Below are 45,333 nucleotides of genomic sequence, written 5' to 3'. Positions count from 1 at the left end.
GCGTAGGGGCGAGGGGGCGGGATATGCTAGGCTTCGGCGCCGATCATCGAGCGAGGAAACCACGCATGAGAGTCGTGCACGTGAAAGAGTCGCAGCCCCGCGAGGCCTGTCTGGCGCGGCTGTGCGCCGAGGTCTATGGTCACCAGGCGGGTCTCGCCCCGCTGGCGACCTTCGCCGGGACGCTGGGCGTGCTGTTCCGTCAGGAGGCGGCGCGGGTGGTGGCACTGGTCGACGATGCCGCGCGGCCCGTGGCGCTGGCGCTGCTGGTCTTCGACCGCGAGGGGCGCAGCGTGGAGCTGGCGCTGATGACCGGTCTCGAGGAGGCCGACGTCGACGCCCCCGCCGAGCGCCTGGTCGCGGCGCTGGCCGAACGCATGCCGCTGCGCGTCAATGCCACCGACGCGACCCAGCAGGCGATGTTCGAGCGTTGTGGCATCGCACGCTGGCTGGACGCGCCGGGCGACCTGCGCATCGGCCTGGCCCCCGGGCATCCGCCGACCGACCTGGCCGATCTGCCGACCAGCCTGAATTTCGACGGCAACGCGGTGATGCAGTCGTTCAAGCAGGACCGCGCGTTGTTCGACGGCTACAAGACGCGTTTCGTGCGCGGGCTCGAGGCGTTCCCGGCGACATTGTGACGGCCTCCAGGCCGGTGATGCCTGGCTGGCGTCCGGCCCGGGGCGGTTGTAGGGTGAAGCGGTTTCGTTCGCTGAATAAGGAAAGTCGGCCATGGCCAAGTCTATCCAGTTTTCCCGTACCGGCGGCCCCGAGGTACTCGAGGTCGTCGACGCGGCCCCCGCCGAGCCCGGCCCGGGCGAGGTGCGCATCGCCAACCGGGCGGTGGGGCTCAACTTCATCGATATCTATTTTCGTACCGGGTTGTATCCGGCGCCGAGCCTGCCCTCCGGGCTGGGTACCGAGGGCGCCGGGGTAGTGGATGCCGTCGGCGAGGGCGTGTACCACCTCGCGGTCGGCGATCGCGTCGCCTACGCCCAGGGTCCGCTGGGCGCCTATGCCGAGCTGCACGTGCTGCCCGCCGAGAAGGTCGTGGTCTTGCCCGACGGCATCGACTTCGAGACCGCCGCGGCCTCGATGCTCAAGGGCCTGACGGTGCAGTACCTGCTGCGCCAGACCCATCGCGTCGAATCCGGCGAGACGATTCTCTTTCACGCCGCGGCCGGCGGGGTCGGCTCGATCGCCTGTCAGTGGGCGAAGGCGCTGGGCGTCAAGCTGATCGGCACCGTCAGTTCTCCCGAGAAGGCCGAACTGGCGAAGGCCAACGGCGCCTGGGCGACCATCGACTACACCCGCGAGAACGTGGTCGAGCGGGTCCGCGAGCTGACCGGCGGCGAGATGGTGCCGGTGGTCTACGACTCGGTGGGCAAGGACACCTGGGAGACCTCCCTGGACTGCCTGCAGAAGCGCGGCCTGATGGTCAGCTTCGGCAACGCCTCGGGGCCGGTCGAGAACGTCAATATCGGCATCCTCAACCAGAAGGGCGCGCTCTACGTCACGCGACCGAGCCTCAACGGCTACGCCGATACCCGCGAGCGTTTCGAGTCGATGTGCCGCGACCTGTTCGAGAGGCTCGAGAGCGGCCAGGTCGAGGTCGCCATCGGCCAGCGCTACCCGCTCGACAGGGCCGGCGAGGCGCAGCAGGCACTGGCCTCGCGCCGGACCACCGGCTCGACGATTCTGCTGCCCTGATGCCGGGACCAAGAACCTGCCGGGCGGGGCTTGCCGTGGTGGCCCTGACGCTGCTCGCCGGCTGTGCCGGGGTTGACTCCCGCAGCGGGGAAGGCACGCCCCTGCAGAGCGGCCGGGCCGCCTATTACAGCGATGCCTATCAGGGCTCACGGACCGCCAGCGGCGAACGCTACGACCGCGCGTCGCTGACCGCGGCCCACCGGCGCCTGGCGTTCGGCACCCGGGTACGGGTCACCAACCTCGACAATGGCCGTGAGGTGGTGGTGCGCATCAACGACCGCGGGCCGTTCACGCCGGGGCGGGTCATCGATCTGTCCTACCGGGCGGCGCAACGCCTGGACATGGTCGCCAGCGGCATCGCCCCGGTGCGCCTCGAGGTCGTCGAACGGCCCCGCTGACCCCTCCGGCGATGTGAAAGAGTCCCCCGCGAAACGACAGCGCCCCGGCCGATCAGGCCGGGGCGCTGCACTTGCGACAGTGGCAAGGGATCAGGCGGCGTCGTGCCAGACCACCTTGTCCTTCTCGGTCGCGAAGGCGTCGAAGGGGAACGAATCGACGGTGAGCATCTCGAGGACTTCCGCTTCATAGGCGCGCATGAAGGCGGCGTCCTCCTCGCCGATCAGCCCCGCCTCGAGGGCGGCATCCAGACGTTGTTCGGGATGCAGGGCCTCGGCGGGCAGCTCGCCCTTGGCATAGGCCTTGTTGATCGTCCGATAGAGCGGCTCGGCACGCGGGTAGTCGGCGAGCAGCGCGTTGTAGCGGGCCAGCGGGTTGTCCTGCTCGCCTTCCTGCTGGGTATCCCAGGTGTCGAGCAGCATCTTGCCGCGCAGCGCCGTGGCGTTGGAAATCGCCTGGGCGATTTCGCGGGTCAGGGCATCGTCGGGTTTCTTCCAGCGCCGCCCCAGCGGCATGACGATCGCCGCCAGGCCCGTCGCCAGGCCGCGATTCGGCAGATTGTCGAACAGTTCGATGAAGGCCTGTTCGGCACGGTAGAGCAGGGTCCGGCAGCTGTAATGGAACAGCGCCGCCTCGTGCTCGACGGTGTCGGTCTCGTGCCAGTGCTTGATCACCATCGAGATCAGATAGAGGTTCGACAGCACGTCGCCGAGTCGCGCCGAGAGCATCTCGCGTTTCTTGAGACTCGAGCCCAGGCTGGCCATGGCGGCGTCGGCGCACAGGCTGAAGCCGGCCGACAGACGGGCGACGTCCCGGGCGTAGGGCGCGGCGACCTCGTCGAAGGGCACGCCGGGGCGACCCAGGCCGAACGCCTGGGTGAAGGCGCGGGCGGCGTTGCCGAAGATCAGCCCGACATGGCCGAAGAACGCCTTGTCGAAGGCCACGGCATCGTCGGCGTCCTTGGCGGCGAGTTCCTCGAGCACGTAAGGATGGCAGCGGATCGCCCCCTGGCCGAAGATCATCAGGTTGCGGGTCATGATGTTGGCACCCTCGACGGTGATCGACACCGGCACGGCGCTCCAGCCCAGCCCCAGGTAGTTGCGCGGCCCCAGGGTCACCGCCTTGCCGCCGTGAACGTCCATGGCGTCGGCGAGGATCTGGCGCTGGAATTCGGTCAACTGGCTCTTGAGGATCGCTGAGGGCACCGCCGGCTTGACGCCGTGGTCGATCATGTTGGCAGTCTGCATCACCGCCGCCTGGGCGATGTAGGCATGGGCGGTCATGCGGGCCAGCGGCTCCTGGACGCCCTCCATCTCGGCCACCGGCACGTTGAACTGACGGCGCACGCGGGTGAAACCGCCCGACCAGCCGCTGGCGTAGCGGCCCACCCCGGCGGCGCCGGAGGGCAGGGTGATGCAGCGGCCCACCGACAGGCATTCGACCAGCATGCGCCAGCCGTGGCCGGCCATCTCGGGGCCGCCGATGATGAAGTCGAGCGGAATGAAGACGTCCCGGCCGACGATCGGGCCGTTCATGAAGGGGCTGCCGATGGGGTGGTGGCGGCGGCCGATCTCCATTCCCGGGGTGTCCCGGGGGATCAGCGCGCAGGTGATGCCCAGGTCGCTGTCGTCGCCGAGCAGCTTGTCGGGGTCGAACATGCGAAACGCCAGGCCCACCACGGTGGCGATCGGCGCCAGGGTGATCCAGCGCTTCTCGAAGGTCAGCTTCAGGCCCAGGACTTCCTCGCCCTGGTACTCGCCACGGCAGACGACGCCCACGTCGGGCAGCGACGTGGCGTCCGAGCCGGCACGCGGGCCGGTGAGGCCGAAGCAGGGGATCTCGCGGCCGTCGGCGAGCCGCGGCAGGTAATGGTTCTTCTGGGCCTCGGTGCCGTACTTGAGCAACAGTTCGCCGGGGCCGAGCGAGTTGGGCACGCCCACCGAGATCATCAGCGTCTCGTTGACCACCAGCTTCTGCAGCACCGCCGACTGCGCCTTGGCCGAGAAGCCCAGTCCACCGTACTCCTTGGGGATGATCATGCCGAAGAAGCGTTCCTTCTTGAGGTACTCCCACAATGCTTCGGGCAGGTCGGCGCGCTCGCGGGCGGTCTCCCAGCTGTTGCACATGCCGGCGGCCACCGAGCACTGGTGATCGATGAAGGCGCGTTCCTCGTCGCTGAGGCCGTCGTCCCGATAGCTCAGCAGGCTCTGCCAGTCGGGACGCCCGGAGAACAGTTCGCCGTCCCAGGCGACGCTGCCGGCCTCGAGAGCCGAGCGCTCGGTGTCCGAGACCTTGGGGGCGACCTTGCGAAACAACGCGAAGGCACGCGGCGACAGCCATTGCCGGCGCAGCACGGGCAGTCCGCAGGCGGCGATGGCGGCGGCGATCACCAGCAGTACCACGCCGGTGACCGGTGCCCCCGCGACGAGGCCGACCAGGCCCAGAAGGCCGGGCACGGCAAGCGCCGCGACGGCGCCGGCTTCACGGCGCATGACGACGATCAGACCGATGACGGTCAGGATGACGAGTAACAGGGCAGTCATGGGCATCTCCGAGGATGGCGGCAGACGGATTCGAACGTGCGTTTGAATACGCTTCAGCCTAGTGCATTTATCCCCGTCTGACCAGCCCCGGGCGTATCGCTCCCCCACAAAAAAGCCCCGCATGGGCGGGGCAGGCAAGAGAACCCTGGGCTGTCAGGCCGGGCGCCGGGGTGCCTGGCGGGCCGGGGCGTCGCCGGCGACGTAGTAGGGCACCTCGGCCCTGGGCAGCGGCTCGCGGCCGCGCACCTTGTCGGCCATCTTCTCGGCGATCATGATCGTCGGCGCGTTGAGATTGCCGGTGGCGATGACCGGCATGATCGAGGCGTCGATCACCCGCAGGCCCTCGAGGCCGTGAACGCGGCCGGCGCCGTCGACCACCGCCATCTCGTCATGGCCCATCTTGCAAGAACCGGCCGGGTGATAGGCGGTCTCGGCATGCTGGCGGACGAAGGCGTCGAGCTCGGCGTCACTCTGCACGTCGGGACCGGGGGATATCTCGCGGCCGCGATACTCGTCCATCGCCGGCTGAGCGATGATCTCGCGGGTGAGGCGAATGGCGTCGCGGAACTCCTGCCAGTCCTTGTCCCTGGACATGTAGTTGAACAGGATGCTGGGCGCCGCCTTGGGGTCGCGGGACGTCAGGCGGATACGCCCGCGGCTCATCGAGCGCATCGAACCGACGTGGGCCTGGAAGCCGTGCGCCTGCACCGCGCTCTTGCCGTTGTAGCTGATGGCGATCGGCAGGAAGTGGTACTGCAGGTTGGGCCACGCCTCGGCATCGTGGGTACGGATGAAGCCCGCCGCCTCGAACTGGTTGCTGGCGCCGATCCCCCTGCCCAGGAACAGCCATTCGGCGCCGATCTTCGGCTGGTTGTACCACTTGAGCGCCGGATACAGCGAGATCGGCTTCTTGCATTCGTACTGGATGTACATCTCCAGGTGGTCCTGGAGGTTCTCGCCGACGCCGGGCAGGTCGTGGACCACGGGAATGTCGAATGCCGCGAGGTGCTCGGGGTTGCCGACGCCGGAACGCAGCAGGATCTGCGGCGAGGCGATGGCACCGCCGCACAGCAGCACCTCGCGGCGCGCCCGCACTTCCTGCGCCTGTCCCTTGCGGGCGTAGCTCACGCCCACCGCGCGCTTGCCCGTGAAGAGGATGCGGTCGGTCAGGGCGTGGGTCTCGATGGTCAGGTTGGGACGCTGCCTGGCGATGTCCAGATAGCCGCGCGCCGTGGATGCCCGCCGCCCGTTCGGCGTGGTGGTGCGGTCCATGGGGCCGAAGCCTTCCTGCTGGTAACCGTTGACGTCCTCGGTGGCCGGGTAGCCGGCCTCGATGCCGGCCTGGATGAAGGCGCCGTAGAGCTCGTTGTTGCCTGGCTTGGGCGTGGCGACCGAGACCGGCCCGTCGCCGCCGTGATAGTCGTTGGGACCGATGTCGCGCGTCTCGGCACGCTTGAAGTAGGGCAGGCACGCGAGATAGTTCCAGTCCTCGAGGCCCGGTGTCCTGGCCCAGTTGTCGTAGTCGAGCGCATTGCCGCGCAGGTAGCACATGCCGTTGATCAGCGACGATCCGCCCAGCCCCTTGCCGCGTCCGCATTCCATGCGGCGGTTGTCCATGTGGGGCTCCGGGTCGGTCTCGAAGGCCCAGTTGTAGCGCTTGCCCTGCAGCGGGTAGGCGAGCGCCGCCGGCATCTGGGTGCGGAAGTCGAAACGGTAGTCGGGGCCGCCGGCCTCGAGCAGCAGGACCTGCACGTCGGGGTCCTCGGTGAGACGGGTGGCGAGCACGTTGCCGGCGGAACCGGCGCCGATGATGATGTAGTCGTATTCACGAGCCTGCGTCATGGGTGGCCCTCCTGCGAATGGTCGAACGGATCAAGGCGAGAGCGGGCGCAGGGGCCGGCCATGACGGCCGGCCCGGGCCGGATCAGAACACGGCCGGGAAGGGGCCCATCTCGATCTGCACGGACTTGATCTGGGTGTACTGATCGAGCGACGACAGGCCGTTCTCGCGCCCGATGCCCGATTCCTTGTAGCCGCCGACCGGCATTTCGGCGGGCGAGTCGCCCCAGGTGTTGATCCAGCAGATCCCCGCCTGCAGCCGGTGAATGACCCGATGGGCGCGGTTGAGCCCCTCGCTGAACAGCCCGGCGGCGAGACCGTAGGGGGTGGCGTTGGCGCGCCGGATGACCTCTTCCTCGTCGTCGAAGACCAGGATCGACATCACCGGGCCGAAGATCTCCTCGCGGACGATGCGCATGTCGTCGCGGCAGTCGGTGAAGACCGTGGGGGCCGCCCAGGCGCCCTTGGCGAAGTCGCCGTGGTTCCAGCGCTCGCCGCCGACCAGCACGCGGGCGCCTTCCTGCTTGCCGAGGTCGATATAGCCCTGGACCTTTTCGAGATGCTCGAAGCTGACCAGCGGGCCGAAGTTGACCCCCTCGTCGAGCGGATCGCCGGCCTTGATGCGCTCGACGCGCTCCTTGACCTTGGCCTCGAAGGCGCTCTTGATCGAACGGTGCACGAACACGCGCGTGCCGTTGGTACAGACCTGACCGCTGGAGTAGAAGTTGGCCATCATCGCCGCGTCGGCGGCACGATTCAGATCGGCGTCGTCGAAGACGATCAGCGGCGACTTGCCGCCCAGTTCCATGGTCACTTCCTTGAGGGTCGAGCCGGCCGCCGCGGACATCACCTTCTTGCCGGTCCCGGCTTCGCCGGTGAAGGTGATCTTGTCGATGTCGGCGTGCTGGGTCAGCAGCTCGCCGACCCGGCCGTCGCCGTGAACGATGTTGAACACACCGTCGGGCAGGCCCGCCTCGGTGAGGATCTCGGCCAGCAGCATGGTCGTCAGCGGGGTGACCTCGCTGGGCTTGAAGACCACGGCGTTGCCCGCCGCCAGTGCCGGGGCGCTCTTCCAGCAGGCGATCTGGATCGGGTAGTTCCAGGCGCCGATCGCGCCGATCACGCCCAGCGGCTCGCGGCGGGTGTAGACGAAGGAATCCTCGCGCAGCGGTATCTGCGTGCCCTCGATGGCCGGCGCCAGGCCGGCGTAGTACTCCAGTGAATCGGCGCCGGTGACGATGTCCACCGCCCGGGTCTCGCTGATCGGCTTGCCGGTGTCCAGGGTCTCGAGGTGCGCGATCTCGTCGTTGCGCTCGCGCAGCAGGGCGACGGCACGATGCAGGATGCGGCTGCGCTCCAGGCCGGTCATCGCCGCCCAGGTCCGCTGGCCTTCCCGGGCCGAGGCGACGGCGCGGTCGACGTCGTCGGCCGATGCCTGCTGGACGTCGGCCAGGACCTCGCCGTTGGCCGGGTTGACGGTCTCGAAGGTCTCACCGGAGGTGGCGTCCACCCGGCGTCCGCCGATATAGAGTTGCTGGGTTTCGAGTGTGGCCATGACAGCCTCCGTGATCGTTGGATGAAGGTCGCACCGCTCAGGCGTAGCAGTCGGCGCGGGCCAGTCGTTCGTCAAGATAGTTGTAAGCCAGATGCCGGGCGCGCTCGATGTCGAGCCCTTCCGGGGCCAGGGCCCCGCGCAGCCACAGGCCGTCGATCATCGCCGCCAGCCCGCGGGCCGCCCGACGGGCCTCGGCATGCGTCAGACAGCGCCGGAACTGGCAGCAGAGGTTGGAATACAGCCGCCGGTCGTTGACGCGCTGCAGACGCTGCAGATCGTGGCGGTGCATGCTCGAGGCCCAGAAGGCGAGCCAGGTCTTCATCACCGACTGGCTGGTCTGGCTGCGATCGAAGTTGCCGTCGATGATGGCTCGGATATGCGCTTCCGGGCTGTCGTCCAGCGACCGCCTGCGGCGTGTCGCCACCGCTTCGCCCAGGTCCTGGAGGATCTGGCGCATGGTGGCTTCGAGCAGACCGTCCTTGCCGCCGAAATAATGACTGATGATCCCCGCCGACACGCCGGCGCGCCTGGCGATCCGCGCCACGGTGGCATCCGCCAGACCGACCTCGTCGATCGCTTCCATGGTGGCCTTGATCAGTTGCCGCCGCCGTATGGGTTCCATTCCGACCTTGGGCACGGGCTTCTCCTCTGCTGTCTTGCCGAGGCGGGCGTCGCTGGCGTTGAAAGCCGACGCCGAGCGTTCACGCCTCGTTGGGCTATAGTGTGCAATGCTTTTATTGAACGTTCAATCAATAAAAAGTTATTGTATAGTGGAATGTGAAAGCGAGTATCGCATAATTTGATGTTATCGAAGTGCTCGATTCGAGCATCTGGACGCCAACCCGCAGGAGAAAGCATCCATGAGCAACAAGACGTCTCTCACCCTGATCGCCGGCGGTCTGCTGGTGTCGATGTCCCCGCTGGCCATGGCCGACGTGCCGCAGAGTTGCCAGACCGTGCGCTTTGCCGAGGTCGGCTGGACGGACATCACCGCGACCACCGCGCTGACGACGCAGGTTCTCGAAGGGCTCGGCTATGACGTGACCAGCGACACGGTCTCCGTGCCGATCGCCTACGCCGGCATGAAGAATGGCGATTTCGATGTCTTCCTGGGCAACTGGATGCCGTCGATGGCGTCGATCAGTGACCCCTACGTCGACAAGGGGCAGGTCGACCGGGTCGGTGCCAACCTGGAAGGGGCGAAGTACACCCTGGCGGTGCCGCAATACGTCTACGACGCCGGTGTCACCTCGGTCGCCGATCTCGACAAGCACGCCGACAAGTTCGGGCATCACCTGTATGGCATCGAGGCCGGCAACGACGGCAACATGCTGATCCAGGACATGATCGACGACGACGCCTTCGGGCTCGGCGACTGGCAGCTGATCGATTCCTCCGAGGCGGGCATGCTGGCGGAACTCAAGTCCAAGGTGAAAAATCAGGGGTGGATGGTGTTCCTGGGCTGGGAGCCGCATCCGATGAACACCAACTTCGACATGGCTTACCTCGAGGGCGCCGACGACTACTTCGGGCCCGATTACGGCGGCGCCACCGTCTACACCAACACGCGTGCCGGTTATGTCGACGAGTGCGCCAATGTCGGCCAGCTGCTCGAGAACCTGACGTTCACCCTCGACATGGAGAACCAGGTGATGGGCGCGATCATGGACGATGGCGACAAGCCCGCGGCGGCGGCACGCAGCTGGCTCAAGGCGCATCCCGGCGTGCTCGACGGCTGGCTCGAGGGCGTCACCACGGTCGACGGCGGTCAGGGCCTGCCGGCGGTCAAGCAGTCGCTGGACATTGCCCAGTAGGGCCCGGACTTGCCAGCCGTACGTTCGGCAGGCATAATTCGCCCCCGTTCGGCCTGCTGGCCGGGCGGCTAGTGGCTACGTAGCTCAGCTGGTTAGAGCACATCACTCATAATGATGGGGTCCCCTGTTCGAATCAGGGCGTAGCCACCAGGATTTCTCGAGACGCCCATCGGCCCTGGTCGATGGGCGTCTTGCGTCGCAGGCCCTGCCGCGGCACTCGGACGTCGGACGTAAGTCTTGACGAATGAAAAGGAATCCGTATACTACGCCGCGTGCTCAGGCGTTGTTCCCCGATAGCTCAGTTGGTAGAGCAAATGACTGTTAATCATTGGGTCGCAGGTTCGAGTCCTGCTCGGGGAGCCAACCAACGCCACGCGCTCGACGGAGTTCGCTCCGTGGTGCGACGACACATGTTTCGATGTTCCCCGATAGCTCAGTTGGTAGAGCAAATGACTGTTAATCATTGGGTCGCAGGTTCGAGTCCTGCTCGGGGAGCCAACATCGACATCTCACATTGCCGCGTCATTCCCCGATAGCTCAGTTGGTAGAGCAAATGACTGTTAATCATTGGGTCGCAGGTTCGAGTCCTGCTCGGGGAGCCAGCCCGGCGGCGATGGTCTAGCGTTACCTTCCTGTTTTCTTTCCCGGTCCGGCATTCGTCGGAATCGTCGTGCGTGTCTTCGCCCAGTGAGCGACGCAGGCAGAGTGCTGCTTCGGCCCGAGAGTTCAGGCCGTGAAGGGCGCGAGCACGATACCCGATTTCTCCAGAACTTCCCGAACGGGGACCATGACGTAGTCCTGCTGCAGGGCGTCGGTGTCCACGACCCGGCGGTCCCAGAGCACGATATCCAGATCGAGGGTGCGGGGCCCCGACTTGATCGGGCCGCGGCGGCGTCCCAGGCGATCCTCGACACGCTTGAGGTACTGACGGAAGTCGGCGTAATCGAGCGCAGTGGTGACCAGATAGGCGCCGTTGAAAAAGTTGGGTTGTGCCTGATAACCGACCGGGGCGGTCTCGATGATGGTGGAGGCGGCGAGGAGTCGGCATTCGGCCTCGAGAATCGCCGTGGCCATGGCGATGTGGCGGTGTGGGTCGATGTTGGAACCCACCGAGATCAGGCATTCATGCTCGACGTCAGACATTGCAATCCATGGGTGATCGGCGCGTGTGATGTCTATAACATGCCGCTTCGACGCCTTTCAACAGAGCGCGTCCGGCGGCGACCGGTCCGGGGGACCCGTCCATGAGGTTCGTGATATCCTCTCGTCAGGCTTATTGCAGCCCATCCACTGGTTTCAGCCCGCCGGCCAGGCCTGGCGCGGGTGTGACCCGAACGTGCCTGATTTCATGAGGGTTAGCATGGCATCGACACCTCCGAGCCGTGAAGAGGCGGAAAACGCCGTAAGGACATTGATTCGCTGGGCGGGCGACGATCCCGAGCGCGAGGGGCTGATCGACACGCCCGCCCGGGTTGCGCGTGCCTACGAGGAATTCTTTGCCGGCTACACGTCCGACCCGGTGAGTATCCTCGAGCGCACCTTCTCGGAAGTCGAGGGCTATGACGAGATGATCGTCATGAACGACATCCGTTTCGAGAGCCATTGCGAGCATCACATGGCCCCGATCATCGGCAAGGCCCACATCGGCTACATTCCCGACCGGCGCGTCGTGGGCATTTCCAAGCTGGCGCGCCTGGTCGAAGTCTATGCCAAGCGCCTGCAGATCCAGGAAAAGATGACCGTGCAGATCGCCGATACGCTGCACGAGGTGTTGCAGCCGCAGGGCGTCGCGGTGGTCATCGAGGCCTCGCATCAGTGCATGACCACGCGCGGTGTCCACAAGCCCGGCGCCAGCCTGGTGACCAGCCGCATGCTGGGCACCTTCCGCGAGGATCCGGCGACGCGGCGTGAATTCCTGAGGATGTTGAGTTTGTCGGGCGTCGACTCGATGTCCAACAACTGATCACCCCGAGTCGTGCCGACGACGCCACGCCAACCGGCGTGGCGTCGTCGTTTGCGGGCGCTTTCAGCGAGCCAGGATGCCCCGTTCGGCCAGTTCGTCCAGCAGCTCCCGGGTGCCAGGCTCATGGAAGAAGCGCCAGAGCGCGTCGGCACCGACCTCGCCGATACCCTCGATGCGCCGCCAGTCAGCCCGCTTTCGTGCGGCAAGCGCCTCGATGCCGGCGAAATGGCCATCCTGTTCCAGGGCGCTCGGAGCGACACTGGGCAGCCCCAGGGCGCTCAGCCAGGCGCTGTCGGGCGCCCCGCGTGCCGCGTCGAAAGCGGCCGTCCAGTTGCCGGCCCTGACCGGCCCCACGCCATCGAGCGCCTCGAGCTGGGCGCTTTGCAGGTCCAGCCAGTCCAGCAGTGACGTGACCAGCCCCGCGTCCACCAATTGTTGCCAGCGGCTTTCGCCGAGCCCGTCGATGTCGAGCCCCTGGTCGCCGGAAAGCCACACCAGGCGCGCCAGAAACTGCTGGCGACAACCGGGCGAAGGGGTCAGGCAGCTGAAGGCGTGGTAATCGCCGGGCTCGGGAGCCTCGACCGGTGGTCTGGGCTCGACACGCAGCTCCACCGAGTCGAGGTGCGGAATGGTCAGCCCGGCCAGGGAAACCCGCACCTGGTCGCCGGGACGCACGTCCAGCGCTCGCCAGTGGTCTAGCGAGCCGAGGCTGACCCGGGTGACGGTACGGTCGTCGAGCGTGACCGGGTCGAGTCGGGCGATGGGCGTGATGCGCCCGGTGCGGCCGATCGAGAAGTCGATGCGCTCGACAGAGGCCAGTGTACGTTGCGCTGGATATTTCCAGGCGATCGCCCAGTCGGGCGGTTCGGGGCGCCAGGTCGATGCCGCCGGGCGCCGGCTCTGGCGCAGCACGATGCCATCGCTGGCGAAGGGCAGGGCGTGGCGATACCACTGCTGGCGCTGACTCACCACGTCGTGCAGATCGTCGACGCGGCGCGTGTTGCGCCGGGTCCGGGTAAAGCCCCAGGCAGCCAGCCGGTCGAGTCGCGAGGCCATGGTGCCAGGGCCGTCCGGCCAGTCCCAGACGAACAGGCCGATGCGCGCGGCGGCCTCGGCATCCAGGGTGTCGCGGGCCATCAGGCCGCTGATCGCGGCGCGGGCACCGTCGGTGCCGTCGCGCGCCTGCACGTGTCCGGGTCGCTTCGCGTAGAGTTCGCCCTGCAGCACGACCCGCGGCGGGGCGTCGGGCAGTCTCTCGGGGATGGCCGCGATCCGGTGCGCCTGGGGAAGCCAGTTCTGGCCGCGTCGTCCGTCGCCGCGGCTGATGGCTTCGCTGAGGCGGCCGTGTTCGTAGAGCAGGGTGATGGCGACGCCGTCGACCTTGGGCTGGATCCACAGTGTCCGGTGTCGGCGGGCGCGCAGCCAGTCGGCGATCGCCTGGCGGGAGGGAGCCTTGTCCAGCCCGGTCTGGACCACGGGATGGCGTACGCGGCCATCGGTGGGGGCATGGGCCTGAGAAGCGGGTTCGGTCAGACCCAGGCAGTGTCGCCAGTGCGCCTGGCGCCGCTTGGCGGCATCGTAGACCCCGTCCTCGACCAGGCGGGTGCCGTGCTGGTAGTAGGCCTCGGCCCAATGCTGAATCCGCTCCGAGAGTTGCGTCAGGTCGTGACGCAATTGTTCGGGGGGCCGGTCGGGGCAGGGCCGGGGCGCGGCCCGGACGGCCGGCAAGGCGAACGCCAGCGCGAGTGTCAGGGTGGCGGTCGACAGGCAGCGATGGGCGAGGCTGGGCATGGTCGGTCTCCCGGGCTCGATACGAGACGCCGCCGCCCCGTAAGGGCGGCGGCACGCTGTACCGCGAGCCGGCAGACCCGCCGATAAGGTTCAGCGGGACCGGGTGAGTCCGGCGTAATCGAGCACGATCTCGGAGCCTTCGATCACCTGGGCGCGGTCGACCGGCTGCACGTCGTCTTCCTGCTCATCGTCGTCGGCATTGCGGGCGTCGACCCAGTTGTCGAGAGGCGTCATGCCGAGTGCCTGACGGCGACGATTCTCGAGGGCCAGCTGTTCCTTCTCCTGGGCGTCCATCTCTTTCTGGCGCTGTTCCCGGTTGAGACTGATGGTGGTCTGCTGCTCGCGGAGCTTCTTGACCAGGCTGGCCTGCTGCTCGAGATAGGTGAAGTTGGGGTCCGACGCGGTGCGCGCCTCGTGGCGGGCCTCGAGGGTATCGAGATAGCGCGCCGGATACCCGTACTGGCGATACTGGACGGCACGCACCGTATCCCACGGCAGAGCATTGTCGAGGCTGCTTTCGCCGATGGTGTCGGGGTCGATCAGGCTGGGGAACTGGATGTCCGGGGTCACGCCGCGCAGTTGCGTGCTCTCGCCGGAGACGCGGTAGAACTTGGCGCGGGTCAGCTTGATCTGGCCGTGGCTCAGGTCGTTGAGCGTCTGGACCGTGCCCTTGCCGAAGGTGCCGCTGCCGATGATCAGCGCGCGGCCGTAATCCTGGAGCGCGCCGGCGAGGATCTCGGAGGCGGAGGCGGACAGCCGGTTGACCAGCACGCCGAGCGGCCCGTCGTAGGAGACGCCGCTGTCGGTGTCGCCATACAGGCTGATGCGACCGCGGGCGTCGCGGACCTGGACGGTGGGGCCGCGATCGATGAACAGGCCGACCAGCGAATTGGCTTCCTGCAGGGCGCCGCCGCCGTTGTTGCGCAGGTCGAGAAGAATCCCCTCGACGTTCTGCGCCTTGAGCTTGTCGATCTCCTTGGCGACGTCGCGGGTCGAACTGCGGTAGTCCGCCTCGCCGGCCTGCCAGGCATCGAAGTCGACGTAGAAGGTGGGGATCTTGATCACCCCGATGCGATGGTCGCCGTCGTCGCGGTGCAGGGTCACCACTTCGCTGCTGGCGGCCTGGTCCTCGAGTTCCACGGTGTCGCGGACGATCTTGACCACGTGGGAGCGCGTGACGTCCACGGCCTTGGCGGGAACGATGTCGAGTCGCACCGTGGACCCCTTGGGCCCGCGGATCAGGTCGACCACGTCGTCCAGGCGCATGCCCACGACGTTGACCATCTCGCCGCTGTCGCCCTGGCCGACGGCGACGATGCGGTCGGCCGGCTGGAGCACGCCACTCTTGTCGGCGGGACCGCCGGGCACCAGGCTGGCCACCTTGACGTACTCGCCCTCGGTCTGGAGCAGGGCGCCGATGCCTTCCAGGGACAGGCGCATCTGAATGTCGAACGACTCGCTCTGGCGCGGCGAAAAGTATTCGGTGTGCGGGTCGACGGTGCCGGTGACGGCGGACATGAACAGTTCCAGCACGTCTTCGGGGTTGGTCTGACGGACCCGCGAGAGCTGGCCTTCATAGCGATCGTGCAGGGTCTTGTGAATCTCCTCGGGTGACTGATCGCTGAGTGACAGTGTCAGCGCGGCATTCTTCAGACGCTTCTGCCACAGCGTATCGAGGGCGGACTCGCCGCTGGCCCAGGGTTCGCCTTCGCGGTCCAGGGCGAGACGCTCGCTGGTGGTGTAATCGAAGTCGAGACCGTCGTCGACGCGCGCCAGCAGCCATTCGAGACGCGCCTCGAGGCGTTGCTGGTAGCGGTCGTAGAGGGCGTAGACCCGATCCAGCTGGCCCTGGGTCACCGCCTCGTCGAGCGAGTCGCGCAGGTCGTCGAAGGCATCGACATCGCGCTGGAGAAGGTAGGCCCGCTGCGAGTCGAGGACGTCGAGGAAGCGGTCGAAGGCGCGCTGCGACCAGGCGTCGTCGAGTTTGACGTCGGCGTAATGGCCGTACTGCAATGACTCCGCGACTTCGATTGAGGCCTGTCGCTGGGCATCCGTGGGGGTAATGTCGGCGAATGCCGGTACACCCAACGCGATCAGCAGGACGAGGACCAGTACGCGCTGGGTGGCTGCAATCAGGCTCATCAATGAAGCACTCCCGGTTTCATGTACACTTCGTTCCTTGGGCCCGGTGGGCCCCAAGTGACCGGCACGAGCGACAGGCTGGCACGAACCGGTTTCGCATTGTAGCAGCCTGTGTCGCCAGACACAGACCTTGACGAGGATGAGCATGCCCCAAGACCCGACCCTAGAGCGACTGCTCACGTTTCTTAAGCGCTCCCCGACGCCCTGGCACGCCACGGCGAACATGGTCGAGCGCCTGGAGAAGGCCGGTTTCCGGCGTCTCGACGAGACCCAGGCCTGGACCCTGACCCCCGGAGAGCGTGTCTACGTCACGCGTAACGCGTCGTCGTTGATCGCCCTGCAGCTGCCCGAGGGGCCGCTCGAATCGCTGCGCATGATCGGCGCCCATACCGATAGCCCGGGGCTGCGCTTGAAGCCCAATGCGGCGCTTCGCAACCACGACTGGCTGCAGCTCGGCGTCGAGGTCTATGGCGGTGCGCTGCTCGCGCCCTGGTTCGACCGTGACCTGGGGCTCGCCGGGCGCGTCCACGTGCGGCGCGACGACGGGCGTACCCAGGGCGTTCTGATCAACATCGACCGGCCCATCGCGACGATCCCCAGCCTGGCGATCCATCTCGACCGGGAAGCCAACAACGGCCGCGCGCTCAATGCCCAGACCCAGATGGCGCCTGTCCTGCTGCAGGGCGGTGGGCAGCAGGATCTCGAGGCGTTGATCAAGCGCTGGCTCTACGAACAGCACAACCTCGAGAACGTCGAGCCGCTGGCCTTCGAGCTCTGCCTGTACGATGTCCAGCCGCCGAGCCGGGTCGGCATCGAGGAAGAGCTCGTCGCCGGGGCGCGCCTCGACAATCTGCTGTCCTGCTTCTGCGGTCTCGAGGCGCTGCTCGATTCCCGGGGGCGTCAGGGCGCGCTGCTGGTGGCCAACGATCACGAGGAGGTCGGCAGTGCCAGCGCCTGTGGCGCCCAGGGCCCGTTCCTCGGCGACGTGGTGCGGCGTGTCAATGCCCAGTGCGGCGTTGCCGGCGAGGAGGGGCTGGTGCGGTTGATCCAGGCCTCGCGGCTGATCTCCTGCGACAATGCCCACGCGCTGCACCCCAACTTTCCCGACAAGCACGATGCCGCCCACGGGCCAGCGATCAACGGCGGACCGGTGATCAAGGTCAACGCCAGCCAGCGCTACGCCACGACCAGCGAGACGGCCGCGCTGTTCCGCGACATCTGTCGCGAGGCCGGGGTGCCGGTGCAGAGCTTCGTGACCCGGGCCGACATGGCCTGCGGCAGCACCATCGGCCCCATCACCGCCACCGAGCTCGGCGTGCCGACCCTCGACGTGGGCGTTCCGCAATGGGCGATGCATTCGATCCGCGAGACCGCCGGCAGTCACGACATCCGCTATCTGATCCGCGCCCTGACCGCCTTCGTCGATCGCCCCCAACTGGCGTGATCGTGCTACCCACACGATAACGCCCGCCATCGGGGATGGCGGGCGTGAAGGGAGGCATCGGGCGCCGTGGCGGCGCCCGTGGTCCTTGTGACCGTCGTTCAGCGGCCCTCTTCGGTCTGGCTTTGTTGACGACGCTGTTCGCGGGGGTCGTTATGGGCCCGGCGACGCCGACGGCGGCTGCCTTTTTCGCTGGCCTCGGGGGTTTCCTCGCCAGTCGTCTCTTCGGCAGCCGTCTCCTTGGCAGGCGATGCAGCAGTCGTCTCTTCGCTCACCGATGCTGCGGCAGCCGATGCTGCGGCAGGCTGCGCTGTATCGGACGGGCTTGCGGCAGTCGTCTCGGCGGGTTCTTCGCCCTGGCCGTCGGTCGTCGGCGTACTCGGTTCGGTGACCGCGTCGTTTACCGGGGCCGTGTCGCTGGCCGCGGGCGCTGACTGGCGGTCTTTCGAGCGAGTGTCGACCGAGCCGGTTTCGTCGCCCTGTGTGGCGGTCTGGTCGGCATCGCCAGTGGCTGCGACGGTTTCGTCGCCGGGCGTCGATATGGCCTCGTCGGCGGCCGGCGCGGTGCTTGCGGCGTCATCCGAACCGGCTGACCGGGCACGGGCGTCGGTATCTTCCGTCTGCGCCGCAGGGGCATCGCGTTGCGGCGTGGTGTCGGACGTCGCGGCTTCCGTGTCGCCAGCGCTCTGCGGGTGACTCGCTGACGATTCGCTCGATGCCGGCGTGGGCGTCGCCTGGTTCGCTTCGCGGGGAGCCGTATCGTTCTCGGCAGGAGCCGACTCGGTCCTGCCGGTCGCCGTCGCGTCGTCCTCCGGGGCCTGTGCCGCGGCCGGCTCGCTGGCGGTCTCGGCCGCCGGGCGCCGCGGACGCGCGCTCTTCTTCGCGCGTGGCTTGTCGCCGGACGTTGCCGGCCCCTGCGCCTTGGCAGTCGGTTCGCCGGCGGCCGGTGTCTCGGTCGCCGCCGTCGCGGCCTCGTCCTTGGCGCTCTCGTCGGCCGACGCGGGCTCGGCGGCGTCCGTATCGGGCGCTTGGGCGGCCTTGGCCGGCGTCGCGTCGCGGGTCGTCTCGGTCGGGCGTGATGCGTCGGTCGCCGGGGTTGCGCTGGCTTCGGCACTCGACGCCGCCGGGCTTGCCGGCTCGGCAGCGGCCTCGGCCTGCAGGCGCTCCTGCTCGGTGACGGCTTTCGGGTTCAGGGCGTGCTTGCGCGAACGCTGACGCGGGTTGTTGCGCGTGCGCTTGGGCTTGCCGTCCGCCGCGGTGGTCTGCTCCGCGGATTCCGCAGGCTTTTGCTCTTTCTGCTCCTTTTTCTCGGGCTTGCCGGCGTCACGGCGCGAGCGGGACTCCGGCTTGTCGCCCTTATCGCCTTTGTCGCCCTTGGTGGCCGGCTTGTCGGTCTTTTCTGTATCCGCGGACTTCTGGCGGCCGGGCTTGCGCTCGTCACCGCCGTTCTCCTGGCGCGGGGACTTGCCGTTGCGCTTGTCGTCACGCGACTTGTCGCGTTGGGCGTTGTCGTCACGGCGGTTATCGTTGCGGCGAGCACCGTCACGCCGGGCGTCGTCACGCCGGGCGTCGTCGCGCTTGGTGTCGTCACGCCGGGCGTCGTCACGCTGATTGTCGTCGCGCCGGGCGTCGTCGCGCCGGGCGTCGTCACGCCGTTTATCGCCCTGTTGGCTGTCGCGGGAGTCGCGACGGCGATTGCGGTTGCCGCCGTTGTTGCGACTCTCGGTATCGGCCGCCGGCTTGTCGCTCGCCGGCGTGCGGCTCGGCGAGTCCTGGTGGGCGCTCGAGGAGGGTGCCTCGTCGGCGGGGCCGATCAGCTTGCCCAGGCCCTTGAAGAAGCGCGAGAGCAGGCCGTTGGGCGCCACGACGGGAGTCTCGTCGGCGGGCTGGGCGTCGTCGGCGCCCTGCTGCAGGGACGCGGGTGCCGGTGCGGTGTGGACCACGCTCTTGACGGCCGCTTCGCTGCGCTGGATCGGCTTGGCCAGGGTGAGATCGGGCTCCTTGCCGACCTCGGTATCGGTGGACAGTTCGAAGCTCGACTTGTCCTCGCCTTCGTCGCTGACGTGATCGTCGCGCAGGCGCTGGACGTCGTAGTGGGGGGTGTCCATCTCGGCGCTGGGCAGCAGGATCACCTTGACGCCCTGCCGGGCTTCGATGTCGGCGATGGTGGCGCGCTTCTCGTTGAGCAGGTAGGTCGCCACGGGGATCGGCAGGATGGCGCGGATCTGGGCGCTGCGCTCCTTCATCGCCTCTTCCTCGATGAGGCGCATGATCGACAGCGACATCGAGCGCACGTCGCGGATGGTGCCCTGGCCGTCGCAGCGCGGGCAGACCACGCCGCTGGTCTCGCCCAGCGAGGGACGCAGGCGCTGGCGTGACATCTCCATCAGGCCGAAGCGCGAGATACGCCCGATCTGCACGCGGGCGCGGTCGAGCTTGAGCGCATCGCGGACGCGATTCTCGACCTCGCGCTGGTTGCGCGCCGGCGACATGTCGATGAAGTCGATGACCACCAGGCCGCCGATGTCACGCAGGCGCAACTGGCGGGCGATCTCGTCGGCCGCCTCCACGTTGGTCTGCAGGGCGGTTTCCTCGATGTCGCTGCCACGGGTGGCGCGTGCCGAGTTGATGTCGATGGAGACCAGTGCCTCGGTATGATCGATCACCACCGAACCGCCGGAGGGCAGCTTGACCTCGCGCTGGTAGGCGGTCTCGATCTGCGATTCGATCTGGAAGCGCGAGAACAGCGGCACGTCGTCGGCGTAGAGCTTGATCTTCTGCTGGTAGGAGGGCATCACCTGACGAATGAAGCCGAGCGCTTCCTGGTGTACCTCGGGGCTGTCGATCAGCACCTCGCCGATGTCCTGGCGCAGGTAGTCGCGCATGGCGCGGATGATGACGTTGGATTCGCGGTAGATCAGGAAGGGGGCGGAGCGCTTGCCGGCTTCCTCGGTGATCGCCTCCCAGACCTGGGCGAGGTAGTCGAGGTCCCACTGCAGCTCCTCGGTGCTGCGGCCGATCCCGGCGGTACGCACGATCACGCCCATCTTGTCGGGCAGGGTCAGGGCGCCCATGGCGTCCTTGAGCTGGGCCCGCTCGTCGCCCTCGATGCGCCGCGAGATGCCGCCGGCGCGCGGGTTGTTGGGCATCAGGACCAGGAAACGGCCCGCCAGGCTGATGAAGGTGGTCAGCGCCGCGCCCTTGTTGCCGCGTTCTTCCTTGTCGACCTGGACGATGACTTCCTGGCCTTCCTTGATCACTTCCTTGATGTTGGGGCGACCGGAAGGGTCCTTGACGAAGTATTCGCGGGAAATTTCCTTGAGCGGCAAGAAGCCGTGACGTTCGGCGCCGAAGTCGACGAAGGCGGCTTCCAGGGAGGGTTCGACGCGGGTGATCTTGCCGCGGTAGATGTTGGCTTTCTTTTGCTCTCGGGCGCCGGACTCGATGTCCAGATCGTAGAGGCGCTGTCCATCGACCAGAGCGACGCGCAGCTCTTCGGGCTGGGTCGCGTTGATGAGCATCCGTTTCATGTTGTCTCGCTAGTTGGCTCGCGCCGGTAGGCGGGCCTGGGGACAACGCTGCTGAAATGTCGGCGCGGGCGGTTCACGATGCGCGCGGGCGAAGCGGCAGGGGCCGACTCGAGTCAGGCCTGCCCCGGTACGCCAAGCGCGTGGTGCTTGTTTCCGCACGTCTATCTGACCAGCGATTCCTTTTGCGTCGGCGACGGCGAACCGCTTCTTGCTTCGTGCTGTGCTCAGCGCATGTCGTGTGTGTGTCATCAGCGACCGGTAGTTGACCGGGCGCCGCAAGAGCATGTTGAGTACGCGGCGGCGGCAGGACGTGTCCCGGCGGGCGAGTGCCCGTCCGGTCCTGCGGACGACCGCCAGACACCTGGCATTGTTCGATTCGCCGACGCCGGCCTCCGGCACGGTGTTGATAATCCCCGTGGTCGTGACCGCCGATGATGGTGGGCGGCCCGGCTCGGGCGTGGCGTCGTCGTTGCTTCACTGCGAAGGCGGCGGGGCGAACCCCGTCGCCGGATTCTTGGCTCTGGCCTGCGTGCTGGTCGTGCAGGCGCCTGAGACGGGCACTGGGACCCCTCCGAGCGAGTTCGGAATATACCAGTAAAGCGACACAGCGGCAATTGACCGTCACCGGGGCGCACTGGGTTAGAATGGCCACTTTCCGGCCACCTTGGCCGGCGGGTCAGAGGGAGGCTGAATGGCCGAAGGGCGTGATATCCAATGGGTCGAGATCGGCGAGGCGCATGCCGGTCAACGGATCGACAATTTTCTGCACACGCGGCTCAAGGGGGCGCCGCGGGCGCTCATCTATCGCATCGTTCGCAAGGGCGAGGTGCGCGTCAACAAGAAGCGCATCAAGGCCGACTATCGCCTGGTGCCGGGCGATGTGGTGCGCATTCCCCCCTTGCGCCTGGCGCCGGCCGAAGCGGTGCGCGAGGTCAGCGACAATCTGCGCAACCTGCTCGCCGGCAACGTGTTGATCGAAGGCCCGGACTGGCTGGTGATCAACAAGCCGTCGGGGTTGCCGGTGCACGGGGGAAGCGGTGTGAAGATCGGCCTGATCGAGGCGCTGCGCCAGGTGCGCGAGGACCTCGACTTTCTGGAGCTGGTGCATCGTCTCGACCGCGATACCTCGGGCTGTCTGCTGCTGGCCAAGACGCGACCGGCGCTGCTGACCCTGAACGCCGCGCTCAAGCAGCACAAGATGGAAAAGCGTTATCTGGCGCTGGTGGCCGGGCGCTGGCCGGCCCGTCGCGACTTCGTCAGCGCGCGGCTGGACCGCTACGATGCCGGCAACGGCGAGCGCCGCGTGCGTGTCGACCCTGCCGGCAAGGTGGCGCGCACGCGCTTCGCCGTCCGCGAGACGTTGCCCGGCGCGACCCTGGTCGAGGCGCAGCCGGTCACCGGCCGCACGCACCAGATTCGCGTGCATGCGGCGCATGCCGGCCACGCACTGCTGGGCGACGACAAGTACGCCACCCGCGAGTCGCGACATCTGTCGGCGCAGCTGAACCTCTCGCGATTGTTCCTGCACGCGGCTTCGCTGACCTTCCCCGAGCCCAGCAGTGGCCGTCCGGTGCAGGTCAGGGCGCCGCTGGGCGAGGAGCTGGAAGCGGTCCTGGATCGTGCCCGCGAGCGGGGAGGCGAATGATGACGAGTCGGCGTTATCGCCTGGTGATCTTCGACTGGGACGGCACCCTGGTGGACTCCGAGGCGCGGATCGTCGCGTGCATGCAGGGGGCCGCCCTCGACGTCGGCTGGTCGGCCCTGGCACCGGAGGCGGTCCGCGATATCATCGGTCTGGGGCTGCCCGAGGCGATCGACCGCTTGTGTCCGGGCATCGATGAGGCCCTCGCCGAACGGCTGCGGCAGGCCTACTCGGCGCGTTTCGTGGCGGCCGACCGCACCCCCACGCCGTTCTTCCCCGGGGTGGAGGCGGGGATCGCCGGGTTGCGCGACGAGGCCGGCCTGCAACTGGCCGTCGCCACCGGCAAGAGCCGTCGCGGTCTCGATCGCGCCTTTGCCGCCACCGGCAGCGGTGCCTGGTTTCACGCCAGTCGCACCGCCGACGAGACGCGCTCCAAGCCCGACCCGCGGATGCTCGAGGAACTGCTCGGAGAACTCGGCGTCGCGGCCGGCGAGGCGCTGATGATCGGCGACACGGAATACGACATGCAGATGGCCCGGGCGCTGGGCATGGACCGGTTGGCGGTGGCCTACGGCGTGCATTCGCGCGAACGGCTGGCGGCCTGCGCCCCGGTGTTCCATGCCGAGAGCTTCGCCGAGGTGATCGACTGGCTCTGGCGTTGAGCGTCGATAGCGGGATTCGAATCCTCTTTCCATCCCCCAGGGAGGTGCGGTGATGAGCGACGAGCGTGACCATGATCGATGGACGCAAGGAGAGGAGGTGCCGCCGGGCGGGGAGCATCGCGCCGCGTCGGCCCCCGAGGCGGCGGATGCCGAGACCCTGCGCGAGCGTCAGCGATTGCAGCAGCTCGAGATGATGGATCGCTGGATGCAGGGCGTGTTGACGGAACAGCGCCGCTCGCGGCGCTGGAAGCTGTTCTTCCGCCTGCTGTTCGCGAGCCTGTTGCTGGCGGCCATCGGCGTGGCCTTCTATGGCGTGCGTACCGCGGGGACGCCGGCGCCCGGTGGCCCGCATCTGGGCGTGGTGCGCGTGGAGGGGGTGATCGACGCCCAGCGTCAGGCGAGTGCCGAGCGGGTCATCGAGGGCGTGAGGCAGGCCTGGAAGGATCCGCAGGTGCGGGCGGTGGTGCTCGACATCAACAGCCCCGGTGGCAGCCCGGTCCAGTCGCAGCGCATCTATGCCGAACTCCGGCGGCTTTCCGGCCAGGGTGACAAGCCGATCATCGCGGTGATCGAGGACATCGGCGCGAGCGGCGCCTATTACATCGCCTCGGGCGCCGACGAGATCCATGCGGCGCCGGCCAGTCTGGTGGGGTCGATCGGGGTGATCTACTCGGGCTTCGGTCTCCAGGACGCCATCGGCCGGCTGGGCATCGAACGGCGCGTCTTCACGTCGGGCGAGAACAAGGACCTGCTGGACCCCTTCAGCGATATCGCGCCCGAGCAGCGGCGTTTCTGGCAGCAGATTCTGGATACCACCCATCGTCAGTTCATCGAGGACGTCAAGGCTGGTCGCGGCGATCGGCTCGGCGACGACCCGCGACTGTTCTCGGGGCTGGTGTGGACCGGCGAGCAGGCCGTGGGGCTGGGGCTGGTGGATGGCCTCGAGAGCGTCGATCAGCTCGCCCGGGAGCGTTTCGGTGGCGTGCGTGTCGAGGACTACACGCCGGAGGTCGATCCGTTCGAGCGGCTGTCGCGCCGTTTCGGCCGGGTCGCCGCCGAGTGGCTGGGGCTGTCGAGTCAGGCTTCGCCGACACCGGTGCGCTATCAGCTCGGCGGCTAAGAGGGCGTTAACGAAATGTCTGCGCTCGACGACGTTGTCAGCGCCCCTAAGATAAGGCCCGGCGCCGTTCGGTCGCGGCGTCGGGAGCGGCGGGGCAGGGCCAGCCTCAAGCGAGCGGATCCAGGCCGGCCTCGCGCAGCAGCGCGCACAGGCGAATCAGCGGCAGGCCGATCAGGGTGTTGGGGTCGTCGCCTTCCAGGCGCTCGAAGAGGGTGACGCCCAGCCCCTCCATGCGGAAGCTGCCGGCACTGTCCAGCGGTTGTTCGCGATCGACGTAGTGCGCGATCTCGCGTTCGCTGAGCGTGCGGAAGACGACGTCGTAGCGTTCATGGCAGACCCAGTGGCGGCTGGCGCGGGTGTCGATCAGCGCCAGGCCGGTCAAGAAGCGCACCCGATTGCCGGAAAAGCGCGCCAGGTTGGCCCGGGCGGTGGCGTCGTCGCCGGGCTTGCCGAGGATGTCGCCCTCGAACAGGGCGATCTGGTCGCTGCCGACGATCAGGTGGTCGGGATGGTCGCGGACGACGCGTTCCGCCTTGCCCAGGGCCAGGCGGTGGACGAGGGCCTCCGGCGACTCCTCGGGTCGCGGCGTCTCGTCGATGTCGGGGCTGGACCAGGTGAAGGGAATATCCAGGCGCTCGAGCAACTGGCGACGCCAGCGCGAACCGGAAGCGAGGACCAGGCGGCTCATGGCAACTCCTTTGGGGCGAGGTGACCTCAGTCTGCCGGGCCCCCGTCATGGTGTACAGCATGACGCAACGCGCTTTGACAGGCTTCGGGGGAATCCCTATTATTGCGCGCCTATGATGACCACTAGACTTCCCACGCAGGTCGAGCCGTATCGGCTGGCGGCCAACGAGCAGGTCCTCGAAGGGTGCGTCGATCTCGCGGGGATGAAACGCCTCGCCGAAGAGGCCGGTGCCCAGCAGGGCGACTGCGAGGTACGCCTGGCCTTCGGCATCGACGCTCAGGGGCGGCGCTATATAGAAGGCCGCCTGCAGGCCGAGGTCAGCCTTGCCTGTCGCCGTTGTCTCGAGCCGATGCCGGTCTCGCTGGAGAGCCACTGGTGGCTGGGCATGGTGAGCAGCGATGCCCTGGCCGCCGAGTTGCCCGGCGACTACGAACCGGTCCTGGTGGAAAACGAACAGCTCAACCTGCTGCCGGTCGTCGAGGACGAACTGATCCTCAGCCTGCCGCAGGTGGTCTATCACGACGAGGCGGAATGTGCCGTCTCGCGCGACCAGCTGGCCAGCGGAGCCGATGCCGAGGTATCGGAAGAGCCCGCTGCAAGCCCCTTCGACGTGCTGCGCACGCTGAAGGACAAACACTGAATCACGATACGCTCTGGAGTTCTACCCATGGCAGTTCAACAAAACCGCAAGTCCCGTTCCAAGCGCGGCATGCGCCGCAGCCACGATGCGCTGAGCGGCCCGACCCTGTCTCAGGACAAGGAAACCGGCACCACGCATCGTCGCCACCACGTGGCCCCGGACGGTTTCTACCGCGGCCGCAAGGTCGTCGACATCTAACAGGGTCGTTGGCGCGGACGACTCCGGCGACTGGCCGTGCGCATCGCCATCGACGCCATGGGCGGGGATCTCGGTCCCCGCGCTGTCGTATGGGGGGCTGCCGAAGCGCTGCGCCTGCATCCGCAGCTCGATGTCACCCTGTTTGGCCCGCGTGAGCGGCTGGAAGCCGAGGTGTCGCGCCTGCCCCGTCGTTGGCGGGGGATGACGACGCGTCTCGCGCTGAGTCACGCGGAAACGACGATTTCCCAGGCGACGCGGGTTTCGCAGGCGCTGCGCGCCGGGCGGGGCTCGAGTCTGGCGCTGATGCTCGATGCGCTGGCGGCCGGTCGGGCCGATGCCGGGGTCAGCGCGGGTAACACCGGGGCGTTGATGGCCCTGTCTCGGCGCGCGCTGGGCATGGTCGCGGGGATCCCGCGCCCGGCCATCACCACGGCCATTCCCACCCGCGAGGGCGGGCGTTGCTACATGATCGACATGGGCGCCAACATCGAGGCTACCGCCGAGCGGTTGGTCGATTTCGCGCGCATGGCCGATATCATGGTGCGTCATGTCGATGGGTTGGCGCGCCCACGCATCGCCTTGCTCAACGTCGGCGTCGAGGCGACCAAGGGGCCGGCCAGCGTCCGCGAGGCGGATGCGCGTCTGCGGACCCTGGGTCTCAACTACGTGGGCTTCGTCGAGGGCGATGGCCTGTTCAACGGTGCGGCGGACGTGGTGGTATGCGACGGCTTCGTCGGCAATATCGTGCTCAAGTCCAGCGAAGGGCTGGCGCGGATGCTCGTCGATCGCTTTCAGACCACGTTCTCGGCCCACTGGGGAAGTCGGCTGGTGTCGCTGCTGGCACGCCCGGCGCTGTTGCGCGTCAAGCGCCAACTGGACCCGGTGCGCTACAATGGGGCGAGTCTACTGGGGCTGGCGGGTATCGTGGTCAAGAGCCACGGCCATGCCGACGCCCAGGGGTTCGCCTTTGCCGTGTCGCGAGCGGTGCGGGAGGTTCGCATGAACCTGCCGGCCCGGCTGTCGAGCGAGCTGGGAGAGACCGCTATCCCGTCGGTCGCGGGCGATCCAGGGGATAGCGGGTTCGCGACCCGCTCGAGACCCGACGATTTCAATTCTCAAAGGTGAATGCCATGACTCAATCCCTGGCCCTCGTATTCCCGGGGCAGGGCTCCCAGCATCTGGGCATGCTGAGAGAGCTGGCCGAACGTTACAGCGTGGTGAGGACGACCTTCGAGGAGGCCTCCGATGCCTTGGGCTACGACCTCTGGCACGTCGCGCAGGAAGGGCCCGAGGAGGCCCTGAACGCCACGGCCTGCACCCAGCCGGCGCTGTTGACCTCGAGCGTCGCGGTATGGCGCGTCTGGCAGGAGCTGGAAGGGCCGCGACCGCTGGTCATGGCCGGCCACAGCCTGGGCGAATACAGTGCCATGGTCTGTGCCGGCGCGCTGACCTTCGCCGAGGGCGTGCGCCTGGTGCGTCTGCGCGGCGAAGCGATGCAGGCCGCCGTGCCGGTGGGCCAGGGTGCCATGGCGGCCGTGCTGGGTCTGGATGACGAGGCCGTCGAGCGCGCCTGTCGGGACGCCGCGCAGGGCGAAGTGGTCGCGGCCGTCAACTACAATGCGCCGGGCCAGGTGGTGATCGCCGGTCAGTCGAGTGCCGTCGAGCGGGCCGTGGCGCTTTGTCAGGAAGCCGGTGCCAAGCGGGCGCTGCCGCTGCCGGTGTCGGTACCGTCACACTGCGCGCTGATGAAGCCGGCCGCCGAGCGCCTGGCCGAGGCGATGGCGGAGATCGACTTCAAGTCCCCGCGCTATACGGTGGTCCAGAACGTCGATGCCAGGGCCCATGCCGATGTCGAGACGTTGCGCACGCGGCTGATCGAGCAGCTCTACCAGCCGGTACGCTGGACGGACTGCGTCGAAACCATGGTCGACCAGGGCGCGACGCTGTTCATCGAGTGCGGCCCCGGCAAGGTGCTGACCGGTCTCGGCAAGCGCATCGCACGCGGGGCCAAGGGATTGGCGGTCAACGATCCCGACAGCCTGACGGCGGCGCTCGAGCTGGCGCGCGAGGCCGTGGACCAGAATGCCAACGACTGACTCAGGAAGGCTTATGACCAGCGAACGCAGAATCGCCCTGGTGACCGGCGCCAGCCGCGGTATCGGCCGGGCCATCGCCCATGAACTGGGGCGGCAGGGCCGGATCGTCATCGGTACGGCCACTAGCGATGCGGGGGCCGAGCGAATCGACGCGGATTTCCGCGAGCAGGGTATCGAGGGTGCCGGGCGACGCCTGGATGCCACCGACCAGGCGAGCATCGACGCGCTTCTCAAGGCGATCGGCGAGGAGTTCGGTACGCCGACGATCCTCGTCAACAATGCCGGCATCACGCGTGACAACCTGCTGATGCGCATGAAGGAAGATGAGTGGGACGCGGTGCTCGATACCAATCTCAAGTCCGTCTATCGCGTCACCAAGGCCTGCGTGCGCGGCATGACCAAGGCGCGTTTCGGGCGGATCGTCAATATCAGTTCCGTCGTGGCGACCATGGGCAACCTGGGGCAGACCAACTACGCTGCCGCCAAGGCAGGCATGGAAGGCTTCTCCCGCGCCCTGGCGCGCGAAGTGGCGTCCCGGGGCATCACCGTCAACGCGGTGGCGCCGGGCTTCATCGCCACCGACATGACCGAGTCTCTGCCCGAGGAGCAGCACAAGGCACTGCTCGGGCAGATCCCGCTGTCCCGCCTGGGCCGGCCCGAGGAAATCGCCGCAGCGGTAGGCTTTCTGGCCAGCGACGCGGCGGGCTACGTCACCGGCGAAACCCTGCAGGTCAACGGTGGCATGAACATGCGTTGAGGTTGCGGTCGATGCCCTGGTTGCGTCGATTCGGGGCCGTCTATAAACTACCCGGCAGTTTTCAGCTGGCGGATATGTACCACTAGGAGTAACGACATAATGAGCACCATCGAAGAGCGCGTGAAGAAGGTCGTGGCCGAGCGCCTGAACGTCAAGGAAGAGGACATCCAGAACTCGTCATCCTTCACCGAAGATCTCGGTGCCGATTCCCTGGACACCGTCGAGCTGGTAATGGCGCTCGAAGAGGAGTTCGACACCGAAATTCCCGACGAGGAAGCGGAAAAGATCACCACGGTGCAGGAAGCGATCGACTACGTCGTTGCTCACCAGTAAGGTGATGTAGTTCGGCGCGAACCGCCTGCCCCAATGAAAGCCGTTCTGGTCTCAGAACGGCTTTCGTTTTTGTGGGCGAGGCGGCCCCATTGCCGGTATGCTTCAGGTATAATCGCGCCCTGCGATGGCGCGCCGGATGACACGCGCGTCTGTCATGGATATCCGGAGGAGAGCAGATGCCTCGTAGAAGGGTCGTGGTGACCGGGCTGGGTCTGGTGACGCCGGTCGGTAACACCGTCAAGGAAAGCTGGGACAACATCCTGGCGGGAAAGAGCGGCATTGCCCCGATCGAGCATTTCGACACCAGCGGTTTCAACACGCGCTTCGGCGGGTCGGTCAAGGGCTTCGATATCAGCCCTTATGCCAATCCCAAGGATGCGCGCAAGATGGATCTGTTCATTCAGTACGGTGTCGCTGCGGCCTCCCAGGCAATCAGCGATGCGGGTCTCGAGTGCCATGCGGACAATGCCCATCGGATCGGTGTGGCGATCGGGTCGGGCATCGGCGGCCTGCCGATGATCGAGCACAACCACAATGCCTTGCAGAAGGGGGGCGCGCGGCGCATCTCCCCGTTCTTCGTCCCCGGATCGATCATCAACATGATCGCCGGCAATCTGGCCATCAAGTACGGCTTCCAGGGGCCCAACATCGCCATCACCACGGCGTGCACCACCGGTACCCACAACATCGGCTACGGGGCCCGCACCATCGCCTACGGGGATGCCGACGTGATGGTCTGCGGTGGCGCCGAGATGGCGACCACGCCGCTCGGTCTCGGCGGCTTCTCGGCGGCCCGGGCACTGTCGACGCGCAACGACGACCCGGCCGCCGCCAGCCGGCCCTGGGATCGTGACCGCGACGGCTTCGTGCTCTCCGACGGGGCCGGAGTGGTGATCCTCGAGGATTACGAGCACGCCCGGCAGCGCGGTGCGACCATCTATGCCGAACTCAAGGGGTTCGGCATGAGCGACGATGCCCACCACATGACCGCGCCGCCGGAAGACGGCCGCGGCGCCGCGGCGGCGATGAGCAATGCCCTGCGCGATGCCGGCATGAGTCCCGAGTCCATCGCCTACATCAATGCCCACGGCACCTCGACGCCCACCGGCGATCTCGCCGAGAGCCGGGCGATCGAACGCGTGATGGGCGATGCCGCGAAGCAGGTGGCGGTGAGCTCGACCAAGTCGATGATCGGCCACCTGCTGGGCGCGGCCGGGGCCGTCGAGGCGGTGTTCTGTGTTCTCGCCCTGCGCGACCAGGTGGCGCCGCCGACCATCAATCTCGACAATCCCCAGGACGGTTGCGTGCTCGATTACGTGCCCAACGCCGCGCGGGAGATGGCCATCGAGCATACGCTGTCGAACTCCTTCGGTTTCGGTGGCACCAACGGGTCGCTGATCTTCTCGCGGGTCTGAACCGGCCATGCGCGATGCCGACGTCCCCTTCGACGACCGTGGCCTGGCCTATGGCGACGGGGTGTTCGAGACCGCCCTGGTCCGCGATGGCCGGGCGATGCTCTGGGACTACCATCTCGCGCGTCTGGCGCGGGGCTGCGAGCGGCTGGGCTTCGCCTGCCCGGACCGCGACGAACTGGCCGCGCTGCCCGCTCTGGCAGGGCCCGGCCAACGGGTTCTCAAGCTGCTCGTCACGCGGGGCAGCGGCGGGCGGGGCTATCTGGCGCCGCAGCCGGCCGAGCCACGCTGGCGCTGGCGCTCCGCCGCCTTCGAACCCGCGCCGACGCGCTGGGCCCAGGGGGTCACGCTGCGGCTGTGCCGCCTGACGCTGGGACGACAGCCGGCTCTGGCCGGCATCAAGCATCTCAACCGTCTGGAAAACGTGCTGGCCCGTCGAGAGTGGGATGATCCCGAGATCGCCGAGGGGGTGCTGTGCGACGAGGGCGGCAACGTCATCGAAGCGACCTGCATGAACCTGTTCTGGAAACATGGCGAGTGTCTGGAAACTCCCGCCCTGGACGCCTGCGGTGTCGCCGGTACGCTGCGTGAGGCGTTGCTCGAACGCTTGCCGATCGCGGCGGTCACCGCGGGTGTCGATCGGCTGCTCGAGGCCGAGGAGGTCTGGGTGGGCAATTCGCTGCAGGGCGTCTGGCCGGTGCGGCGACTGCTGGATCCCCAGGGGCGCGAGCGTCGCGTCTGGACGGTGAGCGAGGCGCATCGCGCGCTGCAGAACGCCGCCCACGAGCTGCTGGGCTATCCCCGTCTCGGTTGAGTTTTGCGGAGCGTGACTCCGCGTCCACGAGGATTCTTCATGCGTGCGTTGAAATTCATCGTCGCGGCGTTCATCGTCCTGGCGATCGCCGCTTTCGCCGGCTTCCGTTACTGGCAGGCCCAGCTCGACCGCCCGCTGGGTATCGAGGCGCCGACCCTCTACGAGGTGCCCCAGGGCGCCGGCTTCGACCGGGTCGTGCACGATCTGGTCGATCGCGGCATCCTGGCCAGCGCCTGGCCCTACCGGCTCTACAAGCGCATCGATCCCCGGGCGCTACCCCCCCTGCGTGCCGGCGAGTTTCGGCTCGAGCCCGGCATGAGCGGCCGTCAGGCGCTCGCGCTGCTGGGCAGCGACCGGGTCGTGACCTACACCGTGACCTTCCCCGAGGGCTGGACCTTTCGTCAGTTGCGCGAGCGCCTGGCGTCGGCGCCCAAGCTCGATCATCGGCTGGCCGGGCTGAGCGATGGCGAGGTGATGGCGCGCCTCGACCACCCGGACGAGCCGGCGGAAGGGCGCTTCTTTCCCGATACCTACCGGTATCACAAGGGCGTGAGCGATCGGGAGATCCTCGCCCAGGCCTATGCGCGCATGCAGCAGACGCTCGACGCGGTGTGGCAGTCGCGTGACGCCGACCTGCCCCTGAAGACCCCCTACCAGGCCCTGATCCTGGCCTCGCTGATCGAGCGCGAGACCGGGGCCGACGGCGAGCGACGCAAGATTGCCGGTGTCTTCGTGCGCCGGCTGGAGAAGGGCATGCGGCTGCAGACCGATCCCACGGTCATCTATGGCCTGGGCGACGCCTACGATGGCAATCTGACCAAGGCCGACCTGCAGCGCGCGACGGCCTACAACACCTATGTCATCGACGGCCTGCCGCCGACGCCCATCGCCATGCCGGGGCGCGCCGCCCTCGAGGCCGCCGTCCATCCGGCCGATGGCGATGCCCTGTATTTCGTCGCCAAGGGCGACGGCAGCCACCACTTTTCGTCGACGCTCGCCGAGCACAATGCCGCCGTGCGCCGTTACATTCTCGATCGCTGACGGGAACGCCCATGCACCCACGCGGACGCTTCATCACCCTCGAAGGTTGCGAAGGGGTCGGCAAGAGCACCAACCTGGCCCTGGTCTGCGAGACGCTGCGCGAGCAGGGCATCGAGGTCGTCGCCACGCGGGAGCCCGGCGGTACGCCGCGTGCCGAGGCCATACGCGAATTGCTGCTCGATCCCGGCGAGCAGGAGCCGCTGGCCGACGATGCCGAGCTGCTGCTGATCTTCGCCGCCCGGGCGCAGCATCTCGCGCGCCAGATCCGCCCGGCGCTGGCCCGTGGCGCCTGGGTGGTCTGCGATCGCTTCACCGATGCCACCTTCGCCTATCAGGGCGGCGGCCGCGGCATCGACACGGGCGACATCGCGGCGCTGGAAACCCTGGTTCAGCGCGGTCTCCAGCCCGATCTCACCCTGCTGCTGGACATGCCGGTGGATGCCGCCCGCGAGCGGGTCGTGGCCCGCGGCAACGATCCCGATCGCTTCGAGCGCGAGCGTGGCGAATTCTTCGCCGCGGTACGCGAGACCTACCTGAAGCGGGCCGCCGCGCAGCCGCAGCGGTTCGCCATCGTCGATGCCTCGCAGCCGCTGGCCTCGGTGCAGGCGGCGATTCGCGACTGCCTGCGCGAACGGATGACGACATGGCTGTAACCACGCCGCTGCCCTGGCACGCGTCGATCTGGCGGCGGCTCGTCGCCCTCCAGGACGACGGCCGGCTGCCCCATGCGCTGCTGCTGTCGGGCCCTCACGGCGTCGGCAAGCAGCAGCTCGCCGACGCGCTGGTGGCCCGTACCCTGTGCCGCGCCCCCGGGGCCGTCGCCTGCGGCAGCTGTCATGCCTGCCAGATGCTGGCGTCGGGCTATCATCCCGACCTCAAGCGCGTCTCGCCCGCCGACAACCGGCGCCAGATCCGCATCGATCCGATTCGCGAGATCAACGCCTTCGTCGCCCAGACCGCCCAGCAGGGCGGCTACCGGGTGATCGTCCTGCAGCCCGCCGAGGCGATGAACGTCGCAGCCTCGAATGCCCTGCTCAAGAGCCTCGAGGAGCCGGGGGAGCGGACGCTGTTCCTGCTGCTCGCCGACGTGCCCTCGCGGATGCTGGCGACCATCCGTTCGCGCTGCCAGCACTGGGCGCTGGGCGTCCCCGAGGCCGAGCAGAGCCTGCCGTGGCTGGCGGAGGCGCTGGGGGACGCGGCGGATGCCGAGTTCTGGCTGCGCGTCGCCGGTGGCCTGCCGCTGCTGGCCCGCGAACTCGCCGCGCCGGAGTCCCGCGCGCTGCGTCAGTCGCTGCAGGAACTCTTCGATGCCCTGGTGCGTGGCGGCGAGCCGGTCGCCGAGGCCTCGCGGCTCGACCGACAGGCGGTCGAACGCATCCTGTGGTACGGTATCGCCTGGCTCGAGGACCTGATCCGGCTGGGGCTGTCCGGCGACACCGCCCGGGTCCGCAACCCCGATCTGCTGCCGCTCTACCGGCAGGCCGTCAAGAACGGCCGGGTTCAGGACTGGTTCCGCCTGCTCGACTATGCCCGCGAGCAACAGCGTCTGCTGGTCGCCGGCGGCAACCCCAATCCACAGCTGGTCCTCGAGGCCTGGCTGGTGCGCTGGTCGGCGCTGCTGCGATCATAGGTCATTCTCGCGGGTCCTCACTGCGATGGAGGTTGTCTGATGGGCGAACAGAAAGCGCTCTCGTTGACGTTCAAGGATCGCCAGACACTGCTCTCGGCCTACATGCCCAGCCTCGAGCGCGGCGGTGTCTTCGTGCCGACCCGTGACACCTACGCCCTGGGGCAGACGGTATTCCTGCTGCTGACCCTGCCCGAAGAGGGTGAGCGCCTGCCGGTCACCGGCCAGGTGGTGTGGATTTCGCCGCCGGGTGTCTCGGGGCGCCGGGTGCCGGGGATCGGCGTGCATTTCAGCCCCGACGATCAGCGCGTGCGCGATCGTATCGAAAACCATCTGGCGGGGCTTCTCGACAAGGGCACGCCCACCTTTACCCTGTAAGCGCAGTGTCTGCTGCGCGTTTCCATTCGAACAGCCACGGTTCCTGCATGTTTGTCGACTCTCACTGTCATCTCGATCGTCTCGACCTCACGGCGCATGACGGCCGCCTCGATGCCGCCCTGGATGCGGCGAGGGGGCGGGGCGTGCGCCAGTTTCTGGCGATCGCCGTGACCCTGGACGGCGTGTCCGACCTGGCGGCCATCGCCCGTGCGCACGACGACGTGGTGATTTCCGCCGGCGTGCACCCCTTGCACGAGGTCGCCGAGGAGCCCGATGTCGAGGCGATCAAGGCGTGCGCCGAGCGCTTCGAGGCCGTGGCGATCGGCGAAACCGGCCTCGACTATCACTACGCTGACGTACCGCACGCGGCCCAGCGGCGTCGCTTCGCCAATCACCTCATCGCCGCCCGCGAGCTGGAGTTGCCGGTGATCGTGCATACGCGCGAAGCGCGCGAGGACACCCTGGCGCTGATCGCCGAACACACCGATCCGGCGGTCGGCGGGGTGCTGCACTGCTTCACCGAGGATCTGGACATGGCGCGGGAGGCGGTGCGTCGGGGCTTCATGATTTCGTTGTCGGGCATCGTGACCTTCCGCAACGCCGCCTCGGTGCGCGAGCTGGCCCGGGCCATACCGCTCGACCGATTGTTGATCGAGACCGACAGCCCCTACCTGGCGCCGGTGCCGTACCGGGGCAAGCCCAATGAGCCACAATGGGTGGTGGAAGTGGCCGAGTGCATCGCCGCCGAGCGTGGCATCAGCGTCGACGAGCTCGCCATGCAGACCACCGCCAATTTCTACCGCTTGTTCCGCGAGGCCGCGCCTCACGCGCCCGAGTCGGCGCGTCAGGCACTGATCGAGGCCAATCTGGTCTGAACAAGCCCCGAGATCGAGGAGGACCGCCATGATGCTGGAAGGGCTCGTGACCGGTATCGAACCGTCGGGGGCGACCCTGCCCGGCAGCGTCCCGCCGGTCGATCGCTGGTCGCCGCCGCTGAGCGGTGATCTGGACCTGACCATCGGCGCCGACGGGCGCTGGTGGCACGAGGGGGCGATCCTCTCGCGTCCACGTCTGGTGCGCCTGCTGGCGACGATCCTGCGGCGCGAGGACGACGGCGAGTACTACCTGGTGACGCCGGTGGAAAAGTGGCGTATTCGCGTCGAGGACCGGCCTCTGCTGGTGGTCGATGCCGAATGCAGCCACGAGCGCGAACGGCCTTGCTGGCGCATGACCACTCAGTTCGGCGACGTCCTGGCGCTGGGCAGCGAGCATCGACTGGTGCTCAGCGCAACGCCGGAGGGGGCATGGGTTCCCGAGGTGGCGGTGCGCTTCGGGCTCGCGGCCCGGGTCCACCGTAACGTCTACTACCGGCTGATCGAGCAGGCCGAGACCCGTGAGGTCGATGCCGGCCTCGAGCTGGGTCTGGTCAGCGATGGCGTCTGGCAGCCGCTGGGGCGCCTCGACCGGGAGCCGTCGTGAGGCTCACCCCCGAGCAGCTCGCCGTGGTCCGTCACCCCGGCGGGCACGCCCGGGTGGCGGCGGTTGCCGGCGCCGGCAAGACCACCACCCTGGTGGCGCGGGTGTTGCACCTGCTGGAGCGCGGCGTGTCGCCGCGGCGCATGCTGGTATTGATGTTCAATCGCGCGGCGCGCGAGGACTTCACCGCCAAGCTCGTCGCCCTGGCGCCGCCGGGGCAGGCGTTGCCCGAGGTGCGTACCTTTCACTCCATCGGCCACCGACTGACCCAGAGCCTGGTGCGCTGGGGGCGTCTGGCGCCGCGCGAGCTGCTGGCCGCCGACTGGCAGCGCGAACGCCTGCTGCGCCAGGCCACGCTGCGCGTGCTCGACGGCGGCGATGCGGCGACTCGCGAGGCCGCCCTGGACCCCGACCGTCTCGAGGCGCTGGGGCACTTCTGCGAGATGGTCAAGGCCGAACTGGTCGATCCGCAGACGCTGCGCGAGCGTGGCGACTGGGGCGAGGGCACCGCGCATTTCGTCGAGGCCTTCGATGTCATGGAATCGCTGCTCGAGGCGTCCGGCAGCATGACCTACGCCGACCTGCTGTACCGCCCGTTGCGTTGTCTGGCCGGCGACGACGCGGCCCGCGACCGGGTCCAGGGCTTTCTCGATCACGTCATCGTCGACGAATACCAGGACATCAACGAAGCCCAGCAGCGGCTGCTGGCGCTGCTGGCGGGCGCGCACGCCGAGATCATGGCGGTCGGCGACGCCAATCAGTGCATCTACGAGTGGCGGGGCGCGCGCCCCGATTACATGCTCGAACGCTTCACCTCCAGCTTCGGCGAGGCCCGCGACTATCCGCTGTCGATGACCTTTCGCCACGGGCATGCCCTGGCGCTGGCGGCCAACCATGCCATTCGCGGCAACCGGCGCCGGCCCGACCAGATCTGCCTGGCCGGCCCCGACAACCCGCGTACCACCATCGATGCCGGGCAGGGGGCGGCGCCACTGTTGAACGCGCTGCGCCAGTGGCAGGCGGACGGCCGCTCGCTCGGCGAGTGCGCCGTGCTGGTGAGGAGCTGGACACTGTCGGTTTCCGTGCAGCTGCAACTGCTGCGCGCGGGGATTCCGTTCCGCCTGGCCCGTGAGGATCGTTTCGTCTTCCGCCTGCCGCTGGTGCAGGCCCTGGCGGGCTATCTGCATCTGGCCCGCGAGCCCCGTCGCCTCCAGGACCCGGCGCACCTGCTGCTGCTGTTTTCCCAGCCGACGCCGTTCGTGGCCCGCGAGCGCCTGCAGGCGCTGACCCGGCAACTGGCCGAACGCCAGCGCTGGCCGGGGCGTGACGACCCGCTGCTCGATGGGCTCAAGCCGGTGCAGCGGCGCAACCTCAAGCGCCGCTGGGAACTGCTCTGCGAGCTGCCGCGTCTGGGCGGGCTGCCCGCCGCGCGGCTGCTCGAACACGTGGTCGAGCGCCTCGATGCCGGCAAGGTGCTCAAGCGCGCGGCGGCGCGTCGCGAGAAGGGCGAGGAGGACGTACGTCTGCTCGATGTGCTGATCGAACAGGCCGAGGAGATGGCCCAGGCGCCGGGGGACTTTCTCGAACTGCTCGACCGACGCATCGAGGGGGACGCCGACGGCGTGCTGATCACCACGGTACACGGCGCCAAGGGCCTCGAGTGGCCGCTGGTCGCGTTGTGGGGCGTCAACGAGGAGGATTTCCCGCATTACACCCGCGACAATCCGCTCGACGACGACCGCCTCGAAGAGGAACGCCGACTGTTCTACGTGGCCATCACCCGTGCCCGCGAGCGACTGCTGCTGATGCATGACGGGGGCGATCATCGGCCCAGCCGTTTCCTCGCCGAGATGGCCTGGCCGGATTGCTTGCGTGTGGCGGGGGCCCTGAACGGCCAGACGGCGAATGCGACGCTGCAGGTGGCCGAGCCGCCCCTGGTCGAGCGCTATCTGGCGGCGATCGGCCGTCACGAACTGGCGGTCCAGGCCGCGCCGGCCGTTGCCGTGGGCACCGCCGCACCCGGCGTGGCGGAGGCCGCGGCCGGTTATACCACGGGCCGGGACGGCTACGCGGTGGGCCAGTCGGTGCGGCATGCCATTTTCGGTCGCGGCGAGATCGCGCTGGTCGAGGGCGACCCGCACGACCCGGTGATCGAGGTGCGCTTCGATCGGGCCGGACGGCGACGGCTGATCGCCAGTCGTGCCCCGCTGGAGACGCTCGAGCCGGCCGAACGCTCGGCACATTGAAGGATCGCCTCCCGGGCCTTGCCGTGGCGGCGATCGATATCACATGAGTATCGAACTCACATGTTCGGGTAGTTGGGCCCGCCACCCCCTTCCGGGGCCACCCAGGTGATGTTCTGCGCCGGATCCTTGATGTCGCAGGTCTTGCAGTGGATGCAGTTCTGGAAGTTGATCTGGAAGCGCGGCTGGCCCGCCTCGTCCTCGACCACCTCGTAGACGCCCACCGGGCAGTAGCGGGTTGCCGGCTCGTCGTACTTGGGCAGATTGTCGCGGATCGGCACGTCGGGATCGCGCAGCTTGAGATGACAGGGCTGATCCTCCTCGTGGTTGGTGTTGGACAGAAACACCGAGGAGGGCTTGTCGAAGGACAGCTTGCCGTCCGGTTTCGGGTAGTCGATCGGCTGGGCCTGGTCGACCGTCTTCAGCTTGGCGAAGTCGGGGGTGGTGTCGTGGACCCGGGGCAGGCGGCCGCCGAGCCACTGGTCGGCGACATTGTAGGCCCCGCCCAGCACCTTGCCGTACTTGTGCATGGCCGGGCCGAAGCTCGCGCTTTCCTCGAGCTCGGCATGCGCCCAGCTTCTCTCCCAGGCTTCGGTGAAGGCGGTCAGCTCGCGGCCGCCCTCGTCGCCCTCGGCGAGCGCCGCGAAGACCGTCTCGGCGGCCACCAGGCCCGATTTCATGGCGGTATGCAGGCCCTTGATCTTGGCGAAGTTGAGGGTCCCGGCATCGCAGCCGATCAGCAGCCCGCCGGGAAAGGTCATCTTCGGCAGGCAGTTGAAACCGCCCTTGGCGATCGCCCGGGCACCGTAGGCCACCCGCGAGCCGCCTTCCAGGTAGCGCTTGAGCAGCGGGTGATGCTTCATGCGCTGGAACTCGTCGAACGGCGACAGGTAGGGGTTGGTGTAGGCGAGATCGACGATCAGCCCCACCACCACCTGCTGGTTCTCGGCATGATAGAGGAAGAAGCCGCCCTGGGTGTCCCCGGGCAGCGGCCAGCCGGAACCGTGGATCACCAGCCCGGGCTCGTGGACCTCGGCGGGCACGTCCCAGAGCTCCTTGAGGCCGATGCCGTAGTGCTGCGGATCCTTGCCCGCGGCCAGATCGAAGCGCTCGATCAGTTGCTTGCCGAGATGGCCGCGGGCGCCCTCGGCGAACAGCGTGTACTTGGCGCGCAGTTCCATGCCGGGCATGTGCCCGTCCTTGGGCTGGCCGTCGGCGCCCAGGCCCATGTCGCCGGTGACGATGCCGCGCACCGTGCCGTCGTCGGCGTGGAGCACTTCCTGGGCGGCGAAGCCGGGAAACACCTCGACGCCCAGGGCTTCGGCCTGCTCGCCGAGCCAGCGGCACAGGTTGCCGGCGCTGATCACGTAGTTGGTCCGGCCCTGGCCGACGTTGTGCATGCTCTTGGGCACCAGGGCGTCGGGGAGCTTCTGGGCCTTCTCGGCGTCCCTGAGCAGATAGACGTCGTCGCGGGTGGCCGGGGTGGTCAGCGGGGCGCCGCGCTCGGCCCAGTCGGGAAACAGCTCGTCGAGCGCGCGGGTCTCGAAGATCGCCCCGGAGAGGATGTGCGCCCCGACCTCGGAGCCTTTCTCGACCACGCATACCGACAGTTCGCGCTCGGCCTCGTTGGCCTGCTGCATCAGGCGACAGGCGGCGGCCAGACCCGACGGGCCGGCACCGACGATCACCACGTCGAAGTCCATGTGTTCGCGTTCCACGGCGCATCTCCTCAGTCAGGGCATTGATGACGACAATGCCGGTCCGGGCAGTCATCGGTGTTCGCCCGGGCTGGTTATAATGTCTCGATCCGATGCCTCTACTATAATTAAAACGATCGTTTGCTTCTACCGTCAATTGGTGCTAGTCATATTCCGACCGCCCGCCATCAGGCCCGCCACGCTCGGCGCCAGCGCGGGTGTCTTGGGCGGTATCGAAAGCTATGGCACACTAAGGCATCGGTTCGAATCCCTATCAAACGCTTGCATGAATTAATGCCTTCCGCTTCCAATCCAGCGAGGACGCCATGAAAGTACTCGTCGCGGTCAAACGCGTCATCGATTACAACGTCAAGATTCGCGTCAAGGCGGATCACTCCGATGTCGATCTGACCAACGTCAAGATGGCCATGAACCCGTTCTGCGAGATCGCCGTGGAAGAGGCGGTGCGGCTCAAGGAGAAGGGCGTGGCCAGCGAGATCGTCGCGGTCACCGTCGGCCCCAAGGCCGCGCAGGAGCAGTTGCGCACCGCGCTGGCCCTGGGTGCCGATCGCGCCGTTCATGTCACCACCGACGAGCGGGTCGAGTCGCTGGCGGTGGCCAAGCTGCTCAAGGGCGTCGTCGAGGCCGAGCAGCCCGACCTGGTGATCCTCGGCAAGCAGGCGATCGACACCGACAACAACCAGACCGGCCAGATGCTCGCCGCACTGACCGGCATGGGACAGGGCACCTTCGCCTCCAGGGTCGACGTCAAGGAAGGCACCGTCGACGTCACCCGCGAGATCGATGGCGGCCTGCAGACCGTGACGCTGACGCTGCCCGCCGTGGTCACCACCGACCTGCGCCTCAACGAGCCGCGCTACGCCAAGCTGCCCGACATCATGAAGGCCAAGAAGAAGCCCCTCGAGACCCGGACGCCCGAGGAGCTCGGTGTCGACATCGCCGCGCGGGTCACCCAGCTCAAGGTCGAGACCCCGGCCGAGCGCAAGGGCGGCATCAAGGTGGGCTCCGTCGATGAGCTCGTCGACAAACTCAAGAACGAAGCCAAGGTGATTTCATGAGCATTCTGGTCCTCGCCGAACATCACGACGGGCAACTCGCCGGCGCCACCGCCCACGTGGTCGCCGCGGCCCGGCAGATCGGGGGCGACATCGACGTCCTGGTCGCCGGCGATGACGTGGCCGGCGTCGCCGAGGCGGCCGCCCGGCTCGACGGCGTGAGTCGCGTGCGCCTCGCCGAGGGCGCGGTCTACGCCCACCAGCTCGCCGAGCCGCTGGCCGACCTGCTGGTCGCTCTCGCCGACGACTACAGCCATGTGCTGGCCGCCGCCTCGACCACCGGCAAGAACGTGCTGCCGCGGCTCGCCGCGCTCAAGGACGTCGCCGCCATCTCCGACATCCTCGCCGTCGAGAGTGCCGACACCTTCAAGCGGCCGATCTACGCCGGCAACGCCATCGCCACCGTGCAGTCCGCCGATCCGCTCAAGGTGATCACCGTGCGCACCACCGGCTTCGACGCCGTGGGCGAGGGTGACGCGGCCCCGGTCGAGGCCGTCGACACCGAGATCGTCAACACGCTGTCGCGCTTCGTCGACGAGCAGCTCGAGCAGAGCGAACGTCCCGAGCTGGGCGCGGCGCGGGTGGTGATCTCCGGCGGTCGCGGCATGGGCAATGGCGAGAACTTCAAGCTGCTCGAAGGCATCGCCGACAAGCTGGGCGCGGCGATCGGCGCCTCGCGTGCCGCGGTCGACGCCGGCTTCGTGCCCAACGACATGCAGGTCGGCCAGACCGGCAAGATCGTCGCCCCCGAACTGTATATCGCGGTGGGCATCAGCGGCGCGATCCAGCACCTGGCGGGGATGAAGGACTCCAAGGTGATCGTGGCGATCAACAAGGACGACGAGGCGCCGATCTTTCAGGTAGCGGACTATGGCCTGGTCGGCGACCTGTTCGAGGTACTGCCGGCACTCGAAAGCAAGCTGTAGGCAGATCGGGGCCTTCCCGCATTCTCCGAATACCCCTGACCGTCGAGGCTTCACCCTCGACGGCGTCCCGCCTCAAGTGAGCCGGCCCACGGGCCGGCTTCTCTCATCGCTCTCCGTGTCGCCGAGTCCTGTGCCACCCCGGGTACGCCTCGGTTACAATTGATAATGGTTATTCTTTGTATTACCGTGTCGATCATTTCGTGGCGGCCGCAGGCCGACAGATCATCGGAGCCATCGTGTGAGAAAGGTCAGCTTGATGAAACCGCATCGTGCACCCCGTGGCACCGGCGTGCTCACGGCGTTGTTGCTCGCGGGGGTGCCGCTGGGCAGCCAGGCGCAGGACACGCTGCGCGAGCAGAGTGTGTCCGCCCAGCAGACTCAGGCGCAGTTGCAGCAGAAGATCGACGCCGCCGACGACGAGACGCGCCAGGCGCTGCGCGAGTTGCGCAGCACCCGGCGCGAGGCGAGCCGACTCGAGGACTACGACGCCGAACTCGCGCGTCAGGTCGAACGGCAGGCGAAGACCCTGGCGCAGCGCGAGCGGGCCGTCTCGCAACTGGCCGACGCCGAAGAGCGCTTGCCGGTATTGACCCGGCAACTGGTCGGCCGGCTGCAGACGCTGGTCGATGCCGACATGCCGTTCCTGCGTGGCGAGCGTCAGGCGCGCATCGAGAGCCTGCAGCAGATGCTCGATGACGGGGAGTTGTCCGCCGCCGACAAGCTGGACCGGGTGCTCGCCGCCTGGCGTACCGAGCTCGATTATGGTCGCGAGGTGGATGCCTGGCACGGGCGGCTCTACCAGCCCGAGCAGGGCGACGCAGGGTCGTCGGAGGCGTCGCGGGCCGTCGACTACCTGCGGGTCGGGCGTCTGGGCTGGTACTACCTGACCCCGGATGGCGATCGGGGTGGTGTATGGCAGGCCGACGCGCATCGCTGGCAGCCGCTGGACGGCGGGGCGTTGCGGGAGGTCCGCAAGGGGCTGCGCATCGCTCGCGATGAGCGCGCCCCGGCGCTGCTCGATCTGCCCGTGTCCCTCACGCCGGAAGACGCCTCGCCGGCGTCCGCGGAGACGTCCCACCAGCCGGCGGAGGGCGATTCATGAAACGCACACTGATGGCGCTCGCCCTGGTCGGCCTCGGCGTGTCTTGCCTGGCGCAGGCCCAGCAGGACGCTGGCGCGACGGCCGACAACGACCCGCGCCCCTCGATGGCGCGCGTGCTCGAGGATTTTCGTGCCGACAGCCAGGCCGCCGAGGCGCGGGACCGCCAGCGTCTCGCCGCTCTGCTCGACGACCGCCAGGCGCTCGACGCGGCCCTGACCGAGGCCAAGGCACGCCTGAGCGCCGCGCAGCAGCGTCGCGACACCCTCGAGGCACAGCGTGACGCGCAGCAGGAGCAGCTTGCCGAACTGCGCCAGAAGGCCCGGTCGCAGACGGGGGGGCTGGGTGGCGTCCAGGGCGTGATCGGCCAGCGTATCGGCGAGTTGCGCGACGACCTGGGCGATGGCTGGTTGACGGTGGGCAGCGACGTCAGCCTGCCCGCGCGACCCGACGACGATGCCCTGCTGGATCTCGACCGGCTCGCGGCACTCGGCGACAGCCTGGCGCGGCTCACCGCCGAGAGCGGCCGGGCGGTGCGCTTCGAGGCGCCGGTGGCCGGGCGGGATGGCACCGTCGAACCCCGCGAGGTCGTGCGCCTGGGCGCCTTCACGGCGTTCAGCGACGGGCAATTGCTGCGCCCGCCGGGCGACGACGGCATCCTGACGATGCTCGACCACACCCCCGGCTCGCTGAGCGATACCCTGCGTGCCTTTCAGCAGGGTGACAGCGATCGCGTGGCCATCGATCCCACCCAGGGCGAGGTGCTCAAGGCCCTGTCCCAGCGCCCGAGCCTGTGGCAACGCTTTCAGCAGGGCGGTTATGTCGGTTACGTGATCGTCGCGTTGGGGGCCATCGGGCTTGTGGTGGCACTGCTCCAGTATGGCTACCTGTTGGGAGTGTCCCGTCGCCTGCGTCGCCAGCTCCGCCAGATAGAGCAATTGCGCGACGATAATCCGCTGGGGCGCGTGCTGGCGCGTTTCCAGGCGCTGGGCGAGGGGCATGCGCCGGAAGCCCTGGAGGCGCGTCTCGACGAGGCGCTGCTCGCCGAGCAGCCGCGCCTGGAACGCGGCCAGCCGCTGGTCAAGCTGCTGGCGGCCGTGGCGCCGTTGCTGGGGCTGCTGGGCACGGTGACCGGGATGATCGTCACCTTCCAGTCGATCACGGTGTTCGGCACCGGCGATCCGCAACTGATGGCCGGCGGCATCAGTCAGGCGCTGGTCACCACCGTGCTGGGGCTGATCACCGCCGTGCCGCTGCTGTTTGCGCAGACGGCCCTGGCGAGCCGCAGCCGGGCGTTGGTCGGGGTGCTCGAGGGGCGGGCCAGCGCGGTACTGGCCGAGCATCTCGAGTCGCGCCAGTCCGTCGGGGAGAGCCGTCATGTGGCCACTGCTTGAGCCCCTCGACCGGCTGATCGAGGCCGGCGGTGTGGTTCTGGTGGTGATCGCGGTGGTGGCCATGGCGCTGTTCTCGCTGGCCCTGGAGCGGGGACTCTACTGGCGTTTCGGCCATCGTCGCGCGCGTCATGAGCTGATCGAACGCTGGGCGGCCCGCCATGACCACGTCAGCTGGAGCGCGCTGACGCTGCGCGAGGTCTGGACTCGCGAACTGATCGCCCGGCTGCGCCACCCGCTGCCCTGGCTCAAGCTGCTGGTGGCGCTGTGTCCGCTGCTGGGCCTGCTGGGGACCGTGACCGGCATGATCCAGGTATTCGACAGCCTGGCGCTGACCGAGGTCGGGCAGGCGCGTGCGATGGCCGATGGCGTCGCCCGGGCGACGCTGCCGACCCTGACGGGCATGGCCGTGGCCGTGGTCGGCCTGTTGTTCGTCACGCGTCTCGAACAAGTGATTCGGCGCGAGGACCAGCGGTTGCACGACCGCATGGCCCGCGCCGTGGAGGAAAACGATGCGTAGACGCCGGATGGCCCGCGACGACGAGACCGCCGAGATCAACCTGACCCCGATGCTCGATGTCGTGTTCATCATGTTGATCTTCTTCATCGTCACGACCAGCTTCATCAAGGAGAGCGGGGTGGAGATCGAGCGCCCCGAGGCGTCGTCGGCCACCGCGCGGCCGGATGCCCAGGTGATGGTGGCGATCACGCCCCAGGGCGCGGTGTGGGTCGACGGCGAGCCGGTCGACGTGCACCGGATCGGCAGCACGGTGGCCGGGCTGGTCGGCGATGATGGCGGCGTGGTGGTCCAGGCCGATCGCAATGCCACCACCGGCGTGCTGATCGAGGTGATGGATCGCATCCGCCGGGCCGGCGTCGACAACCTGGCGGTGGCGGCGACACGGAGCGGCTCCTGATGCGGCATCTGGCAAGCGCCCTGGGTGGGGTGTCGCTCACCCTGGTACTGCTCACCCTGCTGGCGTTGCTGGTCACGCCGCCGGTCGACGAGCGCCCCGAGATCGAGAAGGCGATGTCGGTGTCGATGGTCGAAGCGCAACAGCAGCAGGCCCCGGCGAGCGCGCCGGTGCCCAGTCAGGCGGCGCCCCGGCCGCCCGCGGCCACGCCACCGCCACCGCCGGCAGCGGCGCCTGCGCCGAGCCCGACCAGTCCGGTGGCGATGCCGACCCCCGAGATACCGACAGCCGAGTCACCGCAGGTGCCGTTGGATCGCCGGTTGCCCGAATTGACGACGCAGCAGCCCGAGCCCCGCCCGCAGCCGAAACCCGAGCCCCGCCC

At 68.0% G+C, this 45,333-nt stretch carries 40 protein-coding genes, 4 tRNA genes and 1 pseudogene; 35 read left to right on the top strand and 10 right to left on the bottom strand.

Annotation, left to right across the window (positions count from 1 at the left end; translation table 11 throughout):
• The first annotated feature begins 65 nt into the window (after positions 1-65).
• The 3 genes from D0901_RS17945 to D0901_RS17935 all read left to right on the top strand — a co-directional run bounded on the left by D0901_RS17945 (position 66) and on the right by D0901_RS17935 (position 2,105).
• On the top strand, positions 66-638 hold the full coding sequence (locus D0901_RS17945) for a hypothetical protein (RefSeq protein WP_129141671.1): 573 nt from the start codon (positions 66-68) through the stop codon (positions 636-638).
• Positions 639-729: 91 nt separating this feature from the next.
• Positions 730-1,707 carry an NADPH:quinone reductase gene (locus D0901_RS17940; RefSeq protein ID WP_129141670.1) on the top strand — a complete coding sequence of 326 codons (978 nt, stop codon included), beginning with the start codon at positions 730-732 and terminating at the stop codon, positions 1,705-1,707.
• Positions 1,707-2,105 (top strand): septal ring lytic transglycosylase RlpA family protein, encoded by a 399-nt coding sequence (locus tag D0901_RS17935; protein WP_129141669.1) that lies wholly within the window; start codon positions 1,707-1,709, stop codon positions 2,103-2,105. Before D0901_RS17940 ends, D0901_RS17935 begins: the two co-directional genes overlap by 1 nt.
• Positions 2,106-2,195: 90 nt before the next feature.
• Here the strand turns inward: D0901_RS17935 and D0901_RS17930 are convergent, their stop codons facing one another.
• The 4 genes from D0901_RS17930 to betI all read right to left on the bottom strand — a co-directional run bounded on the left by D0901_RS17930 (position 2,196) and on the right by betI (position 8,677).
• Positions 2,196-4,646 (bottom strand): acyl-CoA dehydrogenase, encoded by a 2,451-nt coding sequence (locus D0901_RS17930; protein ID WP_129141668.1) that lies wholly within the window; start codon positions 4,644-4,646, stop codon positions 2,196-2,198.
• Positions 4,647-4,799: 153 nt separating this feature from the next.
• A complete protein-coding gene (gene betA, locus D0901_RS17925; RefSeq protein ID WP_129141667.1) occupies positions 4,800-6,488 on the bottom strand; it encodes a choline dehydrogenase in 1,689 nt (562 codons plus the stop codon).
• 82 nt (positions 6,489-6,570) lie between these two features.
• Entirely contained in the window at positions 6,571-8,040 is a 1,470-nt protein-coding gene (gene betB, locus D0901_RS17920) for a betaine-aldehyde dehydrogenase (protein WP_129141666.1), read from the bottom strand.
• Positions 8,041-8,077: 37 nt separating this feature from the next.
• The gene (betI, locus tag D0901_RS17915) at positions 8,078-8,677 is read right to left on the bottom strand and encodes a transcriptional regulator BetI (RefSeq protein ID WP_203234899.1); all 600 of its coding nucleotides are present in this window, start codon (positions 8,675-8,677) and stop codon (positions 8,078-8,080) included.
• Between the two features lie 223 nt (positions 8,678-8,900).
• Here betI and D0901_RS17910 point away from each other — a divergent pair, with 223 nt between their 5' ends.
• The 5 genes from D0901_RS17910 to D0901_RS17890 all read left to right on the top strand — a co-directional run bounded on the left by D0901_RS17910 (position 8,901) and on the right by D0901_RS17890 (position 10,456).
• Positions 8,901-9,854, top strand: a complete 954-nt coding sequence (locus tag D0901_RS17910) for a choline ABC transporter substrate-binding protein (protein ID WP_129141665.1) — start codon at positions 8,901-8,903, stop codon at positions 9,852-9,854.
• 73 nt (positions 9,855-9,927) lie between these two features.
• A tRNA-Met gene (locus D0901_RS17905) sits at positions 9,928-10,004 on the top strand.
• Positions 10,005-10,141: 137 nt separating this feature from the next.
• Positions 10,142-10,217: transfer RNA gene (locus tag D0901_RS17900), tRNA-Asn, on the top strand.
• A gap of 59 nt (positions 10,218-10,276) precedes the next feature.
• Positions 10,277-10,352 (top strand) — tRNA-Asn (locus D0901_RS17895).
• A gap of 28 nt (positions 10,353-10,380) precedes the next feature.
• Positions 10,381-10,456: transfer RNA gene (locus tag D0901_RS17890), tRNA-Asn, on the top strand.
• A 124-nt stretch (positions 10,457-10,580) separates the two neighbouring features.
• Here D0901_RS17890 and folK read toward each other — a convergent pair.
• Positions 10,581-10,997: a 2-amino-4-hydroxy-6-hydroxymethyldihydropteridine diphosphokinase gene (gene folK, locus D0901_RS17885; protein WP_129141664.1), complete on the bottom strand. Its 417-nt coding sequence runs from the start codon at positions 10,995-10,997 to the stop codon at positions 10,581-10,583.
• A 217-nt stretch (positions 10,998-11,214) separates the two neighbouring features.
• Between folK and folE the strand changes: the two genes are divergently transcribed.
• Positions 11,215-11,817, top strand: a complete 603-nt coding sequence (gene folE, locus D0901_RS17880; RefSeq protein ID WP_224416963.1) for a GTP cyclohydrolase I FolE — start codon at positions 11,215-11,217, stop codon at positions 11,815-11,817.
• Between the two features lie 63 nt (positions 11,818-11,880).
• Here the strand turns inward: folE and ligB are convergent, their stop codons facing one another.
• A complete protein-coding gene (ligB, locus tag D0901_RS17875) occupies positions 11,881-13,608 on the bottom strand; it encodes an NAD-dependent DNA ligase LigB (protein WP_129141662.1) in 1,728 nt (575 codons plus the stop codon).
• Positions 13,609-13,698: 90 nt separating this feature from the next.
• A complete protein-coding gene (locus D0901_RS17870; RefSeq protein WP_129141661.1) occupies positions 13,699-15,750 on the bottom strand; it encodes a carboxy terminal-processing peptidase in 2,052 nt (683 codons plus the stop codon).
• 145 nt (positions 15,751-15,895) lie between these two features.
• On the opposite strand from D0901_RS17870, the gene D0901_RS17865 reads away from it, so the two are divergent.
• Positions 15,896-17,194: a M18 family aminopeptidase gene (locus tag D0901_RS17865; protein ID WP_129141660.1), complete on the top strand. Its 1,299-nt coding sequence runs from the start codon at positions 15,896-15,898 to the stop codon at positions 17,192-17,194.
• 98 nt (positions 17,195-17,292) lie between these two features.
• Here D0901_RS17865 and rne read toward each other — a convergent pair whose 3' ends face one another.
• A complete protein-coding gene (gene rne / locus D0901_RS17860; protein WP_129141659.1) occupies positions 17,293-20,721 on the bottom strand; it encodes a ribonuclease E in 3,429 nt (1,142 codons plus the stop codon).
• Between the two features lie 691 nt (positions 20,722-21,412).
• Between rne and D0901_RS17855 the strand changes: the two genes are divergently transcribed.
• Genes D0901_RS17855 through sppA form a run of 3 tightly spaced genes read left to right on the top strand, consistent with a single transcriptional unit; the run spans position 21,413 to position 24,145 of the window.
• Positions 21,413-22,366 (top strand): RluA family pseudouridine synthase, encoded by a 954-nt coding sequence (locus D0901_RS17855; protein WP_129141658.1) that lies wholly within the window; start codon positions 21,413-21,415, stop codon positions 22,364-22,366.
• Positions 22,366-23,025, top strand: coding sequence for an HAD-IA family hydrolase (locus D0901_RS17850; protein ID WP_129141657.1), 660 nt, complete (start codon positions 22,366-22,368; stop codon positions 23,023-23,025). Before D0901_RS17855 ends, D0901_RS17850 begins: the two co-directional genes overlap by 1 nt.
• Positions 23,026-23,077: 52 nt before the next feature.
• A complete protein-coding gene (gene sppA / locus D0901_RS17845; RefSeq protein WP_129141656.1) occupies positions 23,078-24,145 on the top strand; it encodes a signal peptide peptidase SppA in 1,068 nt (355 codons plus the stop codon).
• A 106-nt stretch (positions 24,146-24,251) separates the two neighbouring features.
• Here sppA and D0901_RS17840 read toward each other — a convergent pair whose 3' ends face one another.
• On the bottom strand, positions 24,252-24,833 hold the full coding sequence (locus D0901_RS17840) for a Maf family protein (protein WP_129141655.1): 582 nt from the start codon (positions 24,831-24,833) through the stop codon (positions 24,252-24,254).
• Between the two features lie 112 nt (positions 24,834-24,945).
• Here D0901_RS17840 and D0901_RS17835 point away from each other — a divergent pair, with 112 nt between their 5' ends.
• From D0901_RS17835 to D0901_RS17765, 15 genes are all read left to right on the top strand, one after another.
• Complete coding sequence (locus D0901_RS17835) at positions 24,946-25,473, top strand: YceD family protein (RefSeq protein ID WP_129141654.1); 528 nt, start codon at positions 24,946-24,948, stop codon at positions 25,471-25,473.
• Positions 25,474-25,500: 27 nt separating this feature from the next.
• Positions 25,501-25,671, top strand: a complete 171-nt coding sequence (rpmF, locus tag D0901_RS17830; protein WP_129141653.1) for a 50S ribosomal protein L32 — start codon at positions 25,501-25,503, stop codon at positions 25,669-25,671.
• Positions 25,672-25,707: 36 nt separating this feature from the next.
• Positions 25,708-26,796 (top strand): phosphate acyltransferase PlsX, encoded by a 1,089-nt coding sequence (plsX, locus tag D0901_RS17825; RefSeq protein WP_129141652.1) that lies wholly within the window; start codon positions 25,708-25,710, stop codon positions 26,794-26,796.
• 5 nt (positions 26,797-26,801) lie between these two features.
• On the top strand, positions 26,802-27,767 hold the full coding sequence (gene fabD, locus D0901_RS17820; protein ID WP_129141651.1) for an ACP S-malonyltransferase: 966 nt from the start codon (positions 26,802-26,804) through the stop codon (positions 27,765-27,767).
• Positions 27,768-27,780: 13 nt separating this feature from the next.
• Entirely contained in the window at positions 27,781-28,524 is a 744-nt protein-coding gene (gene fabG, locus D0901_RS17815; RefSeq protein WP_129141650.1) for a 3-oxoacyl-ACP reductase FabG, read from the top strand.
• A 99-nt stretch (positions 28,525-28,623) separates the two neighbouring features.
• On the top strand, positions 28,624-28,857 hold the full coding sequence (acpP, locus tag D0901_RS17810; protein ID WP_031383713.1) for an acyl carrier protein: 234 nt from the start codon (positions 28,624-28,626) through the stop codon (positions 28,855-28,857).
• Positions 28,858-29,033: 176 nt separating this feature from the next.
• Positions 29,034-30,272 (top strand): beta-ketoacyl-ACP synthase II, encoded by a 1,239-nt coding sequence (gene fabF, locus D0901_RS17805; protein ID WP_129141649.1) that lies wholly within the window; start codon positions 29,034-29,036, stop codon positions 30,270-30,272.
• A 7-nt stretch (positions 30,273-30,279) separates the two neighbouring features.
• A complete protein-coding gene (pabC, locus tag D0901_RS17800) occupies positions 30,280-31,083 on the top strand; it encodes an aminodeoxychorismate lyase (RefSeq protein ID WP_129141648.1) in 804 nt (267 codons plus the stop codon).
• 39 nt (positions 31,084-31,122) lie between these two features.
• The gene (gene mltG / locus D0901_RS17795; RefSeq protein ID WP_129141647.1) at positions 31,123-32,124 is read left to right on the top strand and encodes an endolytic transglycosylase MltG; all 1,002 of its coding nucleotides are present in this window, start codon (positions 31,123-31,125) and stop codon (positions 32,122-32,124) included.
• Positions 32,125-32,135: 11 nt separating this feature from the next.
• A complete protein-coding gene (tmk, locus tag D0901_RS17790) occupies positions 32,136-32,777 on the top strand; it encodes a dTMP kinase (RefSeq protein ID WP_129141646.1) in 642 nt (213 codons plus the stop codon).
• Positions 32,768-33,754, top strand: coding sequence for a DNA polymerase III subunit delta' (locus tag D0901_RS17785; RefSeq protein ID WP_129141645.1), 987 nt, complete (start codon positions 32,768-32,770; stop codon positions 33,752-33,754). Before tmk ends, D0901_RS17785 begins: the two co-directional genes overlap by 10 nt.
• Positions 33,755-33,793: 39 nt before the next feature.
• Positions 33,794-34,129 (top strand): PilZ domain-containing protein, encoded by a 336-nt coding sequence (locus D0901_RS17780; protein ID WP_129141644.1) that lies wholly within the window; start codon positions 33,794-33,796, stop codon positions 34,127-34,129.
• Between the two features lie 47 nt (positions 34,130-34,176).
• The gene (locus D0901_RS17775) at positions 34,177-35,004 is read left to right on the top strand and encodes a TatD family hydrolase (protein ID WP_129141643.1); all 828 of its coding nucleotides are present in this window, start codon (positions 34,177-34,179) and stop codon (positions 35,002-35,004) included.
• Positions 35,005-35,032: 28 nt separating this feature from the next.
• Entirely contained in the window at positions 35,033-35,608 is a 576-nt protein-coding gene (locus D0901_RS17770) for a DUF1285 domain-containing protein (RefSeq protein WP_129141642.1), read from the top strand.
• The gene (locus D0901_RS17765; protein WP_129141641.1) at positions 35,605-37,851 is read left to right on the top strand and encodes an ATP-dependent helicase; all 2,247 of its coding nucleotides are present in this window, start codon (positions 35,605-35,607) and stop codon (positions 37,849-37,851) included. The genes D0901_RS17770 and D0901_RS17765 overlap by 4 nt, the downstream gene beginning before the upstream one ends.
• A 56-nt stretch (positions 37,852-37,907) precedes the next feature.
• On the opposite strand, the gene D0901_RS17760 is transcribed toward D0901_RS17765, so the two are convergent.
• Positions 37,908-39,551: an electron transfer flavoprotein-ubiquinone oxidoreductase gene (locus tag D0901_RS17760; RefSeq protein WP_129141673.1), complete on the bottom strand. Its 1,644-nt coding sequence runs from the start codon at positions 39,549-39,551 to the stop codon at positions 37,908-37,910.
• Between the two features lie 320 nt (positions 39,552-39,871).
• Here D0901_RS17760 and D0901_RS17755 point away from each other — a divergent pair, with 320 nt between their 5' ends.
• The 7 genes and pseudogenes from D0901_RS17755 to D0901_RS20995 form a co-directional block, all read left to right on the top strand.
• The gene (locus tag D0901_RS17755) at positions 39,872-40,624 is read left to right on the top strand and encodes an electron transfer flavoprotein subunit beta/FixA family protein (protein WP_129141640.1); all 753 of its coding nucleotides are present in this window, start codon (positions 39,872-39,874) and stop codon (positions 40,622-40,624) included.
• Positions 40,621-41,547 (top strand): electron transfer flavoprotein subunit alpha/FixB family protein, encoded by a 927-nt coding sequence (locus D0901_RS17750; protein WP_129141639.1) that lies wholly within the window; start codon positions 40,621-40,623, stop codon positions 41,545-41,547. Before D0901_RS17755 ends, D0901_RS17750 begins: the two co-directional genes overlap by 4 nt.
• A 256-nt stretch (positions 41,548-41,803) precedes the next feature.
• A complete protein-coding gene (locus tag D0901_RS17745; protein WP_129141638.1) occupies positions 41,804-42,649 on the top strand; it encodes a DUF3450 domain-containing protein in 846 nt (281 codons plus the stop codon).
• Positions 42,646-44,040, top strand: a complete 1,395-nt coding sequence (locus D0901_RS17740; protein WP_233440464.1) for a MotA/TolQ/ExbB proton channel family protein — start codon at positions 42,646-42,648, stop codon at positions 44,038-44,040. The genes D0901_RS17745 and D0901_RS17740 overlap by 4 nt, the downstream gene beginning before the upstream one ends.
• Positions 44,024-44,557 (top strand): MotA/TolQ/ExbB proton channel family protein, encoded by a 534-nt coding sequence (locus D0901_RS17735; RefSeq protein ID WP_129141637.1) that lies wholly within the window; start codon positions 44,024-44,026, stop codon positions 44,555-44,557. The genes D0901_RS17740 and D0901_RS17735 overlap by 17 nt, the downstream gene beginning before the upstream one ends.
• Positions 44,550-44,954: an ExbD/TolR family protein gene (locus D0901_RS17730; RefSeq protein ID WP_129141636.1), complete on the top strand. Its 405-nt coding sequence runs from the start codon at positions 44,550-44,552 to the stop codon at positions 44,952-44,954. Before D0901_RS17735 ends, D0901_RS17730 begins: the two co-directional genes overlap by 8 nt.
• A pseudogene (locus D0901_RS20995) lies at positions 44,954-45,333 on the top strand (iron transporter); the annotation flags it as partial. The gene D0901_RS17730 and the pseudogene D0901_RS20995, both read left to right, overlap by 1 nt.

Source organism: Modicisalibacter coralii (assembly GCF_004117855.1).
GTDB lineage: Bacteria > Pseudomonadota > Gammaproteobacteria > Pseudomonadales > Halomonadaceae > Modicisalibacter > Modicisalibacter coralii.
The sequence above is the reverse complement of the archived record's forward strand: the minus strand, read 5'-3'. Positions and strand labels throughout refer to the sequence as shown.

Coding starts and splice junctions, on each gene's coding strand:
- mltG (WP_129141647.1), top strand. CDS start 31,123: ATGCGTGCGTTGAAATTCATCGTCGCGGCGTTCATCGTCCTGGCGATC.
- D0901_RS17935 (WP_129141669.1), top strand. CDS start 1,707: ATGCCGGGACCAAGAACCTGCCGGGCGGGGCTTGCCGTGGTGGCCCTG.
- D0901_RS17740 (WP_233440464.1), top strand. CDS start 42,646: ATGAAACGCACACTGATGGCGCTCGCCCTGGTCGGCCTCGGCGTGTCT.
- folK (WP_129141664.1), bottom strand. CDS start 10,997: ATGTCTGACGTCGAGCATGAATGCCTGATCTCGGTGGGTTCCAACATC.
- D0901_RS17775 (WP_129141643.1), top strand. CDS start 34,177: ATGTTTGTCGACTCTCACTGTCATCTCGATCGTCTCGACCTCACGGCG.
- D0901_RS17930 (WP_129141668.1), bottom strand. CDS start 4,646: ATGACTGCCCTGTTACTCGTCATCCTGACCGTCATCGGTCTGATCGTC.
- rne (WP_129141659.1), bottom strand. CDS start 20,721: ATGAAACGGATGCTCATCAACGCGACCCAGCCCGAAGAGCTGCGCGTC.
- D0901_RS17770 (WP_129141642.1), top strand. CDS start 35,033: ATGATGCTGGAAGGGCTCGTGACCGGTATCGAACCGTCGGGGGCGACC.
- folE (WP_224416963.1), top strand. CDS start 11,215: ATGGCATCGACACCTCCGAGCCGTGAAGAGGCGGAAAACGCCGTAAGG.
- D0901_RS17855 (WP_129141658.1), top strand. CDS start 21,413: ATGGCCGAAGGGCGTGATATCCAATGGGTCGAGATCGGCGAGGCGCAT.
- D0901_RS17940 (WP_129141670.1), top strand. CDS start 730: ATGGCCAAGTCTATCCAGTTTTCCCGTACCGGCGGCCCCGAGGTACTC.
- D0901_RS17730 (WP_129141636.1), top strand. CDS start 44,550: ATGCGTAGACGCCGGATGGCCCGCGACGACGAGACCGCCGAGATCAAC.
- D0901_RS17835 (WP_129141654.1), top strand. CDS start 24,946: ATGATGACCACTAGACTTCCCACGCAGGTCGAGCCGTATCGGCTGGCG.
- D0901_RS17785 (WP_129141645.1), top strand. CDS start 32,768: ATGGCTGTAACCACGCCGCTGCCCTGGCACGCGTCGATCTGGCGGCGG.
- rpmF (WP_129141653.1), top strand. CDS start 25,501: ATGGCAGTTCAACAAAACCGCAAGTCCCGTTCCAAGCGCGGCATGCGC.
- D0901_RS17945 (WP_129141671.1), top strand. CDS start 66: ATGAGAGTCGTGCACGTGAAAGAGTCGCAGCCCCGCGAGGCCTGTCTG.
- fabD (WP_129141651.1), top strand. CDS start 26,802: ATGACTCAATCCCTGGCCCTCGTATTCCCGGGGCAGGGCTCCCAGCAT.
- D0901_RS17865 (WP_129141660.1), top strand. CDS start 15,896: ATGCCCCAAGACCCGACCCTAGAGCGACTGCTCACGTTTCTTAAGCGC.
- fabF (WP_129141649.1), top strand. CDS start 29,034: ATGCCTCGTAGAAGGGTCGTGGTGACCGGGCTGGGTCTGGTGACGCCG.
- D0901_RS17735 (WP_129141637.1), top strand. CDS start 44,024: ATGTGGCCACTGCTTGAGCCCCTCGACCGGCTGATCGAGGCCGGCGGT.
- betB (WP_129141666.1), bottom strand. CDS start 8,040: ATGGCCACACTCGAAACCCAGCAACTCTATATCGGCGGACGCCGGGTG.
- D0901_RS17745 (WP_129141638.1), top strand. CDS start 41,804: ATGAAACCGCATCGTGCACCCCGTGGCACCGGCGTGCTCACGGCGTTG.
- D0901_RS17850 (WP_129141657.1), top strand. CDS start 22,366: ATGACGAGTCGGCGTTATCGCCTGGTGATCTTCGACTGGGACGGCACC.
- ligB (WP_129141662.1), bottom strand. CDS start 13,608: ATGCCCAGCCTCGCCCATCGCTGCCTGTCGACCGCCACCCTGACACTC.
- pabC (WP_129141648.1), top strand. CDS start 30,280: ATGCGCGATGCCGACGTCCCCTTCGACGACCGTGGCCTGGCCTATGGC.
- D0901_RS17750 (WP_129141639.1), top strand. CDS start 40,621: ATGAGCATTCTGGTCCTCGCCGAACATCACGACGGGCAACTCGCCGGC.
- D0901_RS17910 (WP_129141665.1), top strand. CDS start 8,901: ATGAGCAACAAGACGTCTCTCACCCTGATCGCCGGCGGTCTGCTGGTG.
- acpP (WP_031383713.1), top strand. CDS start 28,624: ATGAGCACCATCGAAGAGCGCGTGAAGAAGGTCGTGGCCGAGCGCCTG.
- tmk (WP_129141646.1), top strand. CDS start 32,136: ATGCACCCACGCGGACGCTTCATCACCCTCGAAGGTTGCGAAGGGGTC.
- D0901_RS17760 (WP_129141673.1), bottom strand. CDS start 39,551: ATGGACTTCGACGTGGTGATCGTCGGTGCCGGCCCGTCGGGTCTGGCC.
- fabG (WP_129141650.1), top strand. CDS start 27,781: ATGACCAGCGAACGCAGAATCGCCCTGGTGACCGGCGCCAGCCGCGGT.
- D0901_RS17870 (WP_129141661.1), bottom strand. CDS start 15,750: ATGAGCCTGATTGCAGCCACCCAGCGCGTACTGGTCCTCGTCCTGCTG.
- sppA (WP_129141656.1), top strand. CDS start 23,078: ATGAGCGACGAGCGTGACCATGATCGATGGACGCAAGGAGAGGAGGTG.
- D0901_RS17755 (WP_129141640.1), top strand. CDS start 39,872: ATGAAAGTACTCGTCGCGGTCAAACGCGTCATCGATTACAACGTCAAG.
- betA (WP_129141667.1), bottom strand. CDS start 6,488: ATGACGCAGGCTCGTGAATACGACTACATCATCATCGGCGCCGGTTCC.
- D0901_RS17840 (WP_129141655.1), bottom strand. CDS start 24,833: ATGAGCCGCCTGGTCCTCGCTTCCGGTTCGCGCTGGCGTCGCCAGTTG.
- D0901_RS17780 (WP_129141644.1), top strand. CDS start 33,794: ATGGGCGAACAGAAAGCGCTCTCGTTGACGTTCAAGGATCGCCAGACA.